The organism is Aquimarina sp. 433 (assembly GCF_054054605.1).
Window position 1 is genome coordinate 494,323 of the sequence record NZ_JBSWZK010000003.1, and the last position, 57,671, is coordinate 551,993.

Here is a 57,671-nt window from a genome sequence, read left to right on the forward strand (position 1 = left end):
CACCAGATGCCGGGGCATATGAATATGGAGGAACAAAATGGGTTCCTGGAATCAACTGGAATGCAGATTTAGGTCCTACAGGAAATGGATGCTATGGACTACCAGGAGAAGATTGTAATGTTAGTACTACTCCTGATGAGGTTACTTTTGTAAATCCAGCAACGACTATTCAACCACAAACTTCCTACGATTTTAAAGTGAATTATAGTGCTTCCATGAATAGAGAAATTGTGGTAGAATTTTGGTCATCAACTGGCTGGTTAGGTCAGCAGATGGTTACCGTGAATGCAGGAACAGGAACGGCAAATGTTACCGTTGATTTAGCATCTGCACCAACTCCAGGTACTGGATATATCTACAAAGCACATATAAGACCAGTAGGAACTACTTGGCAAGAAGCTATCGATAGAGATCAGGTAGAAAATGTAACTGTTGCGAACCAAACATTTGCAGATAAGGTTTCCTTTAGCAATGCACCAACTACTATTGTACAAGCTACTTCATATTCATTTGATATTAATTATGAAGCTTCTACTACCAGAGATATCATCGTAGAGTTCTGGTCATCTACAGGTTGGATTGCACAACAAAATGAGCAAGTTGCCAAAGGTTCAGGTACAAAAACAATTACTGTTAACCTACCTAGTTTGCCTGCAGCAGGAAGCGGATATGTTTATAAAGTTCATATCAGACCATTAAATTCCTCTTGGCAAGATGCTATTGCGAGAGATCAGGTAAATAATGTGACAGTAAATGCTCGTTTTACTCAGTTGATTCCAAATGGTATTTATCATATAGAATCTCCTCAGAATAATGAAAGATTATTAGCTCGTGCCTTAGAAAGTCATAGTGCTAGAATGCATAAACCAGCAAATTTTGATGATCAGAAATGGGAGATTAAGCATGTGAGTGATAATTCATATACGATTAGGAATGTGGGGACTAATAGATATTTAGAAGTTCCTTATGCTCGTTGCGAAAATGGAACTAATGTTGCCACATGGACCGATAATGTAGATTCACATAAAAAATGGAAAATCGTTACGAATGGCAACGGTATTTATGGGATAAAACCAATGCATTGTTTATCGAGAGGTTTGGACAGAGCAGGAGGAGCAGTTGGAGCAAACGCTATTATCTGGAATTATAGTAGTACCAATGCAAATCAAAAGTGGAAGATTTTATCTGTTGGAAACAGACAGGATCCTACATCAGATGATTCATTATTAGCAGTATATCCAAATCCATCTAAAGAATCGATTGCTATTCTAGGAGTTGAGGTTAATGATATTGTTACCATTTATGATATCACTGGTAAAACCATTAAGAAAGCGAAACTTACTTCTGTAGATGAATTGATATCAATTTCAGATATGGAATCTGGAGTCTATATCTTATCTGTCTTCGGAAAGAGTAAAACACAATTCGTAAAAGAGTAAATCAGCTAATTAGATTAATTTATAATAATCAAACCATGAAAATTAAATTTTTAATTGGCTTTCTCTGGGTAGTTTTTACCCAGAGTTTACTTGCCAAAGACTATTATGTCGCAACTAACGGGAATGATAGTAATAATGGTTCTTTAGGTAGTCCTTTCAAAACTTTTGCTAAAGCAGTTTCAGTAATGAAAGCTGGTGACGTATGTATCATCAAAGGAGGAGTGTATACAGAGCCTTTAGTAATTAATAAAAAAGGAACTCCGAATAGTTATATCACCTTTAAAGCAGCAAATGGAGAAAATGTAAAAATCAAGGCAACAAAGTTTATAAATGGATGGCAATTACATGCAGGTAATATTTATAAAGCTTCTGTTAACATGACTATTGAAGAAAGGTTTAGGAATGTGTACCATAATCAGCAATATATGGATTTGGCGCGATGGCCAAATAATGTTGATAATAATAGATTTACGGTAGATTGTAAGTTTGTTGATAATGGAGGTAGTAATTATTTCAGTGTTTCAGGAATACCAAACTTCGATTGGACAGGCGGATTAGTGTATTATATAGGAGGACATTCTGGTACAAGTTGGACGAGAAGAATTACTCGTAGTACCGGAAATAGAATTGAACATGCAGGAGTAAATATTAATAAATGGCCATTCAATCCTCATAACCCGACAATTGTAAGAAATGGACATAGAGGACAATTGTATCTGTTTAATAAGTTAGAAGCCTTAGATTATGCCAGAGAATGGTATTATGATACTGCAACTAAAACGCTTTATTTTCAGCCAGCTAATGGTAAAAAACCTGCTAATAATACTGTAGAGTATGCTACTCGTAAATTTATTGCTGAAATAAAAGGAGATTATGTGAAAATTCAGGGTATTGAGTTTTTTGGAGGAAGTGTAAAGATCAATGGACGTTCTAATATCTTTGAGAATAATAAAGTAATCCATGGTAGCGAAGGTTTTGACAACATAAATAGTACGAGTGCAGGAGTAGGTGAATCCTCAATTGAAGTGTTGGGACCAAATACCATTATAAGAAATTGTACTGTTAATCATAGTTCTGCAAATGGAATTTCGGTTCAGAGTTGGGCAAATGCTCATAATTCTATTATCGAGAAAAATACGATTTCTAATATCGATTATTTAGGAATTCATGCAACACCAATTAGAACGAGAGCAAATAATGTAAAAGTCTTAAAGAATAAAATAACCAATTCAGGACGAGATGGAATGTATGTTAGTGGAGATAATTGCGAAGTTGCTTATAACGATGTATCGAGAGCGCAGTTAATTAATGCTGATTCAGGAGTTTTTTATACGGTTGGTGACGATAGACGAAAAGGAACAGAAATCCATCATAATTGGTTTCATGATTCAAAACCACCTTCATATGCTGGAAATAAAGCTGCAGGGATTTACCTAGACAATAATAGTAAAGGATATGTTGTCCATCATAATGTAGTTTGGAATGTATCCTGGACCGGTTATCAGGTAAACTGGAATAATGAACATTTAGACTTTTTTCATAACACTATCTGGAATGCAGGAGAAGCAATGGGTTCATGGGTAAATGGTTATCCACAAAGTAATAATAGAGTTTATAATAATTATTCGAATAAAGAAGGATGGCATGAAGCGCCAGGATTTGATTACAAGAATAATATTATAAATGCTACTTCTCCATTTGAGAATGCAAATGGTCTAAATTTTATGCCAAAATCTAATGGATCTGTAGTCAATAGTGGAAGAGTGATAGCAGGATTCGAAAAAGCTTATAAAGGTTCTGCACCGGATATTGGAGCTTACGAACGAGGAGGAACGAGATGGACTGCAGGAATTAATGCAATAGAAGATACAGGAGAAGGAGATGTAGCTAATGATCAAATAGCATTTATCAATCCTTCCACTACAATTGCTTCTCAAACTTCCTATGATTTTGAAGTGCAATACAATGCAGATACCAATAGAGATATCGTGGTTCAATTTTGGTCTGCTACCGAATGGTTAGGTCAGAAAAGAGTTACCGTGGGTAGTGGTTCTGATAGTATAACTATAACGGTCGATTTACCAATAGCACCAATCCCAGGTTCTGGATATGTTTATAAAGCAGATATTAGACCTGTAGGAGCTAGTTGGCAAGAGGCAATTGATACAGATCAGATTAATAATGTGATTGTGCAAGGCCAAATATTTGAAGATAAAATATCTTTTAGTAATTCTCCGAATAGTATGGTACAAGCCACTTCTTATACTTTAGATGTAAACTATGCGGCTTCTTCTAATAGAGAAATTGTAATGTCTTTTTGGTCAGCTACAGGATGGATTGCAGCGCAAGAGGAAGTAGTAGCAGCTGGAAATGGATCTAAAGCAATTACAATCGATCTTCCGAATATGCCACAACCTGGCCCAGGATATTTATTTAAGGTTCATATTAGACCTGTAGGAACCGGTTGGCAAGATGCATTAGCTGCTGACCAGACAAATGATATTACGATTACTAAGCTTTTTACGCAGTTAATCCCAAATGGTATTTACCATATTGAATCTCCTCAGAATAATGAAAGATTATTAGCTCGTGCCTTAGAAAGCCATAGTGCCAGAATGCATAAGCCAGCAAATTTTGATGATCAGAAATGGGAGATTAAACATGTGAGTAATAACTCATATACCATTAGAAATGTAGGAACTAATAGATATCTAGAAGTTCCTTATGCTCGTTGTGAAAATGGAAGTAATGTTGCCACCTGGATCAATGATTTGGATTCTCATAAGAAATGGAAAATTGTTACCAATGGAAATGATATTTATGGGATAAAACCAATGCATTGTTTATCGAGAGGTTTGGATAGAGCCGGAGGAGCAGTTGGAGCAAATGCTATTATTTGGAATTACAGTAGTACCAATGCAAATCAAAAGTGGGAAATTCTATCGGTAGGAAACAGACAAGATCCTACATCAGATAATTCATTATTAACAGTATATCCAAATCCATCCAAAGAATCAATTGCTATCCTAGGAGTTGAGGCTAATGATATTGTTACCATTTATGATATCACTGGTAAAACAATTAAGAGAGCGAAACTAACTTCTGTAGATGAATTGATATCAATTTCAGACATGGAATCTGGAGTCTATATATTATCTGTCTTTGGAAAAAGTAAAACACAATTTGTAAAAGAGTAAGAAACTCTGAGAACTATCTAATTAAAAGAAAACACTCCTTATACGTTTATCAATAATTTGGTAAACGTATAAGGTGATGTTCGCGAACTAAACTGATTGATATTTTAGATCAAAATTTTTAGGGGAAATTATCTATATCCAGAGCAAAAAAAATCTTGATATAGTCCTAAATTATATAATGGTCTCAAAATATCCAACGAATTCTTTTTGAATCCTAGCGATTAATAAAATAGAAAAACAACTTTTAAATGTAGTTTATACATTTAAAAACCAAAAACTACTCAAAAACCATGAAAACTAACCAAAAACTTCAATTCATATTGCAAAAATATGTTTTGATATTATTCTTAACGCTAGCGTCATCGTTATGTGCTAAGAATATTTATGTTGCCAAGAATGGGAACGATAATAATCCCGGAACCCAAACTAAACCATATAAGACGATTGCAAAAGCTTCTTCGGTTGCTCAAGCAGGAGATGTGGTGATCATTGGAGGAGGAACGTATGAAGAATTGTTACAACCTGCACGATCTGGAACGGCAGGAAATCCAATAATATACAGATCCAAGACAGGAGAAAAGGTAATCATAACAGCAATGCAAGCTGTTAATAATTGGACGAAAGACCAAGGAAAGATCTATAAGGCACAAGTGTCTTGGGATTTAGGACAAGATAACATGGCGCTACATAAGGGTCAACTGATGGATCTTGCTAGATGGCCCAACAATGTAACCCAAAACCTATTCGAGCGTGATTATTTACCTGCTTGTAATAGAGGTGCCGCAGGTGGTGGAAAAACTTGGTTAAATTATAATGGAAGTCAATCCAATGGGCATGCGACAAGTATTCCTCATGCGGGTAAATGGGAAAATGGAGGTTCGATTCATTTTTATGGTGGAGCAGGATTTTTAGCCTGGACAGATTATGTTACCAATTCCTCTTCTAGTAGAGTGGATTTTAAATTACAAAGAGCACAAAACTGGATTCAATTAAGACATAATCCTGGATATACTGGACACGGTATCAAAAAAGGAGAGTTTTTTCTTCAAGGGATAAAAGAGGCTTTGGATTATAAAAATGAGTGGTTTTATGATAAAAAAAATAAAACACTTTATGTTCAAATTGAAGGTGGAGGAGCACCAGCAAACAATTCTATTCGTTTTAGAAGAAGAACACAAACTATAAATCTAAATAAAAATTACATTCACATTGAAGGAATAGCTGTTTTTGGCGGTTCCATTGATATTAGTGGTAATAATAATAAGTTGTACGCGGTTTCAAGTTTTTATGGTAATCATACTTTAGGTGTTATCAATGGGTTTGACTCAAGACGACAAAGTGTTCTGATCACAGGTAATAGAAACCTTATCGAAAAATGCGAAATTGCTTGGGGAGCAGGAAACGGAGTTTATGATAAAGGGGATGATAATAGACTCTTGAATTCTTATGTTCATGATTTTAATTATTTAGGAAACTATGATTGTGTGCTTAATACTCGTGGAGCAAAACGAGGAAAATATAGAAACAATACCCTAACTAGAGCAGGTAAAGATGTAATTCAAGCATATGTTGATGGTGGAGAGTTTGCATATAATGATATTAGTCTTAATAACTTTATAGCAGATGATGGAGGATTACTTTATACAACCAATGCAAGAGCTGCTAAATCATCTATTCATCATAATACTTTTCATGACTCTAAAGCTCGAACTGGTAGATTTAAAGGAGCAGGAATTTATTTGGATAATGATTCTAAAAATTGGGATGTCCACCATAATGTTGTATGGAACACTAAATGGACCAATATACAGATTAATTGGGATGGTACAAACCTCAATATTTTCAATAACACATTTGCTAAAGGTTCTGCAACCATGGGAGCATGGCACAAACCAGGCACTCAATTCAGTAATGTAAAAGTTTGGAATAACATTACAGATAAAGAAGCCACAGATCAAGATGGAAATCAAGAAACTGAAAGTACTTGGGAGCCTCAGTCCGATAAGCAGAATAACTTAGTAAGCAGAAATTCTTTTAAAAACTATAATAATAATGATTATACTTTAAAATCAGGAGCTCAAGCAATTGATTACGGAAGAGTAATTAGTGGATATACAGATGGTTATCAAGGAAACAAGCCTGATGTAGGAGCTTATGAATTTGGTGTACCACCATTTAGAACAGGAATCAACTGGAATTCAGATTTAGGTCCTACAGGAAATGGATGCTATGGGCTACCAGGAGAAGATTGTAATGTTAGTACTACTCCTGATGAGGTTACTTTTGTAAATCCAGCAACAACTATTCAACCACAAACTTCCTACGATTTTAAAGTGAATTATAGTGCTTCCACGAATAGAGAAATTGTGGTAGAATTTTGGTCATCAACTGGCTGGTTAGGTCAGCAGATGGTTACAGTGAATGCAGGTACAGGCACGGCAAATGTTACCGTTGATTTAGCCTCTGCACCAACTCCAGGTACTGGATATATCTACAAAGCACATATAAGACCAGTAGGAACTACTTGGCAAGAAGCTATCAATAGAGATCAGGTAGAAAATGTAACCGTTGCGAACCAAACATTTGCAGATAAGGTTTCTTTTAGTAATGCACCAACTACTATTGCACAGGCTACTTCATATTCATTTGATATTAATTATGAAGCTTCTACTACCAGAGATATCATCGTAGAGTTTTGGTCATCTACAGGTTGGATTGCACAGCAAAATGAGCAAGTTGCCAAAGGTTCAGGTACAAAAACAATTACTGTTAATCTACCTAGTTTACCTGCACCTGGAAGTGGATACGTTTATAAAGTTCATATTAGACCATTAAATTCATCTTGGCAAGATGCTATTGCTAGAGATCAGATAAATAATGTAACAGTAAATGCTCGTTTTACTCAGTTGATTCCAAATGGTATTTATCATATAGAATCTCCTCAGAATAATGAAAGATTATTAGCTCGTGCCTTAGAAAGTCATATTGCCAGAATGCATAAACCAGCAAATTTTGATGATCAGAAATGGGAGATCAAGCATGTGAGTGATAATTCATATACCATTAGAAACGTGGGGACTAACAGATATTTAGAAGTTCCTTATGCTCGTTGCGAAAATGGAACCAATGTTGCCACATGGACCGATGATGTAGATTCACATAAGAAATGGAAAATTGTTACCAATGGTAATGATATTTATGGGATAAAACCAATGCATTGTTTGTCGAGAGGTTTGGATAGAGCCGGAGGAGCAGTTGGAGCAAACGCTATTATCTGGAATTATAATAGTACCAATGCAAACCAAAAATGGAAAATTCTCTCTATCGGAAACAGACAGGATCCGACAACAGATAATTCATTATTAGCGGTATATCCAAATCCATCCAAAGAATCGATTACTATTCTAGGAGTTGAGGCTAATGATATTGTTACCATTTATGATATCACTGGTAAAACAATTAAGAGAGCGACACTTACTTCTGTAGATGAATTGATATCCATTTCAGACATGGAATCTGGAGTTTATATCTTATCTGTCTTTGGAAAGAGTAAAACACAATTTGTAAAAGAATAGATCAACTAAAATAATTTCAGAACCTATAATAGTGGGTGAAATGAATCCTTCTAAATGCCCCTTTTTAAATTCTTAAAATATTTTGTAAACAATAAACAAATAAGTTAAATAAAAGTTAAAAAACTAATTCAATTTAGTAGGATTATGATACTCAAGCACTCATTTTAGGTAAAAATAGAATAGAATAACACAAGGATTAACTATCGAATTCTAGACAAAAGTTAACGAATTCTATTCGCGAAATATCGTTTAATAAATTCTTAAAAAAAACAGAAATTTTTGGCCCTTTAACTCAAGAACTTTTTAAAACGTTTAATACGTGTTAAAAGCTGTTAACTGAATGGTTATGTGGATTTTAGCATTGGAATTTAACGCAATAAAATCCGTTCTTTGAGGTCTTACATAAACTCATACATATTTAAAAACTACACACGCAAAAAACAATTTAAAATTATGAAATTAACCAAGTTTAATGCTTTCTTAGCATTGTTATTCTTAGGATTTTTAGTCCAAGGACAAACCCCGGAAGGAGAATTAAAACGGTGGCATAAAGTCACCTTGACATTTAACGGACCTAATACGTCCGAAACAGCAAGTCCCAATCCATTTTCAGATTATCGTTTAGATGTAACATTTACACATCAAGGCAGTAATGCCAGTTATACAGTACCAGGATATTTTGCAGCTTGTGGTAATGCAGAAAATAATGGTTGTAATTCAGGAAATAAGTGGAGAGTACATTTTGCTCCTGATAGAACAGGTACATGGAATTGGTCAGCTTCCTTTAAATCTGGTTCTAATGTAGCTATTAATGGAGGAGGTTCTAATGCAGGATTTATGAATGGAGATACTGGATCTTTTAATGTAGCAGAATCAAACAAGTCTGGAAGAGACTTTAGAAGTAAAGATCTTGGAAGATTAAAATACATTGGAGAACATTACTTAAAGCATGTTGGATCAAATCCAGGTAGCCCTAACGGACCTTGGTTCGTAAAGGCAGGAGCAGATTCGCCAGAAAATGCGTTCAATTATGTTGATTTTGATGCTACACCAAGTTATAACAACAACCTTAATAAAATAGGAAATAAAACTTGGCAACCACACCAAAGAGATTATGTAGCGGCTGATGCTTCTGCATATACTTGGGGAAATGGTAAAGGAACCGAAATCTTAGGTATGATCAATTACCTTTCTAGCCAAGGAGCTAATGTTGTTTCTTTCCTAACCTGGAATACTTCAGGTGATGGTGGAGCAGTTTTTCCTCATGTACTAAAAGTTTCTGAGCAAGAGTACGGAAATACTTCCAGAGCACAGCAATGGAATAAAGTACACCACGATAGATTTGATGTATCTAAAATGGCTCAGTGGGAAAAAGTGATGGAGTATGCCGATAAAAAAGGAGTATATCTGCACTTTAAAACCATGGAGACAGAAAATGATAATAAAATGGATGGTGATAATTTCGGTAGAGAAAGAAAATTATACTATCGAGAATTAATTGCTAGATTTAGCCATCATTTGGCATTAAACTGGAACTTAACAGAAGAAACAACGTTAAAAGATCAAGTTGCAAAAGCGACTGCTACCTATATCAAGAATATTGATCCATATGATCACAATATTGTGATTCATACATATCCTAATCAGCAAGATCAACGATATAATCCATTATTAGGAAACAACTCTGATTTAACAGGAGCTTCTATTCAGACAGGGAAGAACAATGTTCATAATGACGTAAGAAGATGGCTAGAAAAATCCAGAAACTCTGGTAAGAAATGGGTGGTTGCCAATGATGAGCAAGGACCAGCATCTACAGGAGTTAGAATTTCTGACAAAGAAGTAAGACATAGAATCCTTTGGGCTACTTTAATGGCAGGAGGAACAGGAGTAGAATATTATAGCGGTTATACCAATGATGATGGTGATATTAATGGTAATGACCATAGAAAAAGAGGTAATAAATATAAAGAAGGAGGTTACGCTCTTAATTTCTTTAATCGTTACCTACAATCTAATATGGTAAATATGGTAAGTTCTGATGGAGTAACATCAGATAGTAATGATTACGTATTTGCTAAGGCAGGAAGTGTATATGCGGTTTATAGACCTGATGGTGGATCTACAGGATTAAATTTACCAGGAGGTAATAATAAATATGATGTACAATGGTACAACCCACGTTCTGGTGGGAATTTATCCGCGAAACAAACACTAGGAAACAATTTAGTTGCTCCAGATAATAATGACTGGGTAGCATTAGTAACCAGTAAAGATGGTGATAATAATGGAGGAGGAAATTGTGGTACAATTTCTATGCAAGCAATTACAGATTTCCCTACACTTTCGGTTGCTGGTTTTTCACCTGCCTATAAAGATAATGCCCGAAATGCTTTAGCAATTAATGCTGCACAATACAAAGATAAGTTTGCTGCTGCAGAAGCTACCTTTAATGGAGAATCAGGGACTTATGATATCAATTTAGCTACGCTTACAGAAATTGATGGTGAATCAACATACAGAGTTTCTGTTAATGGAACACGCATTGGTGAGTTTGTAAACCCAACAACCAGCACGGATTATACTGCATCAGGTACAACTTTTACAGGTATTCAGGTTACTAAAGGAGATAAAATTAGAGTAGAATTTAACTCTCATACCAATGGTACCATACCAGAAGGTAATAGTACTGCATATTCTAGAGGAAGATGGACAGCTTTAAACTTCACTTGTACCGACAACGGAGGTGATGGAGGCGACGGCGGAGACGGCGGTGGCGATGGAGATAACTGTATCCCAACGGAACAAAATGGAATCGTAGCCGTAGAAGCAGAGAAGTTTGAAAGCCAAACTAAAGTAGCTGATAGAAAATGGTATGTATTAGATGGTAGTGGGGCTTCAACTCCTACACCAGACCCAGATCCAGATCACTCTAATGGAGCTAGTGGAGGAGGATACTTAGAAATCTTACCAGATACGCGAGTAACTCATAGTGATCCATTAGTAAATGGAGTAAGTTTTTCTAATACTCCTGGACAAGTAGCGATCATCGATTACAAAGTTAAGTTTACGAGTGCAGGAAGATATTTTGTATGGGTTAGAGCACATTCTACTGGATCCGAAGATAATGGAATTCATGTAGGATTAAATGGAAACTGGCCATCATCAGGTGCCAGAATGCAATGGTGTGCTGGTAAAAACCAATGGACTTGGGAAAGCAAGCAAAGAACCAATGCAAATCACTGTGGAGAAGCACAAAAGATCTATTTAGACATTCCTTCTGCAGGAGTGCATACAATCTCTTTCTCTATGAGAGAAGATGGTTTCGAAATGGATAAATTTGTGTTATCAAAAGCATATAATAAGCCATCAGGTGCAGGACCAGATGTATTCTATACAGATTGTCAGGATCAAAATACAGCTCCTCAAGTTTCTGTCACGTCTCCTGCCAATGGAGCAAGCTACGATATAGGTCAAACAATTCCATTAGTGGCAAATGCTTCTGATAGTGATGGATCTATTGCAAAAGTTGAGTTTTATATCAATAACAACTTAACAGCTACAGAGCAAGTTGCGCCTTATGAAACATCAACAACCATCAATAGTGCTGGTAGTTATACAATTACTGCAAAAGCTACTGATAATGATGGAGCAACAAAGACGTCTTCTCCAGTAACTATTACTGTTAAAGATGATTCTACTCCACCAACTGATGCAATCGATATTCCTGGTTCTTTTGAAGCAGAAGATTTCGAATTAAAATCAGGAAGTGTACGAATAGAAAATACTCCAAATAGTACTGGTAAAAACCTAGGGTTTATTAATAATGGAGATTTCGTATCATACAACGTGAATGTGGATACAACTAGCGAATACACTCTTGATTTCTATGCTTCTAGTAAAGGAACAGGTGGTACTGTGGATATTCTTGAAGCAGGAACAGTTGTAGGATCTGTATCAATACCAGTTAATGGGCAATGGCACGATTACAAGAAGTATTCTACTTCAGTGTCTCTTTCTTCGGGAGAAAAAGAATTGAGATTCGTATTCAAAGGAGGAGCAGGATATCTGTTTAATGTAGATAAAGTGGTTGCGACAAAAATACAACCAGTAGAGCAAACCGTAACGCTTACTCCAATACATGATGCATACATGCAAGGATCAACAAGATTCAATAACGATATGGTTCGTGTAGAATCAAATAAGAGAACAGGATATTTAATGTTTGACCTTTCTTCTATCAACGGAACCATTACCAAAGCAGATCTTAAGTTCACTGTATATTCTGATCCTGGAAATGGAAACATTAGTATAACTAAAGGAAACAGCAATAACTGGACAGAAGGTAATTTGTCAAATTCAAACAAGCCTGGAAAAGGAACTCAGTTAGGATCTCTAAATGCTAATTTCCCAGAAGGTAGCACAAAGACGATTCCACTAAAAACTGGACAGATATCAGGAAATAGACTTTCGTTGATTATTGATGCGCTTTCTGGAAATGATTTTGCTTTTGCATCTAAAGAAAATGGATCTGTATCGAAACCTCAGTTAGTAATTACATATACTACAAATAGAGATGATGGACAGGTAGAAGATGATATTACATTATATCCAAATCCAGTTGTAGATGTAATCAATATTTCTGGTTCTACTGCAGGAAAGACAATCAAAGTATTTAATACCGTAGGTGTTCTTGTAAAAGAAGTAGCATTAACGGATGGTCAAAATACTGTTGATATGAGCAACTTGTCATCTGGATATTACATCATAAATATCTTAGAAGCAGGTAAAACGAATAAGATTCTTTCTGCTAAGAAAGTATTAAAACGTTAATCAAATTCTTTCATCTTTTATTAGATCAAAATAGAATTAAAGAGAATAATAGGGAAATAGGCGGTCATTTTGGGACCGCCTTTTCCTCTAATGTATTATCAGTATAAATGGTAAAAGGTTTTAAATTTTTTACCTCAAAACATTTAGATATTCTCTTGTTATGCAATCTGAACAAGATTGAGTTTTGATCTAAAAATAAAACGATTTTAATCATGGAAAAAAATAACAAATCAATCATATTCTTATTGTTATGTATGCTAACAGTAAGTGTTTTTGCGCAACCAACACCTCCAAATGGAAAGAAATGGGAAAAAATAGACATCATGTCTGATGAATTTAATGGTTCTTCATTAAATACTAATAAATGGGCAATAAATAGTCCTCAATGGGAAGGTAGAAAACCGGCCAGATTTGAAACATCTTCAGTTTCTGTTGGTAGTGGGAATCTTAAGATTTCTGCTTCTAAAAAGACCAATCCATTCAACGGTTGGACTCATAATGGAGGTCTTGTTAGATCCTTAACAAAAAATACATACGGATATTACGAAACCCGAATGAAAGGTAATAAAACCTTTATGTCATCTACCTTTTGGCTTATTAATCAACGAAATGAAGGTAGTGGATGTAATCTTCGTGTAACAGAGTTAGATATTACAGAGACGGTTGGTGTTAATTCTAATGGAGCCAATTGGGTGAATAATATGATCACCAATATGAATTCCAATACACATAGTAGAAATACCAATTGTAATAATACACCTGTTGGACAGCAAGGAAACAAAGCTCCATTAGGAGAAGCTTCTTGGAAGAATTATCATACTTATGGAGTTTGGTGGAAAAGCAAAAGTGAGATTTTATTTTATCTAGATGGTCAGTTTGTTGGGCAAATAAAGCCACCAGCAGATTTTAATCTTCCAATGTATTTACGCATGGTAGTTGAGACTTACGATTGGAATCCACCAAAAAATGGTCAGGATGGAATGAATGATTCTCTAGAAAATCGTACTACCTACTATGATTGGGTACGTTCTTATCGATTAGTAGACGATACAAATCCTAATACTCCTCCAACAGTTAATGTTACGGCACCAACAAATGGAGCAAGTTATCAGGTGGGTCAAACGATACCTCTAAAAGCGAATGCATCCGATAGTGATGGATCTATCTCCAAAGTGGAATTTTTTATAAATAATGGTTTAACAGCGACAGAGCAGGTTGCTCCCTATGAAACAACAACTGTTATTAATACAGCAGGAAGTTACACTATAACAGCAAAAGCCACGGATAATGATGGTGCTGTAAAAACTTCTCAGCCAATTACAATTACTGTTAAAGATGATTCCACTCCACCAACTGATGCAATTGCGATACCAGGTTCTTTTGAAGTGGAAGATTTTGAAGCTAAATCAGGTAGCGTAAGAATAGAAAATACTCCAGGTACTAATTCTGGTAAGAATTTAGGATACATAAGGAATAATGATTTTACGACCTATAAAGTAAAAGTAAATGGAACTAGCCAATATACTGTAGATGTTTATGCTTCTAGTCAAGGAACTGGTGGTAAAGTTGATATTTTAGAATCGGGGAATTTAGTAGGTTCGGTAAATATCCCGGTTAATGGACAATGGCATGACTATAAGAAATATTCCACAACAGTTTCTCTTTCTTCAGGTGAAAAAACCTTAAGATTATCGTTTAAGGGAGGTGCTGGTTATTTGTATAATATCGATAAAGTTGTAACTACAAAAATTCAACCTGTTGAGCAAACGATAACACTAAGTCCGATACATGATGCGTATATGCAAGGATCTACTCGATATAATAATAGTATGGTTCGCATAGAATCAAATAAGAGAACCGGATTCCTAATGTTTGATCTTTCTTCCATTAACGGAACAATTACAAAGGCTGACCTAAAATTCACCATATTTTCTGACCCAGGAAATGGTAACATTGCAATCAATAAAGGAAATAGTAACAACTGGACTGAAGCTAATTTATCCAATTCAAATAAGCCAGGAAAAGGAACACAATTAGGTTCATTAAACGCTAATTTCCAAATTGGAGCTACGAAAACAGTACCTCTAAAGACTGCTCAAATTTCAGGGAATAGACTTTCGTTAATCGTGAGTGCACTTTCAGGAAATGATTTTGCATTTGCTTCCAAAGAGAATGGATCTGTTAGCAAACCACAATTAGTAATTACATATACTGTCAACCGTGATAATAATGATGCAAATGAAATTGTATCACTATATCCAAATCCTGTAATCAATAGCATTAATTTTTCTCAAGAAATGACAGGAAAGACGATTAAGGTCTTTAATGTTCAAGGATTATTAGTAAAAGAGAAATTAATGAAAGAAGGAGAGAATTTTATGGACGTGAGTAGTTTGTCATCTGGATATTATATCGTTAATATTTTAGAAGCAGGAAAGACAAATAAGAATATCAAGTCTATAAAAATAATTAAACAATAGTTTAGGTAACCAAAAACAAATATTGAATAACTATCAATAGAGTTCTAACACAAACTCAGCCAGGAGAAACTGTCTTTTTCATTAAAGGCAGTTTCTCTTCTTAATTTTAGAATAACATAAAAAATGTTCTTGTAGGATTTTTTTTCAAAAACTAAAAAAGATCTTATCACTCTCTTAACAAATCAAAAAAAATATAATATAAAGGCTAAAAAAGGAGTTAATAATGACTTATCAAACCACACAAATTATATAAACACAAATCATTCAAAACATGAAAAAAAACTTACTAAGCTTATTGGTAATCTTTTTGGGATTACAAGGAACACAAGTCGTCGCGCAATTTAATTACGGAGAAGCATTACAGAAATCAATTTTATTTTATGAATCCCAACAATCTGGAGTATTGCCTGATTGGAATAGGGTAAGTTGGAGAAGTGATGCTGGAGTAAATGATGGTCAAGATGTAGGATTAGATCTTACTGGTGGATGGTTCGATGCTGGAGATCATATAAAATTTGGATTTCCTATGGCATTTTCAGTTACTGCATTAAACTGGGGGTTTTTAGAATACAAAGATGGATATGACGCGGTAAATCAAACAGAACATTTTAAAAGAAATATTAAGTGGGTAACCGATTACTTTATTAAATGTCACCCAACAAAATTTGAGTTTTATGCTCAGGTTTCTAAAAAAGGACAGGATCATAGTTTCTGGATGCCAGCAGAAATGATAGATGTTCATCCACAATATGGACAAAGAGAATCCTTTAAACTAGATACGAGTCATCCAGGAACGGAAGTAGTTTGTGAAACAGCTGCTGCATTAGCTTCTGCTAGTATAATTTTTAAAGACAGTGATCCAACCTACAGTGCTACATTGTTACAGCACGCCAAAGATTTATATGAATTTGGTGAAACATATAAAGGTAAATATACCGAAGAAGGTGGTATTCCTGCTGTAGGAACCTATTCTTCTGGCGGATACGAAGATGAATTAACTTGGGGAGCACTTTGGTTGTATAAAGCAACAGGAGATAATACATACCTGCAAAAAGCAGAAGCTACCTATGGAGAACCTGATTATCTATGGAGTCTTGTATGGGACGATAAAAGATATGGTAATATGGTATTGTTAGCAGAACTTACGGGTAAGCAACAATATATTGATAATACAGAAAGACATTTACAATTTTGGATTGATAATGGTAATGGAATCACGTATTCTCCAGGAGGTCAGGCGCATTTAACGCAATGGGGATCACTACGTCACTCTATGAATGCAGCATTAACAGCTTTGATCTTTGTGAATAATGTAAGTACTCCTAATAATCAAGACTATTATGACTTTGCTGTAAGTCAGGTAAAGTATGCTTTGGGAGATAATCCAAACAACCGAAGTTTAGTAACTGGATTTGGAGTAAATCCACCAACTAAGCCACACCATAGAGGTCAACATTCTAGTTGGACTCGAAGCGAGTCTATCCCAGAGGAATCTAGACACACTTTGTGGGGTGCATTAATGGGAGGACCTGGAAACCCTGATGATGTATTTGTTGAGAATCGTTCAGATTTTCAGGCAAATGAGGTAGCTTGTGATTACAATGCTTGTTACCAGGGTGTATTAGCAAAAATGGTCATGGATTTCGGAGGATCAGAATTACCAAATTTCCCAACAGAAGAAGACTCTGGAGTAGAGTTTTTAAATGAAACTAAAATCAATAGCGAATCTGGGAGGTTTACAGAATTAGCAATTTGGTTAAATAATAGATCGGCTTGGCCAGCTCGAGTTCCAGGAAGTCTAACAGCTAGATATTTTATCGATATCACGGAAGGAATTAATGCGGGATACGCTCCAGAGGATTATGAAATCACAGGAAGAGGAAATGGTGGAGCAACAGGTGGATTGCAAGCTTGGGATCCAGATAACAATATTTATTATGTAGAGGTTGCGATCGATAGTGACCAAATGCCTTTCCCAGGTGGTCAAGGAGAACATAGAAAAGAAATTCAGGTAAGAGTATCGGTGCCTAATAATGCTGCGGAAAGCTCTTGGGATCCTACCAACGATTTTTCTTATGATGGTCTAAGTAGTACACTAATAGAATCTGAGAGAGTACCAATTTATGCAGATGGAGTTTTGGCTTGGGGTATCGAACCGTCGAGATCATTATCCGTAGATGAACTTGAAACATTAGGATTTCAATTATATCCTAATCCAGTAAAGAATGAGCTGTATCTTTCTGGAGATTTATCTAAAATTCAAAATTCGACAATTGTTATTTCTGGAATTACTGGTGCCACAGTAAAGTCTGTGAAAGTGTCTGATGTTACTGCAAATCAAATTTCAATACCAACATTGGATTTGTCTTCGGGAATGTACTTTATCAGTTTAACAAGCACTAACGGAAGTACAGTCACTTCTAAATTTATGAAGAACTAATTTGTAAAACTACAACAGTTTGATAAAGAAAAAGGTGCTTGAGAAAGCACCTTTTTTTTGTGCTTAAAGTTCCGTTAATCATACAATATTCCAAAAAGGAATCTCCTTATCTTTGACAACTTTAAATTGTATTCATGTTGCAACAATACACAAAAGAGTTTAACTATAACCTTCGGTTAGCAGCTCCAGTTATGTTAGGTATGCTTGGACATACTTTTGTGGGATTGATAGATAATATCATGGTAGGTCAATTAGGTACTGCGGAATTGGCAGCTGTATCTTTAGGTAATAGTTTTATGTTTATAGCAATGTCTCTTGGAATAGGATTTTCCACTGCTATTACTCCGTTAATTGCCGAGGCTGATGGTGAGAACAATTTTGCAAGTGGAAAGCTCGCCTTTAAGCATGGACTATTTTTATGTACTACTCTTGGAATTATCCTGTTTTTAGGAATTCTTGTTGCCAAACCCTTAATGTATTACATGGAACAACCTGTAGAGGTTGTAGAATTGGCGATTCCCTATTTAGATTTAGTAGCAGTTTCATTAATACCCTTAATTATTTTTCAGGCATTCAAACAATTTTCTGATGGATTATCCATGACCAAGTATCCGATGTATGCTACATTAATCGCCAATATTGTAAATGTATTTTTAAACTACTTATTAATATTTGGAAAATTTGGTTTACCGCAAATGGGTATCGTTGGTGCAGCCATAGGGACTTTGGTCTCCAGATTGATAATGGTTGTTTTTTTATGGTTCTTTTTAAAAAGAAGAGAAAAATCTAAAGCTTATGTTACTAATATTAAGCTCTTTGTTCTTCAAAGTAATATGCTCAAAAAGATACTTACGTTAGGGTTTCCTTCTGCGTTACAGATGTTTTTTGAAGTGGGAATTTTTACATCCGCGATTTGGATTTCTGGGATATTAGGTAAAAATCCACAAGCAGCAAATCAGATAGCACTAAACCTGTCTGCTATGACTTTTATGGTCGCTATGGGACTAAGTGTCGCAGCCATGGTACGAGTAGGTAATCAAAAAGGACTGCAACAATATAGAGAGTTAAGAAGAATTGCTTTTTCGATCTTTCTACTCACATTTTTTATCGAGATTATTTTTGCCTTGTGTTTTATTATTTTTAATAATATGCTACCAGAAATTTACTTGGATGTAGATGATATGGAAAACCTTGTGGATAATACAGAAGTAATGACTATTGCCGCAAAGCTTTTATTGATTGCTGCTTTGTTTCAAATATCTGATGGAATCCAAGTAGCAGTACTAGGAGCATTGAGAGGATTACAAGATGTAACAATACCAACAGCTATTACATTTTTTGCTTATTGGGTGATTGGTTTTCCAGTTAGTTTTTATCTTGGGTTGTATACAGAATATAAAAGTGTAGGAATTTGGATTGGCCTATTGGCAGGTCTAACAACATCGGCTTTATTACTTTATGCTCGTTTTCATTATTTGAGTAAAGATTTGGTAATTAAAAAGGATAATTCATAGCAGTTTTGGAATCTTTTTTGTCACTTACAATATAGATAGTTTTGGTTCGTTTCTTTTTTTGGACTAGTTTTTGTTACTTGTCAAAGTATATTTCATATTAAGAAATATTTAACTATATTTCGAATATATCTAAACCTGAAAAGAAAAGAGATGAACAGCCCAAAATCTAACCTTTACCTTTTATTGATTACCATTGCTATGATTAGTGTTACTTCTAATGCAATAGCCCAAAATTTAATTCCTAATCCAAGTTTTGAAGAAACCAATCCTTCAGTAAAAAAGATGAAGCACGCCATGAGAAACTTTGGTATTCTTTCAGATTGGAAAACCTTAACAAATACACCAGATGCGCATCATCCGGCAGTTAGCGAAATGAAATTTACTCACAAAGCTCCTGGTTTTCTTGATCAGTTTGGTCCTCAGGAGCCAAGATCAGGTGAGGGTAAAGTAGGTTTATATATAACTAGTAATAATACTAAAGAATCTATAGTAACTAAATTAAAAAGTCCTTTAAAAGCTGGTAAATATTATTATTTTCATATGTATGTTTCCTTGGGAGAAGGTGATATCACTAATTCTTGTACATCATCTATTGGATCTTATTTTACTGCTAGAATGCCAAGATTTACTGAAACATCAGAATATAAGCTACATATAGAGTCCTCGGAGATGATTTGTGATACACAAAATTGGACAAAGGTATGTGGAGTATATAAAGCAAAAGGAACTGAAAAATATATCTCAATTGGATATTTTTCCGACAATCCAAATGGGAAATCATTAAGATCTGGAAGTACATTCAGTGATGCATATTATTACATTGATGATGTGGAGCTAAGAGAGATGCAAGATGTACGAGGAGTTAATGTAGATGCTATTTGTGATATGGCATTAGATTTCTCCGATATCGAATATCTAATCGGAGAGAGTGAAGTATATGAGGAAATCAAAGCTGCTTTAGATTCGTACTTACAGTATTTAAAAGTATTCAAGTTTAATAGCATAAAAATAGTAGGTCATGCCAATGATTCGGAAATTGAATTCGAAAATGAGATCCTATCATCTGCTCGTGCAGGTTTTGTAAAAGACTATTTAATAGCCAATGGCATCGATGAGACTTTAATAACTTATGAGGGTGTTAGTAATTCCCAGCCTAGAGAAGAAGAAGGAGTTGATAATAATGAGTTGGGATCCAATGCTAGAGTACAAATTATTATCGAATAATAGGCATTAGAAAGATATTTAAAAAGAGGTAAATTCTAATTTATAGATTTACCTCTTTTTGTTTTTGTTACTTTATCTGTAAACTTTGTAGCTTTGCTGAATATAATTTAAGTGTATATGAGTCTTCCAAAATTCTTATTAGGTGATAATACCGATTATCCTGATGCCATCTTTGTAATCCATACGGAGTTTCCAAGGTTTGTGATCAATTTAGAAAACGATGAGGTCGAATGGTTCGAAGAATTTGATAAAAGCGATGAGAAAGAACTTGAGAGCGAAGCTGAGAATTTATTCCAGGCTGCTAATGATTTTTATGATCGTGAGATCGAACGATACGAAGAATAGGATTATAAAATCATATATTTATCAAATAAATAACCAACTGTTCCTATGGATGAAATCATACAACTAGATAAAGATCTTTTTTTATATCTGAACAACTTAGGCACGCCGCTTTGGGATGGATTTTGGTTATTTATGACCGAAAAAATAAATCAAGCCCCTTTGGTTTTGATATTGCTATATTTCTTTTATAAATATTTTGGTCTTCGTGGAACTATTATTACACTAGTTGTAGTTGCAGCTTTAATTACCGTATCGGACCAATTATCTAACTTGTTTAAAAATGTGATCTTTATGAGACCAAGACCATGTCAAATAGAAGGTGTTGGTGAGTTTACAAGGTTTATTGCTGAAAGATGTGGGAGACATGGGTATTTTTCGGCACATGCTTCTACAACGATGGGAATTGCATTTTTTACTGGATTAGCATTACAGAAAAGGCTTAAATACATCTTTCCTTTTATGGTGCTTTGGTCTGTTATAGTAAGCTATAGTAGGATTTATATTGGAGTACACTATCCTGGTGATATTATAACAGGAATGGCTATAGGTATTCTACTAGGACTTGGAGCATATAAACTACATACATTTTTAGTAGCAAAATACGGTACCCAATAACACGCCTATTTTATAATTATTTTTTGAGGCTTTTTATTTTCGATAGACAAAAAGTATAAGCCAGATTGTAATGAAGAAGTGTTTATAGAATTAGCGTTTCCTTCTTTTATTTTTTTACCATTACTATCAGAAAGTACCCAAGGTCTAGAATTATTAGTGAAATATAATATTTCAGAAGCAGGATTTGGATAAAAAGAAAGTTTGGTTGTCTCAAGGTCATCTACAGATAGTGCTTCTGTGCATTCTGATGGAGTAGAAAATTGTTGTCCAGTATTATAATCTACGTTTAAGTCTATCGGAATATTTTCAAAGGTTAATTCTTCTCCTAAAACAGAGGTGATTCTTAAATTCATGGGAGAAGCAATACCATCCGTTTCAATAAAGAAATTGAATAACTCACGGTTTACCGATTTCCAGGTATTATCAGGTAATTGATATTCCATTTTGGAGATAGCATGCCTAATATCTCTAAATTGTATTGCTGTCCAATATATACTGGAACCTTCCTTAAAATTAACTTTTATAGATTCGTTATTCGCAATATTGCAAGGCACAAATTTCCACGATATTTGTACTCTTCCATCTACAATGTCTGCTATCATACCAAAAGCCTGTTCTGTCATATCCACATCGCCTTCAGCACATTCTGGGCATCGGTCTACAACTTTTAGTTGTACGCTGCCTTTTGCTCCAGTTACTTCGATGCAAGCTCCACATGCATTACTGCTGTCGTAGTCAATTGTATTTAGTGCGCAATGCATATAATCTCCTGTTGCTACAGGCAAAGAACAATTTCCAAAAATACCTCCATCAACACCATCGTAGTAAGTACCTTCTCCTGTATGAACTGTATCATTACAGTTTTGTGCATTTAAGTTGAACATACAGATAAATGCAAGGTTATATATGAGTGTTACGTAGGTTTTCATAAGTAAAGTTTTAAGTTGGTATATTTATGTATGTATCATTACGCAGAAAAACAGGTATTAGTATATTTCACCACAATTTTTACCGATTAAATAATATCACATATTAATTTTAGTCGATTTTAGACTTTCTAAAATCTATAAAGAACAATAGGATCATTATAACCATTAATAACGAAAAAGGGAGCGAAGTAATAATTAGTAGCTTTTGCATTGCGGTCAAGACGTTAATGTCTTCTTTGGCATTTCCTAATAGTATGATGCCAATAGCAAATATAGTAAGTACAATACTCCATAATAAACGATGTTTTTTAGAAGGATTTTGTTTGCCCTGATCAGTAAACATGCTGAGTACAAAGACTGCTGAGTCTAAGGATGTAACTAAAAAACTAATAAGTAGCAGTATAACAGTTGTATTGATAAATCCTTGAAAAGGATAATTTTCAAAAAAAACAAAAATAGAACTAAATACATTGTCAAACTCTCCCTGATAGAAATCAAGATTGTCTACTATTTGAAATGCAGATTCACCAAATACGGTAAACCAGAAGAAAGTTCCTAATGACGGTACAAGCAAAACACCTATGATTAATTCTCGTAGTGTTCTTCCTCTAGAAATTCTGGCAATAAAAATACCAGTAAAAGGAGCCCAAGCAAGCCAAAAGGCCCAATAATAATAGGTCCAATCTGTTAGGAAGCTTTCTCCAGGATCATAAACTCCATATGCAATACTTAAGGGAATGAAATCAACTATATAATGGAAAAGCGAATAACAGAATTGAGAGAGAATCGATACGATATCGCTCTGAGTAAAAACAAAAACCAACAAAGCAAAAGTAATATAGATATTCCAAGTGGAAATCACCTTTATTCCTCTGTTTACGCCCTTAAAAACCGATATGAATGCCAAACCAGAAATTATGATTAGTAAGAGGATTGTAATTTTAGAATCAAAATTTGTCTGTAATAAATGATCAAGTCCTCCTTTTATTTGAGTGGTTCCTAATCCAATCGCCGCTACTAGTCCAAATACGGTCGTTAATATTGCAAGAATATCAATCCCCTTAAACACCAAGTTTTGAGTGTTTTTGGAAACGATGATGCTTTCTAATGAACTAAAAGCGCTACTAGACAGTACTTTTTTGGATCTCACAAAAAGATAATATCCAATAACAATCGCAAAAACTGCATAAAACGCCCATGCCGTAAAACCCCATTGATAAAAGGTATACTCTAACGCTATGGTTTCTAACGTATTGTTAGTGTAAATAGGAGCATAGCATCTCATAAATACAGGTTCCTGAACCGCTCTTAATAATATCCCAGATCCCATTCCCGCACTATATAACATGGATATCCAAGCAAGTCTAGAAAATTGTGGTCTGTCTTGCTCCTGCCCTAAACGACGTTTGCCCCATCGTGAGATTGCTAACACTAGTAAGAGTAAAACTGTTCCTAGCCCTAACCATAAATAAAAACCACCAAACCATTTTCTTATGAAAATCGAAGTAGTTTCAATTTGTGTATAGACTTCCTCAGTGAATATGTAAAGAAAGAAGGAAAAAAATAAAAGAATGCCTAATGAGATTTTTAATAAACTACTCGAAGTATACTTAGACATCAGAAGTAATATTAGTGTTACTTTTTTAAATTATTTTTCTAAATGTACAGGTTTTAATTTTTATAAATTGAAAGTTTGAGGAAAACACCCCATTTTTTTGAAGATTATTTGCAAAGATTTTAATTTTTTTATTTTAACTTGTAATAGTCATTTACACATTAATATAGTGAGAGAAATTCATGTGAAATACTTAGCTGACAGTTGTTTAAGTTTTTTGATATGAAATAGGATAAGATATTCAGTAGTACCATAACCAACTAATTCTTATAGACTATGAAAAGAGTAATTGTTGACTACAAAAAGCTAAATAAAGATATTGTAAATCTTTTAGTAGAAAAGTTTCCGGATGGCTATTCAGATAAAGATATAATATCTTTCAAAAACCATCATAATGATACCATAGAAGCGGTAGAAGTAAAAACCATTGACACTATTTATTTAGTGAAAATTAGTGAGCGTTTAGCAGGAGTTATGCAAGATTATGAGGAAAATACTTCCGATTCTGAAATTCCAACATCAGTGACAAAAGAACAAGTAGGAGAGGTAGATCTTGATGATTAACTTATCTAGTTCTAAGGATTTTATGAGTATTAGGAGTTTTTATGCTTGTTCAATAAATATTTGGCCGCAGTAAAAGGAGTAATCTGGTGCTTTTGTATAGCATCCAACTGATCAGATAAAGCCTTTTTAATTTCTGGGTGATTATAAAAAGAACTTTTTAGTTGCTCTTCAATAGTTTGCAGTAGCCAAAACTTATTTTGTTCGGTTCGATTTTTTTCGAAATATCCATTACTAGCAGAAATTTCTAAATAGTTTAGAACTAACTCCCAAACTTCTTCTATGCCGTTTTTTGTTAATGCACTACAAGTAAGTACATGAGGAGTCCAGGCATTTTCTCCAATGGGATAGAGGTGTAAAGCTTTTTTAAATTGATTTTTGGCCTCTCTGGCGCGTTTTACATTATCTCCATCAGCCTTGTTAATAACAATAGCATCAGCCATTTCGATAATACCTCGTTTGATGCCTTGCAATTCATCTCCAGCTCCTGCAAGTTTTAATAATAAAAAGAAATCAACCATACTATGCACGGCTGTTTCGCTTTGCCCAACCCCAACCGTCTCAATAATAATCACATCATATCCAGCAGCTTCGCATAAAATAATGGATTCTCGTGTTTTCTGAGCTACACCACCTAATGAATTTCCAGAAGGAGAGGGTCTTATAAACGCTTCTTTGGATCTGACCAAAGATTCCATTCTTGTTTTATCTCCTAAAATACTGCCACCAGAAATAGTACTGCTTGGATCCACAGCTAATACAGCTACTTTCTTACCTTTTTCAATAAGAACATTCCCTAGTGCTTCTATAAATGTGCTTTTTCCAACTCCTGGAACTCCTGTAATACCAATTCTAATTGATTTATTGGAATGTGGAAGACATTTTTCAATCAGTTCTTGCGTTTTTGCACTATGCTTTTGTTGGGTGCTTTCTACTAAGGTAATACCTTTACTAAGAGCAGCAGTGTTTTGTGTAATGATCCCTTCAAAAATATCGGAAATTGAAATCTCTTTTTGTTGTAGTTTTCTAAATCGATCAATGGCACTTTTATTAGTGCTATGGGGTAGTTTCGAAGACTTATCACGATGTTCCATTTGATCTCAATTAAAAAGCGGCAAAGTAACAAATGTATGAATTCATTTCAGTTAATTGTAGTATTTCTAAAGTAATCTAAAGATATGCAATTACTCAGATTTTATAGGTATAGCTATACTAGTTTGATCCCAAGCCAAAAACATAATAGTAAAGTTGTTTGCTTCCTGAAAATAAATAGAAAATTGCTCTACTATATTTAGTAAATGTTGTATTGGCACCTCTATAGTCAATACATCTTCTTCTGGATTTCTTGCTGGTTCTCCATTGATTAGATCCACTCCCCATTTGTATTGATCTTTATTAAAAATAACTTTCCAAGATTCTTTTCCTGGTATTGTCCATAGGGTATAGGTTCCTGCTTCTAATTCAGAACCATCTACAAGTATGTTTTTATCCGTAGTAAAAGTAGTGGCTTCATTCGCGCCCGTTCTCCAAACTTGATCAAATGGTACTAGATCTCCAAAAATTACCCTTCCCTTTTTGAAGGGGCGGTTATAGAATACAGTAAAAGTATTATCCTTACTAATGTGTGTGATGGTATCTTCTGGACTGTGCTTTTTGGTATTGAGTTTAAGAATAAACACAATGATTACAGAGAGACTGATAATTCCAATTAATAAAATGAATGATCTTTTCTGAAATATAGACATACACTTTTTTAATTTTAAAGATACCTCTTTTTATATATGCAAATACATATATTTCTTACTTTTGATTCCTTACTTCATATATATGGTAGAAAAATCCTATAAAAAATTTACTGAAGATATTGAGTTTACCAATGATACTTATGTAATTGTTGGTTCTGGTGTTGGTGGGTTAACAACTGCAGTTTTTTTGGCAAAAGCAGGTAAGAAAGTTGTGGTATTAGAACAGCATTATACACCAGGTGGTTTTACTCATACCTTCAAAAGAAGAAAAGGATTAGTTTGGGATGTAGGTGTTCACTATGTTGGGAATATGGAAGAAAATTCTGGATTGCGTAGGATATTTAATTATTTATCCGACAACAAACTGGAATGGGATGCCATGGGAGATCCGTATGATGTTGCATATATAGGAGATCGTAAGTTTGAATTTGTTGCTGGGAAGGAAAATTTCAGAAAAAGATTTCATGAATATTTTCCAAATGATAAGTCGGCAATTGATAAATATCTGCAATTGTTAGAGAAGTCTACTAAAAGAAATCTTTTATATTTTGCGCAAAAAGCTTTCCCTAGTCTATTAAGTATTAGTCTAGGTCCTTTGTTTAGAAGAATTCAACGTCCGATTTCTAGTAAAACTACCTATGAAGTACTCAGTAGTATAACAGATAATCAAGAATTAATTGCGGCCTTATGTGCACAATGTGGTAACTATGGATTGTCGCCAAAGGAAAGTAGTTTTGCTTCGCATTGTATTGTGATAAATCATTTTATGGAAGGAGGTTATTATCCAAGAGGAGGTGCTAATAGAATTCATGAGACCATTATAGAAAATTTAGAATCTTTAGGGGTTCCTGTGTATATTAAAGCCAATGTAGAAAAGATCATTACAAAAGGAAAAGCAGTAAAAGGACTATTGATTAATGGAAAAGAGTATCCTTGTAAAAAAGTAATAAGTAACGCAGGTGCTCGTAATACTTTTTTACATTTATTAGATCCATCAGCAATTAATAAAAAGCACATCCATTTTAAAAACGTACAAGCTTCTACCTGTCATTTATGTTTATATGTAGGATTGAACAAAAGTGATCTTGATCTGAAGCTTCCTAAATATAACATATGGTGGTATGAAAATAAGGATACTGATCAGATTCTAAATGATAAAAATAATCTTTCTAACGATAAATTATCCTTTGCTTATATCTCATTCCCTTCCGCAAAAGATAGTGCCTGGTCAAAAGAGCATCCAGATCAAGCAACTATTCAGTTGATTGGACGCGCATGGTATCCGGATTTTAAGAGCTATGAAGATAAGCCCTGGCTAAATCGTGGTGATGCATATGATCAGATTAAAGAAGATTTTAAAGATAAAGGATTACGATTGTTATTTGAGTTATTTCCACAATTAGAACAACATATTATTCATGCAGAGGTTTCGACTCCAGTTTCGACCCGAAAGTTTAGTAACTATAAAGAAGGAGAGATTTATGGAGTTACACATGCTCCAGAACGGTATAAGACAAAAGTTTTAAGACCTCGAACTCATATTAATGGATTGTATCTAACTGGGCAAGATATCACATTGGTAGGTGTAGGTGGTGCAATGGGAAGTGGAATTCTAACGTCTACTACTATTATAAAGTGGAATATGAGTAAACAATTTAAAGAGATAGCGGCGAAGTACTAGATACTATATTCCTTTCATTACCTTCATAAAATTCATAGCGTTTACTGCATATGCATTTCTTTGACTAACCAAAAGATCTAGAACTGACTTCGGTAGCGGTTTTGATTCTAAAAAATTATCAATCTGCTTAATTATTGCATTGGTATGATCAACATTACTCTTCATAAGATTCATCACACTTTCTAATTCATTTGAGTTTGTGTAGTTGTAATTAATAGAGTTATACATTTTTTTGATGATTTGTGATTAAAATGATGTTGTTGTTAGAGTAGTCTTTGATTTCTTTAAAAACTTACTAGAATTTTATTTTTTTATTAATGTTTTGAAAATCAGTCCTTTTGATTTTTTTCGTTTTTTTATCTTTAATTTTGCAACATATTAATCAGTGATCTCGTCTTTAGAAGAGAATAGTAATTAGAACAGTTTTAAAGAAGTAATCACTAACCAAAATTCAAGTAAGTTTGTTACAGAGCGAGCTAATAGAACAGTGTAGAGCTAACGACCGTAAAGCGCAGATGAAGCTTTATAATAAATACTGTGATGGTATGTATTATGTTGCTTTACGATTTCTTAAAGATCCTTTCGAGGCAGAAGAAGCTATGCAGGAGTCTTTTATAAAGGCCTTTATGAAATTACATCAGTTTACAGGTGATGTAACCTTTGGTGCGTGGCTAAAAAGAATAGTGATTAACAAAAGTATTGATATGCTGAAGGCGAAAAAAATGAATATGGTTGCTATCAATGAACAAGTGATGTCTACAGTAGAAGAACAGGATGATTGGTCTGTTTCTGATGGAACTACTGTAGAGGAAGTGAAAAACGCAATTGAAAGATTGCCAGAAAAATATAAGTATGCCGTAATGCTATTTTTAATAGAGGGATACGATCATAAAGAGATAAGTGAGATATTAGATATTACCCCAGTTGCTTCTAGAACTTTAGTGCATAGAGGAAAGAAGCAACTTCAGGATCAACTAAAACATTTAAGAGATGGGACAGGATATTAGAGAATTGCTTAAGCAAGATAATCGGATTCCTTCTGAACGTTTAACAGAAGGTCATCAGGATCGTTTTTTAGCTAGATTAGAAGAAGAACTTCCTAAAAAAGCAAGAAAGTTTAACTATGGTTGGTTAAGAATTGCTGCAAGCGTAGTTGTGATCTTATCAGTCTCGATGCTAGCGTTCAATGAGTTTGGAAAAAACGGAGGTAATAATACTCAGATTGTAAATGCTGATAATTCGGAAGTAAAAAATGCCACCGTGGTTTTGAGCAAGCAGACATCGTCATTAGCCGAGATGTTCCCTGAGTATGAAAAAACAGAGAATTATTTACTAACAGGAATAAAATTTCAATTATCTCAAATTAATGTAGATGATACTAATAGAGACTTAGTAGAAAGTTTTATGAAAAGATTAGAAAAATTAAATACGGAGTATCTGGATCTTAATAAGGAATTGATAGAAGTAGGTCCTAACGTACAAAGTGCCGAGGCAATGATAGAAAATTTGACACTTAGATTATCTCTCTTAAATAGACTAAAAGACAAACTAAAAGAATTAGAAAAAATTGAGAATGAAAATTACATTGATATACAAGCTTAATATTGTTGCACTTAGCGTAACATGTTTTTCTGGTGTGTTTGCTCAGGAAAGACTACAAAAGCTTAGTGAAAAGTTTGTAGTAAATGAGGATGTTACTATCCAATTAAATACTAGCCATACAGAAATTGTTTTCGAAGGCTGGAATAAAAACTCTGTTGAAGTCGAGGCATACATTGAAGGAGATGATATTAATGATACCAATAAAGAACGTTTTCTTCAAAACTGGAAGATAGAAGCTTTAGGTAATAGTAGAGAGATTAAGATTAATTCATTGACAGGGAACTTCTGGTCAGGAAATATATCTTCCAATAATAACACTGCAGACCAACCAGAGTTTAGTAGGTTGGAACCAGTAATTTCAGATATGTTAAAACCTATTCTGAAAAACATAGAAAACAATCCAATGCCTAGCGCTCTTTCTGAAAACTTAGCAAGTATGAATTTCGATACGAACAAGTTTAAAGAAAATGAAGAGAAATATATTCAGCAATGGGGAGATCAAATAAAAGAAAAGTTTGGAGATAATTATGAGAGTGTTGTCAAAGATTGGACAAATGAACTAAACAAAAACGCACAACAGATTCAACCGAATTCCAACTTGAATTCTCAAGATTGGGCAGGAGAAGAGTTTGCCAGAAGAATGCAAGCATGGGCTTCTCAATTCTCTGGAGATTTAGAAATTACACAACGTAATGGCTCAAATGTAACCGTGTATAGATATAGTTCTAGAATGAATAATTCTTCGGGGACAGTACATAGAATAGTAAAGGTTAAAATGCCTAAAGCAGCATTATTGAAACTGAATATCAGACATGGAAATGTGCAATTGGCTGAAAAGACAACGAACATGATAGCTTCATTATCTCATACCAGTTTACAAGGAGATATAATAGATGGAGATCGAACCTTTATTAGAACATCTTATTCTCCTATAGCTATCAAACAATGGAATAATGGAAGATTAGCGGTAAACTATGTGAAGAATTGTAGAATTCAAAAAGCCAAAAATCTTAGAGTTAATGCAGATTCGAGTAATTTATTTATTCAGGAGTTAGAAGATAACGCTGCTATATCTGGTAGTTTTGGAGCAATTACAATTGCGAATCTTTCAGAATCTTTTTCAACTTTGGATCTAGCAGTTGAGAACAGTGACTTTAAATTAAAATTACCTGAAGCTGCCTTTAATATTGCATATAGCGGAGTGCAAAGTAGAATTTCATTGCCCAAAACAATGGAAGTAAATGCGCGAAGAAATTTTGGGAATGTATTTGTAAATGGGTTTAATAAGACGAGAGATACTGATAAAGTAATCACTATTAATTCTAAATATAGCGATATCATACTACAATAATTTTATTATAATGTGTTAATTGTTTAAAAGCTCTGCTAATATAAATTGGCAGGGCTTTTTTAATTAGGCATAAATTATCAACCATAAAAACTACAGGAATCTGTTGTTTGATAATTTTTAAAGGGAAGAAATCTGTTAATAAACGATAATAAACAAGCGTTGATCGTTAAAAAATAGTATAATCTGTTCGATGATTCTAAATAATTGGTTATCAAAATACAGCAATTCAGTATGTGTAAATTTACTTAATGTAATGTTAAATTAATTTACATTAAGATTGAATTATTAATAATTTTTTAAGAAATCTATAACAATAAAGACATGTGTAATCGTCTTTTTAACTATATAATATGTATTTAATCTATGATTCTTACAAATTAATAATATTTAAACAACTGAAAATCAATTATTTAAATATTATAACTTACATAAAAATGCAGTTTTGTGTCATTGATCGAAAATCGAAATCATTTGATCTAAAAGTTGCTCAAATTTTTCGATTAACGGTAATTAAACGATATTATTGTATGGTAATCACGTAAAAAGTTTACCGTTAAATTTCCAGACAATGAGGGCTTTTGTAATTATTTTATCATTCTTTTTCTTTAGTAATGTAAACGCGTCTAACGAAGATAGTTTACAAATTACTAAGGATGGATTTATTGTAGTTGTAGTAGATTTTAAAGAAGGAGATAAAATAAAGTTGTTTGAAGTTGAAACTGGAGATCATATTTTGTCTAAAACAAGAGGTCAGGTTGATTTAAGTTTATTGCCTTTAGGAAAGTACTTATTAGAAAACAATGAAGGGAAATCTGTTGTAATTGAAAGAACAGACGAAGAAATTGTTATAGAAGAACTTGGTACGGAATATATGGTTGAAAGAGATAGTGAACGAATGGCTGCAACCGAAATTACAGTAGAGGAGGAATTAGAAGATATCTACTATCGCTCTGAAGTAAATCCTTTAGCAGTTTCACGAGAAGGTGATGTGTTTACTGTTTTGGATTTTGTAGAAGGAGATACCATCAAATTATTTGAGATGGTTGATAAAATTCATGTATTAACAAAAACAACTAAAAAGGTTGATTTAACTCAATTATCAGTTGGAAAATATATTTTAGAAAACGATAGAGGTCAGTCTATCATCATTGAGAAATATGATATGGAGATGGAGTATACCGATATCGTAGCTTATAATTAAGATTTACTTTATTTATATAGAATAAGTAGAATTTGGGGAAGACCTATCAGAAATGATAGGTCTTTATAATTTATGATTATTTTAATTTTCTTTTTTATCTAGGTTTTTTGTCATCGTAAAACCAGTGAACAATCCTACACCTGCCATAAAGAATATCGTACCAGGATATGCAACTTCTCCATGAACTCCCAAAGCGTAATGTAAAATACCAGCAATAAAGATTCCTGACCCTATACCCATTAATAATAAGGAAAAATTAAGAATAAAGACTTTCCAAACAGGAGTTACTCTTTTTTCTTTACTGCTATAGAAAATAGAAGCATCGGCTCCTTTTTCGATTAATGACATGCGTTCTTTGTTTCTAGCAGCTATAAACAAATAGAAAATACCAAAAATACATCCAAATATAGATAGTGGTATTAGTGCTTCAATAAAACTCATAATTTTTAGATTTAATAAATTTAACTTAACTGTTCGTTTTTCATTATGACGGTACTTCCTAAACTATGGTTACAAAAAAATAAGAAAAAAATATTTTGTATATTTTTTGTAACCGAAAAAGATTCTTATTCGTCTTATGAATAAATGAACCATCAATCAGATCAATATTATATCAAACAAGTATTAGAAGGAGATGCAAATTCCTATGGAATACTGGTGCAGCGTTATCAAAGTTTGGTATATACAGTGGTGTATAGAATGGTTAAGAATAAAGAAGAGGCAGAAGAAATAGCGCAAGATACTTTTGTGAAAGCTTACAAATCATTGGTTAATTACCGTGGAGAATCAAAGTTTTCTACTTGGCTTTATACTATAGCATATCGAAAAAGCCTTGATGCGATTAAGGTAAAAAAACGGTTTGTATCCACAGAGTTAATCGAAGAGATTAGCGAAGGAGAAATAGGAATGGTAAATGACGCATTAAAATATTTGCAAACCAAAGAAAAGAAGAAAATAATAGCTGACAGCATTCTTAAACTGCCAGAAGAGGAGGCTGCGATTGTAACATTATACTATTTTGAAGAAAAAAGTGTAAAAGAAATAAAAGAAATTGTAGGCTTAACCGAAGAAAATATTAAAATAAAACTGTATCGAAGTAGAAAAAAGTTATATTCGATACTTAGATATTATGTTTCACCAGAAATGAATACTAGGAATGGAAGAGCAATATAATGACATAGGAAGATTAGTAAAGGAAGCCGGAAACGAATCTCCATCCATGGATTTTTTGCAAAATGTAATGCAAGAAGTAAAAACTATTCCAGTACATGAACCTTTGGTGTATCAACCGCTAATTTCCAAAAAAGCTTGGATGTACATCGGCATAATAGTATTCAGTATGTTGGCAATTCTTCTATATTTTTCTGAAGGAAATTCTCTTTTGAATAATATAGATGGGTCTTTAATAAGTTTACCTAAAATAGAAAATCCATTTTCAGGCTTTAAATTCCATAACACTACAATGTATGGAATCATTTTCTTAGCTATTTTATTGGCTATACAAATCACCGTAATCAAAAGAAGAATGGATAAATCGTATTCTGTTTAGGATTTTTTAGTGTTGCAAACCAAAAATATTTTTTAAAAATCAATACATTCTTTATTTTACCTACGCTTTAGTTAGCTTAAAGTATGAAAAGAAGAATATGTATTATTGGTGCAGGTCCTAGCGGAATAACAGCGCTAAAAAATTTAAAGGACAAAGATCTTGAGGTTGTAGTATATGATCGCAATCTGGATGTGGGTGGTAATTGGATCTTTTCTGAGAATATAAGTCATTCTAGTGTTTTCGAAACTACTCATATCATTAGCTCCAAGACCTTATCACAATACGAAGATTTTACTTTTGATGATTTTGATGCCACAGTAGCGGATTATCCCTCACATGATGAATTAAGAAGATATTTTCAGGCGTATGCCAAACATTTTGATTTGTATCCTTTTATAGAATTTGAAACTGAAGTAAAGCATTGTAAAAGAATAAATGAAACGCAATGGAATATTTCGATTGTTCAAAACGGAAAAGAACGATTAGAAAAGTTTACAGATTTAGTAGTCTGTAACGGGCATCATTCTGTTCCTAGAATTCCAGATTATCCAGGAAAGTTTTCTGGTGATTTTATCCATTCTCATGCTTATAAAAAGGCTGCTCCTTTTACAAATAAAAGAGTTCTTGTTATTGGTGGTGGTAATTCGGCTTGCGATGTAGCAGTAGAGACAAGTAGAGTTAGTAAAACTACTGCTATTAGCTGGCGAAGAGGTTATCGTATTATTCCTAAGTTCTTTTTTGGGTTGCCTTCAGACGTTGTGGGAGCAAGGTCAGCTTGGCTTCCAGTTAGGATCAGAAGTTGGTTTAATGATATCTTGCTCAAAATAATGCTTGGTAGTAATAAATTGTATGGGCTACAAGAAGTTAAAACTAAATTCGGAGAAACACATCCAACAATTAATGATGAGCTTTTATATAAATTAAGACATGGAAAAGTGCATCCAAAAGTAGATATTGATAGGGTAGATGGGCAAACAGTATCCTTTAAAGATGGAACTAAAGAGGATTTTGATACTATTATTGCATGTACAGGATATATATTAAAGCATCCGTTTTTTGATTCTTCATTTATTGATTATAGTTCAGGAGCTGTTCCCTTGTATTTAAAGATGTTTCATGAAACGTATCATAATTTGTTTTTTGTAGGAATGTTTCAACCTTTAGGGTGTATCTGGCCTGGATCAGAATTACAAAGTAAATTACTAGCTAACTATTTAACAGGAACATGGAAAATGCCTTCGAATATCAGTAAGCTATGTAAAAAGGAAATTACACATCCACATTACAGACAAATTGATACTCCCAGGCATACCATAACAGTCGATTATCATCAGTTTAGGAAAGCATTGCTAAAACAATTACCTAAACATTGGATTTATAAAACACCAAAAACACAAAAAGCTAATCATGATTGAAACTTCATTTTCTAAATTTATAAACACACTTTCTCAAAATTTCATTCCAGTAGTTAATGCGCAGTTTTCTAAAGAACACTATGCTCCCATAGATTTATCATTAGATAATCCATCTCTAAAGGTAATAGATGTTTCTTCTTCTGCTGCCTTCGAGATATTTATAAATGAGTATTTAAAGACACACAGGGCATCAGTTGCTTTTGGTGGGTATAATGAAAAAAGAGGAATTTATAACAGGAGCGAACATTTTAATCAACAAGATCCTGAAACCGAAAGAAATATTCATTTGGGATTAGACGTTTGGTGTGATGCTGGAACAGATGTGTTAGCTCCTTTAGAAGGAAAGGTTCATAGTTTTAAGAATAATCAAAACTTTGGTGACTATGGTCCAACGATTATTTTAGAGCATACGATTCAAACTATTACCTTTTATACGTTGTATGGTCACTTAAGTGAAAAATCGATAGAAGAGCTCACTATCGGTCAAAGTTTTAAACAAGGTGAAGTGATTGGACAATTGGGATCTGCAGAAGTTAATGGTGACTATGCCCCTCATTTACATTTTCAAATTATAAAAGATATTCAGGATAAGAAGGGTGATTATCCAGGTGTATCTAATAAAATAGATCTAGACTTCTATCTAGAGAATTGTCCTGACCCTAATTTGTTATTAAAGATCTAAGACTTCTAGATAAAGATAATTCACAGTTTTGAGTTCGATTTGGCCAATAAACTACCTGAAAAGTATGTAAATGCTTTGTTAATTATTTTTTCAATTTTTTAAATCTATGATGATTTGTAGGAAGAAATTTGTGTTTTTAAACGATTAAACAATGTCGTTAAACAGTTTTATTTCGTTTTTAGTTTTTTAAATAATTGGAAATCAGTTATTTATATTTTTTTTAACAATATTTTTGTATTTGAACGAAAATTCGAGCTATTTGATCTAAAAGTCTGATTTCTAGTTGGTGGCACAGATATTTTGAACTATACTTGTATGGTAAAGCCGTAATAATTTAACTTTAAAGCCCCCAAATAAAATGAAAGTTACAGCCCTAATATTCAGTCTATTTTTATCACTAACGATTTTTGCAAACGAAGATAATAAGCTTACTGTTCAGCAGGATGGTATGACGATCGAAGTTCTTAATTTTGAAGACGGAGACAAGCTTAAATTATTTGAATTAGAGTCTGGTGATCATATCTTATCTAAATCATACTCTTTTATTGATTTAAGTCAATTACCAATAGGATCTTATGTGTTAGAGAATAACGAAGGAAAGTCTGTAATCATTGACCGTCAGGAAGAAGAACTTATTATAGATGGAGCAGTTGTTTCTATGGAAGAAGATTTTGTAGTGGAGGCTGATAGTGAATTAGTGGCTGAAGAGGATGTAAATGTAGAAGAGGAATTTATCAATACATATGTAAATAAGAATGACAACTTATTAGCTATTGAAAGAAATGGTGATGTTATTGAGGTGATAGATTTTGAAGATGGGGATAAATTAAAGTTATTCGAAGTAAAAGATACGGTACACGTATTGTCAAAAACTACTAACGTAATCGATTTAAGTCAATTACCTGTAGGATTGTATGTTTTAGAAAATAGTAAAGGAGCTTCTGTAATTGTTGAAAAGTTTACAGAAAGTCAAAATACACTTACAGATTTGTAAAAATCTGTAAAAGTGGGGGGAAACAGGATCTAGGATCCATTAATTAAAGCGGATTGATTTTCAGTCCGCTTTGATTTTTTATAAAGGTTTTTAGCTTGTTATTCGTTTATTATTTCTTTTAAGATGTAGGAGTCTTCTTCACCATGTGTAAACACCCCAGTTATTTGTTCTTGATTGTTAATATGGTTTAATAACTCTGAACATAAATCCCCGCAGTTTATTGAAATATTGGAGTTGGTTAAATAAAAGTTGTTTTCCTGATCTACTTCTACCCAATTGAAAAAAGTATCTATATTAGAATTAAGAGTCATTTGAATTTTAAATTCTGTTTCGATAGAAGCAGGTGTTTTAGACAAAACCTTAAGTAAGTCCATTCGTATACTAGAACCATCCTGAGGAGGATCTGATATATGTGTTTTACTGACCATTAATTCGTATGTGAAGCCTAACTCATACTCAAAGCCTCTAATTCCTTGATAGCTGTTTTGAAATTCTTCTTCTCCTATCTGATCTCCTTCTTGAATTAAGTTAATCACCCCAAGATCTCCAAAAAAGGTAACAAAACCAGTATCCATATAATGATGTACCTTAATCTTGGTGATTTCAGTATACTCATCGTCATTATTGCAAGAAATTGTAATTACTGATAGTATAAGTAAGGAAAATAGTTTTTTCATGATTGATTGTTTGTTATAAGATTCAAAATTGCCCAGATGGTTGCGGGGATGATCTGCTATAAATATTTCCAAAACATAAAAATAATACATAGAATTATGATGTATTGTTTTTTTATGTATATTTGAACTATGTATTCAAAAGAACTTTTAAAAGGAACATTGTCGGTAATCATTCTTAATCTTTTATCAGAAAAAGGAAGAATGTACGGGTATGAGATTTTTCAACAGGTAAAGGAAAGGTCTGATGGTAAAATATTGTTGAAAGATGGGTCTTTATATCCTGCACTTCAGAAGATGCGAAAAGATGGTTTATTGTCTTGTGAGGAAGAATATGTGGGTAAAAGAGTACGAAAGTATTACTTGTTAACCACTAAAGGAGAAGAAGAAAAAGTGAACTATCTCGAGGAGTTAAAGAACTTTATGGAGACCCTGAATAAGGTAATTTTTCCAAAACTAGATGTCATATGAGATTAGATGAAGAGCAGGAAAAAAGAATCGAAGAATTTGTAGACATGCAAGACTTTAGGTTGGTATCTCTAAGAGATGATATTCTTGATCATCTATGCTGTGTAGTAGAGAGTGATCTTAGAGCAGGAAAAACATTCGATCAGTCATTAAAGGACGCTGTGTTTGATCTGGCACCGAATGGATTGATTGATTTAGAAAAGAAAACATTTTTTTTATTAAACTCAAAACGAATTATTATGATGAAAAAACTGATGTATTTAATTGGATTTATTGGATCACTGACGTTAACAACAGGGATCGTATTTAAACTACTATGGTACCCAGGTGCTAACATGTTATTGATGACAGGTTTTTTAGTATTGTTATTAATTTTTGTTCCTATGGTAACTATAGATAAGTATAAAGTAACAATCGCAAAAAATCTATCAGAACGATTAAAAATCATTCTTGGTTGCGTTTCAGCCGTTGTCGTTGGTTTGGCGGGTCTATTTAAAGTAATGCATTGGATGGGAGCAGAGGTGTTATTACTGGCAGGAGGACTTATTTTTGCAGTGGGATACCTTCCATTTTTATTCTTTACGATGTATAAAAAATCTTTGGCTTAGAAATTAGCTTCAAAAAAAACTCCCTCAGATATCATTTCTAAGGGAGTTTTTTTCTTTATTGTTTAATACTTACTTATTCATTCACAAGTACCCATTCTCCTTTTTCGATTAATGGGATTGCTTGTTTGTATTTTACAGTTTTATTTTCTCCACTCATCACGTGTTTGATAGTAACTTTATCATTACGTCCTATTTTTGGTTGGTCGCGAGTGATAGTTTCCGTTACTTGTGGACGTTGTTGAGTTTGTCCTGCTGCTCTATTTTGCGCAGCACGTTCATCCATATTAGGAATTTCTTCTTTAGAAGTTTCTAATTTTTCCTTTTTACGTACCTGTCGAGCTTCAGAAATATCTTGTGTATTACCAGTTGGTAATTCTCCTTTGAATAAGAATGAAATCACATCTTTATTTACATCTTCAATCATCGCCTTAAACAACTCAAAAGCTTCGAACTTGTAGATTAACAAAGGATCTTTTTGTTCGTGTACTGCCAACTGAACACTTTGTTTTAATTCATCCATCTTACGAAGATGTGTTTTCCAAGCATCATCGATAATGGCTAAAGTGATATTCTTTTCAAAGTCTGTTATTAGTTGCTTTCCTTCACTTTCATATGCTTTTTCTAGATTAGTAGCAACGTTTAGACTTTTAACGCCATCTGTAAAAGGAACTAAAATACGTTCATAATTGCTTGATGGGTCTTCATATACTTGTTTGATCACTGGATAAGCTGCTTCCGCATTACGCTTCATCTTATCCTGATAGTGTTCATAAGCTGCTTTGTAAACTTCTCCAGCAATCTTCTGGGTATCCATTTTTTCAAATTCGTTAGCACTTATAGGGCTACTCATAGAAAAATAACGTATCAGTTCAAATTCAAAGTTCTTATAATCTTGAGCATTCTTGTTAGATTCTGTAATCACCTCTGCAGTATCATAAATCATATTGGCAAGATCTACTCTTAAGCGCTCTCCAAATAAGGCGTGGTAACGTCGTTTGTATACTACTTCACGCTGAGCGTTCATTACATCATCATATTCTAATAATCTCTTACGTACACCAAAGTTATTCTCCTCTACTTTTTTCTGTGCTCTCTCAATAGATTTAGAAATCATAGAATGTTGGATTACTTCACCTTCTTTTAATCCCATTCTATCCATCATCTTTGCGATACGTTCAGAACCGAATAAACGCATTAGATTGTCCTCTAGAGATACATAAAACTGAGAGCTTCCTGGATCTCCCTGACGACCAGCACGACCACGTAACTGTCTGTCTACTCGTCTAGAGTCATGGCGTTCCGTACCAATAATTGCTAGACCTCCAGCAGCTTTTACATCGTCGGTTAATTTAATATCCGTTCCACGACCAGCCATATTTGTAGCGATAGTAACTACTCCAGGATTTCCTGCTTCTGCTACAATGTCAGCTTCTTTTTTGTGAAGTTTTGCATTTAATACATTGTGGGGTACTTTACGAATTGTAAGCATTCTACCTAGCAATTCAGAAATTTCTACAGAAGTAGTACCAATTAATACTGGTCTTCCTGCTCTTGCTAACTCAGTAACTTCATCAATCACTGCGTTATATTTCTCACGCTTTGTTTTATATACTAAGTCTTCTTTGTCTTTTCTTGCAATTGGTCGGTTTGTTGGAATTTCTACTACATCAAGTTTGTAGATTTCCCAAAGTTCTCCTGCTTCTGTAACTGCCGTTCCCGTCATACCAGATAGTTTACCATACATTCTAAAGTAGTTCTGTAAGGTAACTGTAGCAAAAGTCTGTGTAGCATCTTCAATTTTTACATTTTCTTTTGCTTCTATTGCCTGATGTAATCCATCGCTATATCGACGGCCATCCATAATACGACCAGTTTGCTCATCTACGATTTTTACTTTGTTATCCATAACTACATATTCTACATCTTTTTCGAATAATGAATATGCTTTTAATAATTGTCGTAAAGTATGAATGCGTTCGCTTTTTACGCTGTAGTCTCTAAACAGATCTTCTTTCTTTTCAGCTTCTTCTTCTTTAGAGAGACCAAGGTTTTCTATTTTAGCGATCTCCATACCAATCTGTGGAAGTACAAAGAAATCTGGATCATCCTTACCAGAAAGATAGTCAACACCTTTATCGGTAAGATCTATTTGGTTATTTTTTTCCTCAATCACGTAGTACAGATCAGCATCAATTTTATGCATCTCGCGATTGTTGTCTTGCATATAGAAATTCTCAGTTTTTTGAAGTAGCATTTTTACTCCTTCTTCACTTAAGAATTTGATTAAAGCTTTATTCTTAGGAATCCCTCTATAAACTTGCAAAAGTTTAAAACCACCATCTTTTGTGTTACCTTCCTTGATTAACTTTTTAGCTTCGGCTAGAACAGACGTTAAATATTTTTGTTGTACAGAAACAATATCTGCGATTTTTGGTTTTAGCTCATTGAATTCGTGAATATCTCCTTTCGGAATAGGTCCAGAAATAATTAAAGGAGTACGAGCATCATCGATTAATACAGAATCTACCTCGTCAATAATAGCATAATTATGAGGTCTTTGTACTAGATCTTCTGGTGCGTGAGACATGTTATCTCTTAGGTAATCAAAACCAAACTCATTATTTGTTCCGTAAGTAATATCAGCATTGTAAGCAGCTCTTCGTTCTGCAGAATTTGGTCTGTGATTATCAATACAGTCTACCGTTAATCCATGGAATTGAAAAATCGGTGCCATCCATTCACTATCACGTCGTGCTAGGTAATCATTTACCGTTACTAAGTGTACACCATTACCAGACAATGCATTTAAGTATACTGGTAAGGTAGCTACTAACGTTTTACCTTCTCCAGTTTGCATTTCTGCTACTTTTCCTTCGTGTAAAGCGATACCGCCAATTAACTGCACATCATAGTGAATCATATCCCATTTCACTTCTTTACCGGCAGCATCCCAACTAGTAGACCAGATAGCTTGATCTCCGTCTAAGGTGATATGATCTCTGGTTCCTGATAGTTCTCTATCGTATGCAGTTGCTTCAACGGTTATCGTTTCGTTCTCAGCAAATCTTTTAGCCGTTTCTTTAACCACAGCAAAAGCCTCTGGTAAAATGGTATTCAATGCTTTTTCGGTCGCTTCATAGGCATCTTTCTTTAGTTTATCAATCTCTCCATAGATATCTTCTTTTCTATCGATATCTTCTGTAGCATCTGCTTCTTCTTTTAGAGAGTCTATTTTAGCATTGATATCCGCACGTGCATCGTTAATAAACTTTTTGAACTCTACCGTTTTTTCGCGTAGTTCATTGTCAGAAAGAGCAGCAATGCCTGCTGCTGCTTTTTTTATTAATTCAACTTTCGGTTGAATTTCTTTTATATCTTTTTTGGATTTATCTCCAACGAATACTTTTAATACAGAATCTAAAACTCCCATGATTGATTTATGGTTATGTGTTTATTTTGAGATATACAATAAGATTCAATTTGTTACATAATCTAATAGTATTTTAGATACTATTTCGGTTTGTTGAATTTGTGGTAATCTCTGTGCCTTACAGGCAATATTATACAATGCTTCACTGGGCTTTGGTAAGCCTAGAGAAGGGCGTAATTTACGCAAAAAAAAAGCCTCTTGCGAGACTTTTAGTACTATTTAAATATTTTTTTAATATTCATCCTCATTCCAAAGATAATCTTCGTCGGTAGGATAATCTGGCCATATCTCTTCTATAGAATCATACGAATCTCCTTCATCTTCAATTGATTGTAGGTTTTCCACAACCTCCAGCGGTGCTCCCGTACGAATTGCATAGTCAATTAACTCATCTTTGGTTGCTGGCCAAGGTGCATCACTTAAATAAGATGCTAATTCTAAAGTCCAATACATATGCTGCTGGTATTAATTTTTTTGCAAAAATAATTTTTTAGTTTAAAAAGTCAAGTAAAAAATTAATTATTTAAACAATAATTATAAGAACGTGATTTTTTGGGTATTACCCTTAATTTATTTTTAAAGCTGTAGAGCATTTAAGAATCTTTTTGAGGAATCCATTTTATCTCTTCTGCTTGTAAATCGTGTGACAACTTTCGTGCCAGTACAAATAGATAGTCAGATAGTCGGTTTAAGTATTGTAAAGTAGTCTCTTCAAAAGGTGATATTTCATATAAAGCAGTTGCTAAACGCTCAGCTCTTCTACATACACAGCGTGCAATGTGACAGAATGACACGGTTTGGTGTCCTCCAGGTAAAACAAAATGTGTCATTGGCGGTAAAGATTCATTCATACGATCCATTTCTGTTTCTAAAAGCGTAATGTCTTCAGAAGAAATAGTAGGGATATTTAGTCTTTTCTTTCCGCTCTTTAAAATAGCTTTTTCGGGATCGGTAGCTAAAACAGCTCCTACGGTAAATAACCTATCCTGAATTTTTACCAATATATTTTTACTAAGTTCATCAATTTTCTGATCTCTGATAAGTCCTATATGAGAATTTAGTTCATCTACAGTGCCATAACTGTCAATACGAATATGATGTTTTGGAACTCTAGTACCACCAAAAAGCGCTGTAGTACCTTTATCTCCTGTCTTTGTGTATATTTTCATTTGTTTTTTCTTGATTTTCCTCTTTATAATTCGAAATATCTCGCTTAGCTTTTTTGATATTCAGTTAAACAAATATTGCTCCAATACCTACTGCGATCCAAAACCATGGAAAACTCATTTCTTTTTCTTCTTAAAATAATTTTTCCTAAAATCTCTACCGTCTCGTTGGTATAATTTTCTTTTGTTTCTGGCAGAATTCCAGCGAACAACGAAAAATAATACTGCAATTCCAATAACAAGCAATACCAATTGGGTTTCTTCGGAAAGTGATTCAAGCATGGTTTGATGTTTTGTGGTAAAAGTAATGAATAGCGATGAGTATTTTAGTATTGGAATTTATAAGTGTTAGGGTAATTCAATGCTGAGCTGTTAATATAATATCGTAATAAAATTTAAGATATATTCTATATAGTATAGAAATAAACAAACTCAAAGACTATTTTATTACATTTGTATCGCTATGGAGTTTTCATCAAAATTATTGGAGAACGCAGTTTATGAAATGTCTCAGTTGCCAGGAATTGGTAAAAGAACTGCATTACGATTAGTTTTACATCTTTTAAGGCAACCTAATAATCAAACACAACAATTGGTAAAAGCATTGGGTACTTTAAGGGAAGATGTAAAGTTTTGTAAAAACTGTCATAGTATAAGTGATATTGAGATATGCGATATCTGTAGCAATCCTAATAGGAGACAAGATATCGTTTGTGTGGTGGAAGATATTAGAGATGTTATGGCAATAGAAAATACTGGACAATATAGAGGGGTATATCACGTTTTAGGAGGAAAAATTAGTCCAATGGATGGGATTGGTCCTCAGGATCTAAAAATTCATACTTTAATCGAAAAGGTTAAAAACGAACAGGTCAATGAATTGATTTTTGCACTTAGTGCGACTATGGAAGGGGATACTACGAATTTTTACATTTATAAACAATTAGAGGGTGTGGAAGTTAAAATTGCTACGATTGCTCGGGGAATTGGTGTAAATGATGAACTAGAATATGCAGATGAGGTTACGTTAGGAAGAAGTATCATAAATCGAATTCCTTTCGAAAATGCTTTGAAAAGTTCTTGAAAAATATTACCTAATTAAAAAACTATCCCCTGAAACTATCAGTCGTCATTCTTAACTACAACGTACGTTATTTTTTGGAGCTCTGCATTCTTAGTGTACAGGAGGCTACAAAAAATTTAGATGCTGAAATTATTGTTATAGATAATAACTCTCCAGATAATAGTTGTGAAATTATAAAAGAACGTTTTCCAGATATTATACTTTTAGAAAACAAAGAAAATGTAGGCTTTGCTAAAGCAAATAATCAAGGCGCTGCGCTAGCAAAGGGAGAATATTTATGTATTCTTAATCCAGATACGGTAGTTGCTGAAGATACATTTTCTAATATTCTTTCAATGTCAGAGAAACTGTTTCATATGGGAATGGTGGGGCCCAGGTTACTTGATGGTAATGGTAGTTTTTTACCAGAGAGTAAACGTAATGTGCCTTCCCCTTTGACGTCGTTTAAACACCTGTTTGGAATTAAGTTTGGTAAGGTTAAAAATTATTATGCTAATCATATTTCTGAAACGGATATTGGTGATGTAGATATACTCGTAGGAGCATTTATCTTTGTTAAGAAAAGTGTCTATGAATCTGTATATGGCTTTGATGAGGATTATTTTATGTATGGAGAGGATATTGATCTTTCCTATAAAATTAGAAGAAAGGGATTAGAAAATTATTATTTAGGTTCGATCCCTGTGATTCATTACAAAGGTGAAAGTACAGATCGAAATGCAGAATATATAAGACATTTTTACGGAGCGATGAGATTATTTTATCGAAAACACTTCAAGAGTAATTGGCTGTTGGATACGATGGTTTCAGTTGGGATTAGGCTTACTTCGATAGTGGAATCTTTTAAAAATTATCATAGAGAAAATAAAATAACCGAAGGCTATTATTTGGTATCTGAAAATAATGAGATAAGAGTGCGACTTATAAACGCTTTGCAAAAAGAAGTGCAATTTACTTCTTTGGAATCCGCTCGTGATTTGGGATATAGTAATAACGAACTTATCTTTGACAATGATTTTGTAAGCTTTGGAGAGATTATTGAAGAAATGCAGCAATTAAAGAATTTGAATATAACCTTTAAGATCATTCCCAAAGGATGTGATTTTATGTTAGGAAGTGATTTTAGTGATGGAAAAGGAGAGGTAATCACTTTTTAAATAAATTTTAATAAAGAAAAAATAATCTAAGAGCTTTAATTTTATTAATTTCGCAAAAAATATAACTAATAAATACCTTTGATTAAGAATATGGCAAAATTTGAGCTTAAACTTCCGAAGATGGGTGAAAGTGTTGCAGAAGCAACGATAACAACTTGGTTAAAAGAGGTTGGTGATACTATCGAAATGGACGATGCAGTATTGGAGATTGCAACGGATAAAGTGGATAGTGAAGTGCCTTGTGAAGTAGAAGGAGTATTGGTTGAAAAACTTTTCGAAGTTGATGATGTAGTAAAAGTTGGTCAAACAATTGCCATTATAGAGACAGAGGGAGAAGGTAGTGTTGATGTGTCTCCAGCAGAAACTCCTCAAGAAGTCGCAGCTCCAGAAGCAGCGGCAGCGGTTATAGAAAATGATATTGCTGAAGTTAAAGAAGCAGTTACCACAAATACAACAACAGACTATTCCGAAAGTTCAAAGTTTTATTCGCCATTGGTAAAAAATATAGCTTCTGCAGAAGGTATTTCGGTGGCAGAATTAGAAAGTATTTCGGGAACTGGTAAAGATGGTAGGGTAACGAAGAATGATATTTTACAATATGTTGAAGATCGAAAAGCTGGAAAAACAACTCCTGTAGTTGCAGCACCTAAAACTGAAGTTGCCAAAGAAGTTGCTCCAGCTCCAAAGAAAGAAACTCCAAAAGCAACTCCAGTGGTGGCTAGTGGAGATGATGAAATTATCGAGATGACCAGAATGGGTAAATTGATTTCTCATCATATGGTAGCATCTGTACAAACTTCAGCGCATGTACAGTCGTTTATAGAAGCTGATGTTACAAATATTTGGAATTGGAGAAATAAAGTAAAAGGTGACTTTATGAAGAGGGAAGGAGAAAAACTAACGTTTACTCCTATATTTATGGAAGCCGTTGCTAAGGCAATTCGGGATTTCCCATTAATTAATATTTCAGTTTCAGGAGATTCTATTATCAAAAAGAAGAATATTAATTTAGGAATGGCGGCTGCCTTACCAGATGGAAATCTTATCGTACCAGTTATTAAAAATGCAGATCAGTTGAATCTGGTAGGGATGACCAAAGCTGTAAACGACTTAGCGAATCGTGCAAGAAACAATGCATTAAAGCCAGATGATATTCAAGATGGGACTTATACAGTAACCAACGTAGGTACTTTTGGTAGTATTATGGGAACTCCGATTATTAATCAACCTCAAGTAGCTATTTTAGCATTAGGAGCAATTCGAAAAGTGCCTGCAGTAATTGAAACACCTGATGGAGATTTTATTGGTATCCGTTATAAAATGTTTTTATCTCACTCATATGATCATAGAGTAGTAAACGGAGCATTAGGAGGGCAGTTTGTACAAAGAGTTAAAGACTATTTAGAAGCTTTTGATGCAAATAGAGAGTTTTAGAGTAGAAGCATTTTTAGAAGAATGTAAAAAAACCACATCATTTATAGATGTGGTTTTTTATTGTCAATAATTCATATTCTCTTTTATATTTGCCATAAAACATCAAAAAACGATAAATAATGAAACGTACTATTTTATTTACATTTATTCTCATAGTAAACATATTAAAAGCCCAAACGGTATATACAGATGTGTACGATGGTGATTTTCCAATATCGATAGTGTTGGTAGATAATATATTATATGTAGGAGAATTTAATACAGGAGAGGTTTCTAGAATAGATCTTACCGATAGCGATCCTGTTCCAGAAACAGTAGCTACTGGTTGGACAGTAGCACAAGGTCCGTGGAAAATGATATATGATGAACAGAATAATGATATTTATGCTGGTAGTTTTTCCGAAGTCAGAAAAATAGATCTTGATGCATCAATACCAATGGTATCGGAAGCGTTTTCTGCTACTGGTATTTCGGATGGCTTAACATTAAATAATAATATACTATACAAAGCCACCAATGGATCTCTTCATACTATCGACTTAAACGTGGGACCAACTAGTTATACTTCTATTTACACAGATGCAACCAGTAATATGGGGGATCTAACGTTTTATAATAACGAGTTATATTATGCTAGTGATACAGATGGTTCTGGAGTGAGAAATGCTATATACAAAATAGATTTATCCGCCTCTAATTTGAGTCAGGAATTAGTAGTGGATACTGGTTTTTCTGGCGGGACAATTCAGAAGATGCATGTGGTTGATGATTTTATGTATGCTTCTGTAGAAGCTGCAGGAGGTCATTTGCTTATAAGATTGAATTTAAAAGATGCAGTGCTTCCTATTTCTAATTTTACTACAGTTTTATCAGGTTATCCAGCCGCTATGTTAGGGATCGTTAATTTAGATGATACATTTTATGGGACTTTAGGAAATCAAAGAATTGTTACTTTTCAGGATCAAACTCTAAGCATAAGTGATTTTTCAGTTCAAAACTCTGTGCAGATATATCCAAATCCAGTAAAAGATAATTTGTATGTAGATAACTTGTATTCCAAAAATCAAAAGATTGAAATATATGATGTGCAAGGAAAAAGAATATTGAATACGTCTTATTTAGTTTCGGAAGGTGTTAATGTAAGTTCTATTCCAAAAGGGCTGTATTTTGCGAAAATAAAATCTAATGCAAAAGAAGAAACAGTAAGATTTATTAAAAATTAAACTTATTGTTATTGTAGAAATTATTTTGGTTCAATTAAAGAGTTGATTATTCCTAAAAAACCATACTGAAAAGAAGTGTGGTTTTTTTTATTTCACTGAAAACGGTGTGGTGCTACAATTGGATTTTGTTCAAATTTGTTTTCCTAATAGTAGAGATAATAATCGTGATGAGAAACGGCATTCTGAGGAAAGTAAATCAACCCATGTTTCTGGTATTAACACTTATACTCAGTGCTAATATACTTTTGGGGCAAGAGACGTTGCTTATAGAAGGCAAAGATATCTGGGTTCGTGAGAAGCCTAAAACAGGCAAAGTTGTCATGAAACTAAATGAAGGAGATGTTTGTGTGGTTCTACAAAAATCAGATGCACAAGTAATCAGAGGTAGGAGAGATTTTTGGTATTATATAGATTTTAACGGTAAAAAAGGATGGGTTTTCGGTTCGCAAACCTCGATAAAACAAAAAGCTTCTGTACACAATTTTCAGCCTTTTTTAAAATACTTTTTAGAGATCTCTTTTTTTAACAAGGATATAAATATTCTTATTAAAGATAAATCACTTAAAGTAAGTCAGTTTGTGAAAAAAGAAATAGGTGTATATCGACTTTTTAATCCAGGTTCAACCTGCGTATTGGATAGCTTTGAATCTTATATACCTGTATTTCTTCCGATAGATCCTCTTACATTATTTAAAAATCAATCGCCTAAAGATGGTTTTTGTGATGATAGTAAAGACGCAGATGGAGTGTATTACAGTAAAATAGATGAATTCCCTTACTTTTACGATATGGAAAAAGATACTGCTGGACAAATTGATATTCCTGAAAAATATCATGAAAGTGAAAAAATTAAGGTAGATATTTTAAAACACAAAAACATTATCAAAACTATGTATTTTATTACGGCAGATGATAAATGGAGTCTTGTTTTAATTGATGATTGCGACTGTTCGGCTTAGGGTTGTTTTTCTATATCATATGCAGATAAGATAATTATTTTCCAGAATAGATAGGTGTTGTTATGTTATTTAATGAGTAATGTGTAACAAAAGCGCTATAAAATGCACTAATTATTTAGAAAGTAGTTTTTAACGCTAAATTTTTATAGTATGGATATTAATGAAGCAGTGAGGTTTTTTAAGAATCTTATAACTGAAACAGAAGATACATCTGAAGTGAAAATATATAAGAAGTTTGTAAATGTATTGTTGCAATTAGCATCTAGAGATCTTTCTGATGAACAATTAAATGGCATACACAATGCCCTAGAAGATATAGTTGTTGAAGTTAAAAGAGAAGAAAGAAAACAATATTTTAAAAAGAAACTTTCTGAGTTTATCAAATATGTTAAAGAACAACTCTCATTGATTTCCAGTGAACATTATATGACGATTTGTATGAGTATAGGAATGTCATTAGGAATGAGTTTGGGGATGGTTTTTGGACTCGTTTTTGGATCTGATAAATCAAACGGTTTGGTTTTTGGAATGAGCTTCGGTATGCCAATCGGAATGTCTATTGGTTTAGCAATAGGTGCTGCTATGGATCAAAAAGCAAAAAAAGAGGGCAAAGTGCTGAGTGTTAAGTGTGATTAAAAAGTTTGCCTATATAACAGATTTGCACCTAGATGAAGAGTTTCCAAAGACCAAAGGTGTAGATGCCAGAAAAAACTGGGAGAAAATTCTTGAGGATATATCCAAAAGAGGCATTACACAAATTATCATAGGTGGAGACATAGGAGAAAGGGATTCTCTATCTTGGTTTTTTAAATCGTTAAAATCATATGATTGGTTCCTGTCATTAGGAAATCATGATAGCTTTTCTACGATACTTCCTTTTTGGAAAGAACAACAAGTTGTTGGGATTGATACTCCTTTTTATAGTATAGAAACAGATTTCTTTAAATGCATATTCTTAGATTCGAGTAAAGAAATAGTAGATGAGGAACAGCTAGATCGGTTTCGAAAAGAATCAATTACCTCAAAAAAGATCTTATTATTTGTTCATCATCCTATTCTATCTGTTCCTACATTTACGGATAAAAAATTTTTTCTCGAAGGAAGAGAAAACATTCTATCGGTATTGAATCAAATTCCTAATGAGGTTTTTATCTTTTCTGGTCACTATCATATGGAAGATGATCGTTTCTACAAGAATGTTCGTCAATATATCACACCAGCAGTATCTTATCAGGTAGAAAAAGATCCTGATATTGTAAAAATTCATAATAATTCATTTGGGTATAGAATCATTGAATTGCAGCATGATCAATTATTTACTGAGGTAATTACCTTGAAGGTTTAGAGTTTCAAACGCATTCAAAAAAGTGTTGGTTTTCTTATTCTTAAAAATTAATTCTTTAACCTCTAAATAAGAAAAATCGATCTTTCATTTTTTCGATCTCCGAATTCTTATTGGTTATGATATAATCAATAGCCTCTTTCGTAAAATGTTGGCCTTTTTCCGTTAAGGAAACAATGTCATTTTTAATCGTAATCATATTGTTTTTTAGCGCTAAATCTAAAACTGATTTTGATCTTACTTTTTGCCAATTTATATGATCATTAAGGTGTTTTACATGTCTTTCGTTTTCATCGTCAATATGGTTTCCTAGATGTAGTAGAAAAGTTAGTAAAGAGACTTCAATTCGTTGTTGTCGTTGTCTATATAGAACAGAGAAATATCCTCGATTTGGAGCGAATAGGTAAACCATTAAAAATAAGATACCAAGTATAGTAGTCATAGAACCAGAAATAGAAGCATCTAAACCATGTGCTAACCAATACCCAGAAATTGCTGCGGTTATACCAAAAATACAGGCTAGCAATATCATTTTTTTTAAGTCATTTGTAAGTAGGTATGCTGTTGCGGCAGGAGCAATCATAAACGCTATTACCAAAATCGCTCCGACAGCATCAAAAGCTCCAACTGTAGTTATGGATGCTACAGTCATTAATCCATAATGCATGACCACAGGAGATAATCCAAGGGCTGCAGCTAGTCCAGCATCAAATGTGCTCACTTTTAATTCTTTGAAAAAAGCAAAAAGTAAGAGGACAGTGCTGAAGAGGATGGTGCCAATAATCCAGAGAGATTTAGGTCCCATATCCATTCCCTGAATAATTAGTCTATCAAAAGGGGCAAAGGCAAGTTCACCCAAAAGAACAGCATCTATATCTAAATGCACGTCGTTTGCATTTTGTGCTATCATGATCACTCCGATACTAAATAATGCCGGAAAAACTAAGCCAATGGCTGTATCTTCTTTAACTAAACCTGTCTTTTGAATAAATTCCACTAAAACTACTGTGAGAACGCCACTTAATGCAGCCAAAAATATTAGTAAAGGAGAAGATAAATCGTGAGTGATAAAAAAACCGATAACAATACCAGGTAATATAGAATGGCTTATTGCATCTGTAATCAATGCCATTTTACGTAAAACTAAAAATGTTCCAGGAATTGCACAGGCAATAGCAACCAAACAAGCAATTAACTGTATTTCGATCTGGGCGCTACTCATCGCTCATTGGTGTTATTTGGTTATAAAGATTAGCGGCAGTTTCATACCCAGAGGTTGTTAGAGACCACATATTTCCTTCAATTTTCACAAGGTTTTTGTTCTCAAGTTTTTGTAATGATCTTTTAGTAAATCCCTGAAAGTTATTCAATATTTTAATCGCATGAGGATGTGATATGTCTTCATGGTCTTTTGCGATATTATACATGAAAGATAAGGTTTTGTGTAATTCCAGATCATTTCTGTTTTTTCTAAATCGGATTTCTCTAAATAAAAGACCTCTTCCAGGAGAAAATATAAATGAAACTAATACAAATACTGCTGCTACAAGCACTATTACAGGTCCTGTGGATAAGTTATTATGACTAGCGCTTATTGCTGTCCCGATTACACCTGATGAGGCTCCAAAAATGGCGGCAAGAATTACCATAATCGAGAGGCTATTGGTCCATTGTCTGGCGGCAGCGGCTGGAGCTAGAATCATTGCGCTCATGAGCACTACACCTACGGTTTGTAATCCTAAAACAATTGCAATTACAATAAAGGTGGTAATTAAAATATCCAGAAATTTAATATCAAAACCTAATGTTTTGGTATAATCTGGATCAAAAAGAGATAATTTAAGTTCTTTCCAGAAAAGTAATAAAACAACAAGACAAATCCCTGTAATTAAAGACATTATCCATACATCATTTGCTAACAATGTAGCAGCTTGACCAAAAAGATAGTTTTCTAATCCTGCTTGATTAGCATTTGGTAACTTTTGTATAAAAGTAAGTAAGAGCATTCCAAAACCGAAAAAGAGAGAAAGAATTAATCCCAAGGCAGTGTCGGATTTTAGATGTGTTTTTTTGACAATACCTCGAATCCAAAAACTACCAATTAATCCACTGATTAAGGCGCCTATCAAAAATGCATTACTATTTTTAGTTCCTATAATTAAGAATGCTAAAGCTATACCTGGTAAAGCAGCATGTGAAATGGCATCTCCTAATAAGCTTTGTTTTCGCAGCACTGCAAAACTTCCAAGCATACCACAAATTGCTCCTAAAACAGCAGTACCTAAAGTAATTGTTCTTAAGGTGTAATCTGTAAAAACAAGTTCTATATATTCTAAAATATCCATTTTATGTACTCATTGCTTCAAACAAATTAGGTGTTACTGCTGTACGCTAACCTTGTAATTAATTCCGTAGGTTTTAGTGAGGTTATCGTCATTAAAAATATCTTTGACAGGTCCAGTAGCTATTTTCTTTACATTTAAGAAGGTCACCCAGTCAAAATATTCTGGAACGGTTTGTAAATCGTGATGAACTACAATTACTGTTTTTCCTGCTTTTCTTAGTTCTTTAAGGATGTTTATAATTGCTTTTTCTGTTGTGGCGTCAACCCCTTGAAAAGGTTCATCCATAAAATAAATAGAGGCATTTTGAACAAGTGCTCTGGCTAAAAATATGCGTTGTTGTTGTCCTCCAGAAAGTTGGCTAATTTGTCTGCTTTTAAAAGCTAACATTCCTACTTTTTCCAGTGCTTCTAGAGCTGCTTTTTTTTGTTTCTGCCCAGGTCTTTTTATCCATCCTAAACTTCCATAGGTGCCCATCATTACTACATCTAAAGCTGTTGTGGGAAAATCCCAATCAACACTTCCTTTTTGTGGGACATATGCAACTAAGGATCGTTGTTTTTGATAGGGTTTGTCGTATATTTTCACACTTCCTGCAATAGGTTTTATAATATCTAAAACAGATTTTATTAATGTGGATTTTCCTGCACCGTTGGGGCCTACAATAGCCATAAGAACTCCTTCAGGTATTGCCAAGTCTATATCCCATAAAACAGGTTTATAATTATAGGCTACTGTTAGGTCATCTATTTGTACGGCAATTTTTTCTTCCATTATTTCAAGGCATTTACAATGGTATTTACATTGTGTTCAAACATTCCTATATAGGTTCCTTCTTTCGTGCCGGCTGTTCCTAAGGCATCGGAGTATAAGGTTCCGCCAATAGATACTTCATGATCTTTGGATGTTACCGCTGCTTGTAATGCTTCAATAGTTCTCTTAGGAACAGAGCTTTCAACAAAAATAGCTTTCACTTTATTCTCAATGATAAAATTTGCTAATCTTTGGACATCCTGAACTCCTGCTTCTGTAGCTGTAGATAAGCCTTGTAATCCTACTACATTAAATTTATACTCTTTTCCGAAATAACTAAAAGCATCATGTGCTGTAACCAGAATCCTTTTTTCTTCTGGTAAAGAATCAACGGTGTTTTTGATATTCTTAGCTAATTGATCTAGTTGTTTTAAATAAGCCTTTCCGTTAGTCTCAAAAGTTTCAGAGTTTTTTGGATCTAATTCTTTCAATTTTTGAATAGCAAAAGAAGTAACTTGTTTCCAGTGATCTATACTAAACCAAATATGCGGATCATAGTTGGACGCAAAATAATCGGATCCTATCAAAGTGTTTTTATCTAAAACTTCTCCTAAGGCAATAGTTTTGGTGTTTTGATTACCCATTTTTTCAAATACCTCTACTAGTTTTCCTTCAAGATGTAAACCATTGTAAAATATAGCATCAGCATTAACTAATTTATTTACATCACCTTCGCTCGCTTTATACAAGTGAGGATCTACTCCAGATCCCATAAGTCCTTCTACAGAGATTACATCTTTTCCAATATTTTTTACTAGATCCGTAATCATGGTTGTTGTAGTCACTACTTGTAGTGTTGAATTGTTTTTTTTATTCTCTTTTTTACAAGAAAAAGCAGTGAATATTAGGATAAGAAGAACTGCAATATGTTTTGTCATTTTTCTAATTTTGAGTTGTTATCAATGCAAGACATTTGATAGCTAATAAATACTAAGTTTAAAAAGAAAAAACTTTCCTATCAAGAAAAGGAATGGGCTAGTAGCCCCTTTAATTGTATTAGGTTTAGTATTTTTGTTTAATTATATACGCAAAACTAAAAAAGTTAGTCATGACTAACAAAGCAAATTTGAATAATTTAACAAAAAGCGAAGAGGATTACTTAAAAGCTCTTTTTCAGTTGTTAATAGAAGATAATTCAGAAAAGGTAGGTAATAATCAATTAGCAGAATATCTTAAGGTTTCACCTGCTTCTACTAATAATATGATCAAAAAGTTAAAAACTAAGAATTATGTTGTTAGTGAAAAATATGGAAAACTAGAGCTTACTGATGAAGGGCGCGCAATCGCAGTGAGATTAATACGAAAGCATAGACTATGGGAAACCTTTTTGTATAATTATCTTAATTTTAGTTGGGATGAGGTACATGAAGTAGCTGAGCAATTAGAGCATATAAAATCATACAAGCTAATTGACGAGCTCGATCGTTTTATGGATTTCCCAGAGAAAGATCCTCATGGAGAATTAATTCCTAATGCAAAAGGGGAGTATAAGGTTATTCCAAAAATAACCTTATCATCATTAGTAGAAGGAGATGTTTGCAAGCTTGTGGCTGTAAATGATGGTTCGGTAAATTTCTTGCGATTTGTTTCAGAAATTGGATTAGCGCTAAGTAGCGAAATAAAAGTTCTTGAAGTACGAGAATTCGATAAATCTATTCGTATTCAGTTTAATGATACAATAGAAACGGTAACACGTAAATTTGCGGATAATGTTTTTGTAAAGGTCGTCTAATGCAATAATAAATGTTAAAAAAACAAGACTGCTATAGATTATAATTTATACCTATTATCTTTGAAGTACACAATCAATTTATGGAGCTTAAATTAAAGAAACCGATCTGTTTTTTTGATCTGGAAACGACCGGTATAAACATATCTAAAGATCGAATTGTCGAAATTTCTATCCTCAAAGTTTTTCCTAATGGTAATAAGGAGAGTAAAACTTGGTTAGTGAATCCTGAAATGCCAATTCCTCCTGAAACTACAGAAGTTCATGGGATTACAGATGAGAAAGTAGCTAATGAACCTACCTTTAAACAGTTAGCGAGTAAGGTTAGTGATATGATAAAAGGTTGTGATCTAGGAGGTTTTAACTCTAATCGTTTTGATATTCCTTTGTTGGCAGAAGAGTTACTACGAGCAGATGTAGATTTTGATATGAAAAATACTGTTGCCGTCGATGTGCAAACTATTTTTCATAAAATGGAAAAACGAACTTTAGAAGCAGCTTATAAGTTTTACTGTGATAAGGAGTTAAAGGATGCACACTCTGCTGAAGCTGATACGAATGCTACTTATGAGGTTTTAAAAGCACAATTAGATAGGTATCCCGAATTAGAAAATGATACAAAGTTTTTAGCAGAATTCAGTGCTAGAAAACAATTTGCAGATTTTGCAGGTTTTATCGCATATGACAAAGAAGGAAGAGAAATATTCTCTTTTGGAAAGCACAAAGGTAAATTGGTAGAAAAAGTAATGGAAGATGAGCCTGGTTATTTTGGATGGTTGCAAAATGCTGATTTTCCATTGTATACAAAGAAAGTGCTTACCGCTGTACGACTACGTAAACTAAATAATAGTCTTAAATTATAATAACCAAATCAATTTATGAAGCTTATTTGTATAGGTCGTAATTATACAGACCATATTGAGGAGTTGGAAAATGAAAAACCAACAGATCCTGTAGTTTTTTTGAAACCAGACACCTCTATTCTTTTAAAAAAACAACCTTTTTTTATTCCAGATTTCTCAAATGATATTCATCATGAAGTAGAAGTCCTTGTAAAGATTAAGAAGTTAGGAAAGTATATCGACAAGAAGTTTGCGCATAAATATTATGATGAAATAAGTCTGGGAATTGATTTTACTGCCAGAGATTTGCAGAGTCAACTAAAGGCGAAAGGATTGCCTTGGGAAAAAGCAAAAGCTTTTGATGGGGCAGCAGTTATTGGGCAATGGGTATCTAAAGAAAATTTTTCTGATGTAGACAATATTAATTTCCGTCTAGAGAAAAATGATACAATTGTTCAAGATGGTAATACTAAATTAATGCTTTGGAAAATTGATGAGTTGATAGCATATGTATCTCAATTTTTTACTTTGAAGATTGGAGATATCATTTTTACAGGTACTCCAGCAGGAGTAGGATCCGTGAAAACCAATGATAATTTAACCGGTTTTATCGAGGATCAAGAAATGTTTTCGATAAAAGTGAAGTAATTTCAGGATTATTTGTAAGTTACAATGCAGCTTGTAATTTTTTGGGACTTAGATACTCAAAATATCGCTTTCGTATCTTAAACGTTTCATCTAAAAATATAATAGCAGGTAAGGAAAAAGTAGTATTTTTTCTAGAAGCCAAAAGAGTAGGAATTTCATGAATGGCATTTCTCTGTGTTAGATTGTTTTTATTTGTAAATGTAGCTCCGTCAAATGCAATAGTGTCTGTACTTTCTGCATTCATTTTTACGGCATAATATTCTTCATTTATTTTCTGAATTATTTCAGGCTTTGTAAATGAAACTCTATCCATTTTTTTGCAGTATGAACACCAATCCGTATAGAAGTTGATAAGCACTTTTTTAGGTCTTGTATTTAAAGAATCATCTAGTTGTTCAAAGGTAATCCAATTAATTGTCTCTTTTTCTTGAGCTATTGTTTCATAGTTCATTAGGATCATAAATAAAAAAGTAAGTACGATGCTAAGTCTCATAATTAGTGAAGTTTTCCAAATTTAATTCCGATAAAAAATGTTCTAGGGTTTCCTGGGCCGTAGATATAATCTGAATCCCTTAATGGTCCGATGTCAAAATCATCTTGATAGCTGTTGAATATATTTTTTACTCCTCCACTAAAAGTCAACTGAAAATTTTCAGAAACATCAGTATGATACTCAGCTTTTAAGTTCATATCTAAAAATGAATCTGTATCAACCAAGTTTAAAAATCCAGATTCACTAACAACTCTAGGTACAGTCATTTTCCC

At 33.5% G+C, this 57,671-nt stretch carries 50 protein-coding genes (2 of these 50 only partly in view); 33 read left to right on the forward strand and 17 right to left on the reverse strand.

What is annotated here, in order from left to right; translation table 11 throughout:
- The 10 genes from ACWNT5_RS08775 to ACWNT5_RS08820 form a co-directional block, all read left to right on the forward strand.
- Positions 1 to 1,439: the 3' portion of an RICIN domain-containing protein gene (locus ACWNT5_RS08775; protein WP_456517125.1), read on the forward strand. Its footprint begins 1,807 nt before the window's first position; 1,439 of the gene's 3,246 nt are visible here — the last part of the coding sequence; its start codon lies beyond the left edge, outside the window; it ends in the stop codon at positions 1,437 to 1,439.
- 35 nt (positions 1,440 to 1,474) lie between these two features.
- Positions 1,475 to 4,636, forward strand: a complete 3,162-nt coding sequence (locus ACWNT5_RS08780) for an RICIN domain-containing protein (protein WP_456517126.1) — start codon at positions 1,475 to 1,477, stop codon at positions 4,634 to 4,636.
- A gap of 290 nt (positions 4,637 to 4,926) precedes the next feature.
- Positions 4,927 to 8,211, forward strand: coding sequence for an RICIN domain-containing protein (locus tag ACWNT5_RS08785; RefSeq protein WP_456517127.1), 3,285 nt, complete (start codon positions 4,927 to 4,929; stop codon positions 8,209 to 8,211).
- 453 nt (positions 8,212 to 8,664) lie between these two features.
- Positions 8,665 to 13,044, forward strand: a complete 4,380-nt coding sequence (locus ACWNT5_RS08790) for a carbohydrate-binding protein (RefSeq protein WP_456517128.1) — start codon at positions 8,665 to 8,667, stop codon at positions 13,042 to 13,044.
- A 212-nt stretch (positions 13,045 to 13,256) separates the two neighbouring features.
- The gene (locus tag ACWNT5_RS08795; protein WP_299606625.1) at positions 13,257 to 15,524 is read left to right on the forward strand and encodes a carbohydrate-binding protein; all 2,268 of its coding nucleotides are present in this window, start codon (positions 13,257 to 13,259) and stop codon (positions 15,522 to 15,524) included.
- A 271-nt stretch (positions 15,525 to 15,795) separates the two neighbouring features.
- Positions 15,796 to 17,964, forward strand: coding sequence for a glycoside hydrolase family 9 protein (locus ACWNT5_RS08800; protein ID WP_299606626.1), 2,169 nt, complete (start codon positions 15,796 to 15,798; stop codon positions 17,962 to 17,964).
- Between the two features lie 134 nt (positions 17,965 to 18,098).
- Positions 18,099 to 19,478 carry an MATE family efflux transporter gene (locus ACWNT5_RS08805; RefSeq protein ID WP_299606629.1) on the forward strand — a complete coding sequence of 460 codons (1,380 nt, stop codon included), beginning with the start codon at positions 18,099 to 18,101 and terminating at the stop codon, positions 19,476 to 19,478.
- 150 nt (positions 19,479 to 19,628) lie between these two features.
- Positions 19,629 to 20,702, forward strand: a complete 1,074-nt coding sequence (locus ACWNT5_RS08810; protein ID WP_299606631.1) for an OmpA family protein — start codon at positions 19,629 to 19,631, stop codon at positions 20,700 to 20,702.
- A gap of 117 nt (positions 20,703 to 20,819) precedes the next feature.
- Positions 20,820 to 21,047, forward strand: coding sequence for a hypothetical protein (locus ACWNT5_RS08815; RefSeq protein WP_299606632.1), 228 nt, complete (start codon positions 20,820 to 20,822; stop codon positions 21,045 to 21,047).
- A gap of 45 nt (positions 21,048 to 21,092) precedes the next feature.
- The gene (locus ACWNT5_RS08820) at positions 21,093 to 21,662 is read left to right on the forward strand and encodes a phosphatase PAP2 family protein (protein WP_299606634.1); all 570 of its coding nucleotides are present in this window, start codon (positions 21,093 to 21,095) and stop codon (positions 21,660 to 21,662) included.
- A 5-nt stretch (positions 21,663 to 21,667) separates the two neighbouring features.
- On the opposite strand, the gene ACWNT5_RS08825 is transcribed toward ACWNT5_RS08820, so the two are convergent.
- Both ACWNT5_RS08825 and ACWNT5_RS08830 read right to left on the reverse strand, forming a co-directional pair.
- Positions 21,668 to 22,591: an expansin EXLX1 family cellulose-binding protein gene (locus ACWNT5_RS08825; protein WP_299606635.1), complete on the reverse strand. Its 924-nt coding sequence runs from the start codon at positions 22,589 to 22,591 to the stop codon at positions 21,668 to 21,670.
- A gap of 109 nt (positions 22,592 to 22,700) precedes the next feature.
- Positions 22,701 to 24,209: a BCCT family transporter gene (locus ACWNT5_RS08830; protein WP_299606637.1), complete on the reverse strand. Its 1,509-nt coding sequence runs from the start codon at positions 24,207 to 24,209 to the stop codon at positions 22,701 to 22,703.
- Between the two features lie 273 nt (positions 24,210 to 24,482).
- On the opposite strand from ACWNT5_RS08830, the gene ACWNT5_RS08835 reads away from it, so the two are divergent.
- Complete coding sequence (locus tag ACWNT5_RS08835; protein WP_299606640.1) at positions 24,483 to 24,770, forward strand: hypothetical protein; 288 nt, start codon at positions 24,483 to 24,485, stop codon at positions 24,768 to 24,770.
- Between the two features lie 29 nt (positions 24,771 to 24,799).
- Here ACWNT5_RS08835 and meaB read toward each other — a convergent pair whose 3' ends face one another.
- Entirely contained in the window at positions 24,800 to 25,861 is a 1,062-nt protein-coding gene (gene meaB / locus ACWNT5_RS08840; protein WP_299606642.1) for a methylmalonyl Co-A mutase-associated GTPase MeaB, read from the reverse strand.
- A gap of 90 nt (positions 25,862 to 25,951) precedes the next feature.
- Positions 25,952 to 26,512, reverse strand: a complete 561-nt coding sequence (locus tag ACWNT5_RS08845; RefSeq protein WP_299606644.1) for a DUF2911 domain-containing protein — start codon at positions 26,510 to 26,512, stop codon at positions 25,952 to 25,954.
- Positions 26,513 to 26,594: 82 nt separating this feature from the next.
- On the opposite strand from ACWNT5_RS08845, the gene ACWNT5_RS08850 reads away from it, so the two are divergent.
- Complete coding sequence (locus ACWNT5_RS08850; RefSeq protein ID WP_456517129.1) at positions 26,595 to 28,193, forward strand: phytoene desaturase family protein; 1,599 nt, start codon at positions 26,595 to 26,597, stop codon at positions 28,191 to 28,193.
- Between the two features lie 3 nt (positions 28,194 to 28,196).
- On the opposite strand, the gene ACWNT5_RS08855 is transcribed toward ACWNT5_RS08850, so the two are convergent.
- Positions 28,197 to 28,421: a hypothetical protein gene (locus tag ACWNT5_RS08855; RefSeq protein ID WP_299606649.1), complete on the reverse strand. Its 225-nt coding sequence runs from the start codon at positions 28,419 to 28,421 to the stop codon at positions 28,197 to 28,199.
- 287 nt (positions 28,422 to 28,708) lie between these two features.
- On the opposite strand from ACWNT5_RS08855, the gene ACWNT5_RS08860 reads away from it, so the two are divergent.
- The 4 genes from ACWNT5_RS08860 (at position 28,709) to ACWNT5_RS08875 (ending at position 32,347) form a co-directional block, all read left to right on the forward strand.
- A complete protein-coding gene (locus tag ACWNT5_RS08860) occupies positions 28,709 to 29,200 on the forward strand; it encodes an RNA polymerase sigma factor (RefSeq protein WP_425545888.1) in 492 nt (163 codons plus the stop codon).
- Entirely contained in the window at positions 29,184 to 29,795 is a 612-nt protein-coding gene (locus ACWNT5_RS08865; protein ID WP_299606652.1) for a hypothetical protein, read from the forward strand. The genes ACWNT5_RS08860 and ACWNT5_RS08865 overlap by 17 nt, the downstream gene beginning before the upstream one ends.
- Complete coding sequence (locus tag ACWNT5_RS08870; RefSeq protein WP_299606656.1) at positions 29,767 to 31,146, forward strand: hypothetical protein; 1,380 nt, start codon at positions 29,767 to 29,769, stop codon at positions 31,144 to 31,146. The genes ACWNT5_RS08865 and ACWNT5_RS08870 overlap by 29 nt, the downstream gene beginning before the upstream one ends.
- Before the next feature lie 568 nt (positions 31,147 to 31,714).
- Positions 31,715 to 32,347 (forward strand): hypothetical protein, encoded by a 633-nt coding sequence (locus ACWNT5_RS08875; protein ID WP_299898870.1) that lies wholly within the window; start codon positions 31,715 to 31,717, stop codon positions 32,345 to 32,347.
- An 81-nt stretch (positions 32,348 to 32,428) separates the two neighbouring features.
- On the opposite strand, the gene ACWNT5_RS08880 is transcribed toward ACWNT5_RS08875, so the two are convergent.
- Positions 32,429 to 32,788, reverse strand: coding sequence for a DUF6249 domain-containing protein (locus ACWNT5_RS08880; protein WP_299606661.1), 360 nt, complete (start codon positions 32,786 to 32,788; stop codon positions 32,429 to 32,431).
- A gap of 144 nt (positions 32,789 to 32,932) precedes the next feature.
- Here ACWNT5_RS08880 and ACWNT5_RS08885 point away from each other — a divergent pair, with 144 nt between their 5' ends.
- From ACWNT5_RS08885 to ACWNT5_RS08905, 5 genes are all read left to right on the forward strand, one after another.
- The gene (locus ACWNT5_RS08885) at positions 32,933 to 33,520 is read left to right on the forward strand and encodes an RNA polymerase sigma factor (RefSeq protein ID WP_456517130.1); all 588 of its coding nucleotides are present in this window, start codon (positions 32,933 to 32,935) and stop codon (positions 33,518 to 33,520) included.
- Positions 33,504 to 33,896 carry a hypothetical protein gene (locus ACWNT5_RS08890; protein ID WP_456517131.1) on the forward strand — a complete coding sequence of 131 codons (393 nt, stop codon included), beginning with the start codon at positions 33,504 to 33,506 and terminating at the stop codon, positions 33,894 to 33,896. Before ACWNT5_RS08885 ends, ACWNT5_RS08890 begins: the two co-directional genes overlap by 17 nt.
- Positions 33,897 to 33,979: 83 nt before the next feature.
- The gene (locus ACWNT5_RS08895; protein ID WP_456517132.1) at positions 33,980 to 35,311 is read left to right on the forward strand and encodes a flavin-containing monooxygenase; all 1,332 of its coding nucleotides are present in this window, start codon (positions 33,980 to 33,982) and stop codon (positions 35,309 to 35,311) included.
- Entirely contained in the window at positions 35,304 to 35,993 is a 690-nt protein-coding gene (locus ACWNT5_RS08900) for a peptidoglycan DD-metalloendopeptidase family protein (protein ID WP_456517133.1), read from the forward strand. The genes ACWNT5_RS08895 and ACWNT5_RS08900 overlap by 8 nt, the downstream gene beginning before the upstream one ends.
- Positions 35,994 to 36,351: 358 nt before the next feature.
- Positions 36,352 to 36,987, forward strand: coding sequence for a hypothetical protein (locus tag ACWNT5_RS08905; protein WP_456517134.1), 636 nt, complete (start codon positions 36,352 to 36,354; stop codon positions 36,985 to 36,987).
- 98 nt (positions 36,988 to 37,085) lie between these two features.
- Here the strand turns inward: ACWNT5_RS08905 and ACWNT5_RS08910 are convergent, their stop codons facing one another.
- Positions 37,086 to 37,664, reverse strand: coding sequence for a DUF4377 domain-containing protein (locus ACWNT5_RS08910; protein ID WP_456517135.1), 579 nt, complete (start codon positions 37,662 to 37,664; stop codon positions 37,086 to 37,088).
- Positions 37,665 to 37,793: 129 nt separating this feature from the next.
- Between ACWNT5_RS08910 and ACWNT5_RS08915 the strand changes: the two genes are divergently transcribed.
- Both ACWNT5_RS08915 and ACWNT5_RS08920 read left to right on the forward strand, forming a co-directional pair.
- Positions 37,794 to 38,132 carry a PadR family transcriptional regulator gene (locus tag ACWNT5_RS08915; RefSeq protein ID WP_456517136.1) on the forward strand — a complete coding sequence of 113 codons (339 nt, stop codon included), beginning with the start codon at positions 37,794 to 37,796 and terminating at the stop codon, positions 38,130 to 38,132.
- Complete coding sequence (locus ACWNT5_RS08920; protein ID WP_456517137.1) at positions 38,129 to 38,737, forward strand: hypothetical protein; 609 nt, start codon at positions 38,129 to 38,131, stop codon at positions 38,735 to 38,737. The genes ACWNT5_RS08915 and ACWNT5_RS08920 overlap by 4 nt, the downstream gene beginning before the upstream one ends.
- A gap of 73 nt (positions 38,738 to 38,810) precedes the next feature.
- On the opposite strand, the gene secA is transcribed toward ACWNT5_RS08920, so the two are convergent.
- From secA to ACWNT5_RS08940, 4 genes are all read right to left on the reverse strand, one after another.
- Positions 38,811 to 42,167: a preprotein translocase subunit SecA gene (secA, locus tag ACWNT5_RS08925; RefSeq protein WP_456517138.1), complete on the reverse strand. Its 3,357-nt coding sequence runs from the start codon at positions 42,165 to 42,167 to the stop codon at positions 38,811 to 38,813.
- 231 nt (positions 42,168 to 42,398) lie between these two features.
- On the reverse strand, positions 42,399 to 42,620 hold the full coding sequence (locus tag ACWNT5_RS08930; protein WP_006989959.1) for a DUF2795 domain-containing protein: 222 nt from the start codon (positions 42,618 to 42,620) through the stop codon (positions 42,399 to 42,401).
- 140 nt (positions 42,621 to 42,760) lie between these two features.
- Entirely contained in the window at positions 42,761 to 43,336 is a 576-nt protein-coding gene (locus ACWNT5_RS08935) for a cob(I)yrinic acid a,c-diamide adenosyltransferase (protein WP_299606689.1), read from the reverse strand.
- A 114-nt stretch (positions 43,337 to 43,450) separates the two neighbouring features.
- Entirely contained in the window at positions 43,451 to 43,615 is a 165-nt protein-coding gene (locus tag ACWNT5_RS08940) for a hypothetical protein (protein ID WP_299606691.1), read from the reverse strand.
- A 181-nt stretch (positions 43,616 to 43,796) separates the two neighbouring features.
- On the opposite strand from ACWNT5_RS08940, the gene recR reads away from it, so the two are divergent.
- From recR to ACWNT5_RS08975, 7 genes are all read left to right on the forward strand, one after another.
- Positions 43,797 to 44,417 (forward strand): recombination mediator RecR, encoded by a 621-nt coding sequence (recR, locus tag ACWNT5_RS08945; protein WP_299606693.1) that lies wholly within the window; start codon positions 43,797 to 43,799, stop codon positions 44,415 to 44,417.
- 47 nt (positions 44,418 to 44,464) lie between these two features.
- Positions 44,465 to 45,574, forward strand: coding sequence for a glycosyltransferase family 2 protein (locus ACWNT5_RS08950; RefSeq protein ID WP_456517189.1), 1,110 nt, complete (start codon positions 44,465 to 44,467; stop codon positions 45,572 to 45,574).
- A gap of 90 nt (positions 45,575 to 45,664) precedes the next feature.
- Complete coding sequence (locus tag ACWNT5_RS08955; protein WP_299606696.1) at positions 45,665 to 47,008, forward strand: dihydrolipoamide acetyltransferase family protein; 1,344 nt, start codon at positions 45,665 to 45,667, stop codon at positions 47,006 to 47,008.
- A 119-nt stretch (positions 47,009 to 47,127) separates the two neighbouring features.
- A complete protein-coding gene (locus ACWNT5_RS08960; RefSeq protein WP_456517139.1) occupies positions 47,128 to 48,231 on the forward strand; it encodes a T9SS type A sorting domain-containing protein in 1,104 nt (367 codons plus the stop codon).
- Positions 48,232 to 48,398: 167 nt separating this feature from the next.
- Positions 48,399 to 49,190 carry an SH3 domain-containing protein gene (locus ACWNT5_RS08965; protein WP_456517140.1) on the forward strand — a complete coding sequence of 264 codons (792 nt, stop codon included), beginning with the start codon at positions 48,399 to 48,401 and terminating at the stop codon, positions 49,188 to 49,190.
- Positions 49,191 to 49,340: 150 nt separating this feature from the next.
- Positions 49,341 to 49,826: a hypothetical protein gene (locus tag ACWNT5_RS08970; RefSeq protein ID WP_456517141.1), complete on the forward strand. Its 486-nt coding sequence runs from the start codon at positions 49,341 to 49,343 to the stop codon at positions 49,824 to 49,826.
- Entirely contained in the window at positions 49,819 to 50,535 is a 717-nt protein-coding gene (locus tag ACWNT5_RS08975; RefSeq protein ID WP_456517142.1) for a metallophosphoesterase family protein, read from the forward strand. The genes ACWNT5_RS08970 and ACWNT5_RS08975 overlap by 8 nt, the downstream gene beginning before the upstream one ends.
- A gap of 55 nt (positions 50,536 to 50,590) precedes the next feature.
- Here ACWNT5_RS08975 and ACWNT5_RS08980 read toward each other — a convergent pair whose 3' ends face one another.
- From ACWNT5_RS08980 to ACWNT5_RS08995, 4 genes are read right to left on the reverse strand one after another with little or no spacing between them, the layout of a single operon-like run.
- Positions 50,591 to 51,754: a metal ABC transporter permease gene (locus ACWNT5_RS08980; protein WP_299606709.1), complete on the reverse strand. Its 1,164-nt coding sequence runs from the start codon at positions 51,752 to 51,754 to the stop codon at positions 50,591 to 50,593.
- Positions 51,747 to 52,877: an iron chelate uptake ABC transporter family permease subunit gene (locus ACWNT5_RS08985; protein WP_456517143.1), complete on the reverse strand. Its 1,131-nt coding sequence runs from the start codon at positions 52,875 to 52,877 to the stop codon at positions 51,747 to 51,749. Before ACWNT5_RS08985 ends, ACWNT5_RS08980 begins: the two co-directional genes overlap by 8 nt.
- 33 nt (positions 52,878 to 52,910) lie before the next feature.
- Positions 52,911 to 53,648 (reverse strand): metal ABC transporter ATP-binding protein, encoded by a 738-nt coding sequence (locus ACWNT5_RS08990; protein ID WP_299606714.1) that lies wholly within the window; start codon positions 53,646 to 53,648, stop codon positions 52,911 to 52,913.
- Positions 53,648 to 54,565 (reverse strand): metal ABC transporter solute-binding protein, Zn/Mn family, encoded by a 918-nt coding sequence (locus tag ACWNT5_RS08995; RefSeq protein ID WP_456517144.1) that lies wholly within the window; start codon positions 54,563 to 54,565, stop codon positions 53,648 to 53,650. Before ACWNT5_RS08995 ends, ACWNT5_RS08990 begins: the two co-directional genes overlap by 1 nt.
- A 170-nt stretch (positions 54,566 to 54,735) precedes the next feature.
- Between ACWNT5_RS08995 and ACWNT5_RS09000 the strand changes: the two genes are divergently transcribed.
- The 3 genes from ACWNT5_RS09000 to ACWNT5_RS09010 all read left to right on the forward strand — a co-directional run bounded on the left by ACWNT5_RS09000 (position 54,736) and on the right by ACWNT5_RS09010 (position 56,906).
- Positions 54,736 to 55,419 carry a metal-dependent transcriptional regulator gene (locus ACWNT5_RS09000; protein ID WP_456517145.1) on the forward strand — a complete coding sequence of 228 codons (684 nt, stop codon included), beginning with the start codon at positions 54,736 to 54,738 and terminating at the stop codon, positions 55,417 to 55,419.
- An 80-nt stretch (positions 55,420 to 55,499) separates the two neighbouring features.
- Positions 55,500 to 56,279 (forward strand): 3'-5' exonuclease, encoded by a 780-nt coding sequence (locus tag ACWNT5_RS09005; RefSeq protein ID WP_299606722.1) that lies wholly within the window; start codon positions 55,500 to 55,502, stop codon positions 56,277 to 56,279.
- 15 nt (positions 56,280 to 56,294) lie between these two features.
- Complete coding sequence (locus ACWNT5_RS09010) at positions 56,295 to 56,906, forward strand: fumarylacetoacetate hydrolase family protein (protein WP_299606725.1); 612 nt, start codon at positions 56,295 to 56,297, stop codon at positions 56,904 to 56,906.
- Positions 56,907 to 56,925: 19 nt separating this feature from the next.
- Here ACWNT5_RS09010 and ACWNT5_RS09015 read toward each other — a convergent pair whose 3' ends face one another.
- Entirely contained in the window at positions 56,926 to 57,399 is a 474-nt protein-coding gene (locus ACWNT5_RS09015; protein WP_299606727.1) for a thioredoxin family protein, read from the reverse strand.
- A gap of 2 nt (positions 57,400 to 57,401) precedes the next feature.
- Positions 57,402 to 57,671, reverse strand: partial view of a TonB-dependent receptor gene (locus tag ACWNT5_RS09020; protein WP_456517146.1) — the 3' portion only. It continues 2,091 nt past the right edge of the window; the window shows 270 of its 2,361 coding nt (coding positions 2,092–2,361); the start codon falls outside the window, past its right edge; the stop codon is at positions 57,402 to 57,404.

Bases quoted from the DNA above. Each gene is read 5' to 3' on its own strand.
- ACWNT5_RS08930 (WP_006989959.1), bottom strand. From the start codon at position 42,620: ATGTATTGGACTTTAGAATTAGCATCTTATTTAAGTGATGCACCTTGG.
- ACWNT5_RS08860 (WP_425545888.1), top strand. From the start codon at position 28,709: ATGAAGCTTTATAATAAATACTGTGATGGTATGTATTATGTTGCTTTA.
- ACWNT5_RS08830 (WP_299606637.1), bottom strand. From the start codon at position 24,209: ATGTCTAAGTATACTTCGAGTAGTTTATTAAAAATCTCATTAGGCATT.
- ACWNT5_RS08885 (WP_456517130.1), top strand. From the start codon at position 32,933: ATGAACCATCAATCAGATCAATATTATATCAAACAAGTATTAGAAGGA.
- ACWNT5_RS08815 (WP_299606632.1), top strand. From the start codon at position 20,820: ATGAGTCTTCCAAAATTCTTATTAGGTGATAATACCGATTATCCTGAT.
- ACWNT5_RS08970 (WP_456517141.1), top strand. From the start codon at position 49,341: ATGGATATTAATGAAGCAGTGAGGTTTTTTAAGAATCTTATAACTGAA.
- ACWNT5_RS08855 (WP_299606649.1), bottom strand. From the start codon at position 28,421: ATGTATAACTCTATTAATTACAACTACACAAACTCAAATGAATTAGAA.
- ACWNT5_RS08845 (WP_299606644.1), bottom strand. From the start codon at position 26,512: ATGTCTATATTTCAGAAAAGATCATTCATTTTATTAATTGGAATTATC.
- ACWNT5_RS08985 (WP_456517143.1), bottom strand. From the start codon at position 52,877: ATGGATATTTTAGAATATATAGAACTTGTTTTTACAGATTACACCTTA.
- ACWNT5_RS09005 (WP_299606722.1), top strand. From the start codon at position 55,500: ATGGAGCTTAAATTAAAGAAACCGATCTGTTTTTTTGATCTGGAAACG.
- ACWNT5_RS08790 (WP_456517128.1), top strand. From the start codon at position 8,665: ATGAAATTAACCAAGTTTAATGCTTTCTTAGCATTGTTATTCTTAGGA.
- ACWNT5_RS08870 (WP_299606656.1), top strand. From the start codon at position 29,767: ATGAAAATTACATTGATATACAAGCTTAATATTGTTGCACTTAGCGTA.
- ACWNT5_RS08835 (WP_299606640.1), top strand. From the start codon at position 24,483: ATGAAAAGAGTAATTGTTGACTACAAAAAGCTAAATAAAGATATTGTA.
- meaB (WP_299606642.1), bottom strand. From the start codon at position 25,861: ATGGAACATCGTGATAAGTCTTCGAAACTACCCCATAGCACTAATAAA.
- ACWNT5_RS08820 (WP_299606634.1), top strand. From the start codon at position 21,093: ATGGATGAAATCATACAACTAGATAAAGATCTTTTTTTATATCTGAAC.
- ACWNT5_RS08800 (WP_299606626.1), top strand. From the start codon at position 15,796: ATGAAAAAAAACTTACTAAGCTTATTGGTAATCTTTTTGGGATTACAA.
- ACWNT5_RS08935 (WP_299606689.1), bottom strand. From the start codon at position 43,336: ATGAAAATATACACAAAGACAGGAGATAAAGGTACTACAGCGCTTTTT.
- ACWNT5_RS08900 (WP_456517133.1), top strand. From the start codon at position 35,304: ATGATTGAAACTTCATTTTCTAAATTTATAAACACACTTTCTCAAAAT.
- ACWNT5_RS08805 (WP_299606629.1), top strand. From the start codon at position 18,099: ATGTTGCAACAATACACAAAAGAGTTTAACTATAACCTTCGGTTAGCA.
- ACWNT5_RS09000 (WP_456517145.1), top strand. From the start codon at position 54,736: ATGACTAACAAAGCAAATTTGAATAATTTAACAAAAAGCGAAGAGGAT.
- ACWNT5_RS08825 (WP_299606635.1), bottom strand. From the start codon at position 22,591: ATGAAAACCTACGTAACACTCATATATAACCTTGCATTTATCTGTATG.
- ACWNT5_RS08915 (WP_456517136.1), top strand. From the start codon at position 37,794: ATGTATTCAAAAGAACTTTTAAAAGGAACATTGTCGGTAATCATTCTT.
- ACWNT5_RS08850 (WP_456517129.1), top strand. From the start codon at position 26,595: ATGGTAGAAAAATCCTATAAAAAATTTACTGAAGATATTGAGTTTACC.
- ACWNT5_RS08960 (WP_456517139.1), top strand. From the start codon at position 47,128: ATGAAACGTACTATTTTATTTACATTTATTCTCATAGTAAACATATTA.
- ACWNT5_RS08990 (WP_299606714.1), bottom strand. From the start codon at position 53,648: ATGGAAGAAAAAATTGCCGTACAAATAGATGACCTAACAGTAGCCTAT.
- ACWNT5_RS08875 (WP_299898870.1), top strand. From the start codon at position 31,715: ATGAGGGCTTTTGTAATTATTTTATCATTCTTTTTCTTTAGTAATGTA.
- ACWNT5_RS08795 (WP_299606625.1), top strand. From the start codon at position 13,257: ATGGAAAAAAATAACAAATCAATCATATTCTTATTGTTATGTATGCTA.
- ACWNT5_RS09015 (WP_299606727.1), bottom strand. From the start codon at position 57,399: ATGAGACTTAGCATCGTACTTACTTTTTTATTTATGATCCTAATGAAC.
- ACWNT5_RS08880 (WP_299606661.1), bottom strand. From the start codon at position 32,788: ATGAGTTTTATTGAAGCACTAATACCACTATCTATATTTGGATGTATT.
- ACWNT5_RS08980 (WP_299606709.1), bottom strand. From the start codon at position 51,754: ATGAGTAGCGCCCAGATCGAAATACAGTTAATTGCTTGTTTGGTTGCT.
- ACWNT5_RS08810 (WP_299606631.1), top strand. From the start codon at position 19,629: ATGAACAGCCCAAAATCTAACCTTTACCTTTTATTGATTACCATTGCT.
- ACWNT5_RS08920 (WP_456517137.1), top strand. From the start codon at position 38,129: ATGAGATTAGATGAAGAGCAGGAAAAAAGAATCGAAGAATTTGTAGAC.
- ACWNT5_RS08940 (WP_299606691.1), bottom strand. From the start codon at position 43,615: ATGCTTGAATCACTTTCCGAAGAAACCCAATTGGTATTGCTTGTTATT.
- ACWNT5_RS08785 (WP_456517127.1), top strand. From the start codon at position 4,927: ATGAAAACTAACCAAAAACTTCAATTCATATTGCAAAAATATGTTTTG.
- ACWNT5_RS08890 (WP_456517131.1), top strand. From the start codon at position 33,504: ATGGAAGAGCAATATAATGACATAGGAAGATTAGTAAAGGAAGCCGGA.
- ACWNT5_RS08995 (WP_456517144.1), bottom strand. From the start codon at position 54,565: ATGACAAAACATATTGCAGTTCTTCTTATCCTAATATTCACTGCTTTT.
- recR (WP_299606693.1), top strand. From the start codon at position 43,797: ATGGAGTTTTCATCAAAATTATTGGAGAACGCAGTTTATGAAATGTCT.
- ACWNT5_RS08780 (WP_456517126.1), top strand. From the start codon at position 1,475: ATGAAAATTAAATTTTTAATTGGCTTTCTCTGGGTAGTTTTTACCCAG.
- ACWNT5_RS08905 (WP_456517134.1), top strand. From the start codon at position 36,352: ATGAAAGTTACAGCCCTAATATTCAGTCTATTTTTATCACTAACGATT.
- ACWNT5_RS08910 (WP_456517135.1), bottom strand. From the start codon at position 37,664: ATGAAAAAACTATTTTCCTTACTTATACTATCAGTAATTACAATTTCT.
- ACWNT5_RS09010 (WP_299606725.1), top strand. From the start codon at position 56,295: ATGAAGCTTATTTGTATAGGTCGTAATTATACAGACCATATTGAGGAG.
- secA (WP_456517138.1), bottom strand. From the start codon at position 42,167: ATGGGAGTTTTAGATTCTGTATTAAAAGTATTCGTTGGAGATAAATCC.
- ACWNT5_RS08895 (WP_456517132.1), top strand. From the start codon at position 33,980: ATGAAAAGAAGAATATGTATTATTGGTGCAGGTCCTAGCGGAATAACA.
- ACWNT5_RS08865 (WP_299606652.1), top strand. From the start codon at position 29,184: ATGGGACAGGATATTAGAGAATTGCTTAAGCAAGATAATCGGATTCCT.
- ACWNT5_RS08965 (WP_456517140.1), top strand. From the start codon at position 48,399: ATGAGAAACGGCATTCTGAGGAAAGTAAATCAACCCATGTTTCTGGTA.
- ACWNT5_RS08955 (WP_299606696.1), top strand. From the start codon at position 45,665: ATGGCAAAATTTGAGCTTAAACTTCCGAAGATGGGTGAAAGTGTTGCA.